The organism is Pseudomonas sp. PA-1-6B (assembly GCF_021609545.1).
Taxonomy (GTDB): Bacteria; Pseudomonadota; Gammaproteobacteria; order Pseudomonadales; family Pseudomonadaceae; genus Aquipseudomonas; species Aquipseudomonas fluorescens_BV.
The window spans coordinates 1-54,392 of record NZ_WJZM01000041.1; the positions used below are offsets into that span (position 1 = coordinate 1).

46 protein-coding genes are annotated in these 54,392 nt (G+C 61.5%); 26 read left to right on the forward strand and 20 right to left on the reverse strand.

Annotated features, from left to right (window positions below):
• Window positions 1-24 precede the first annotated feature (24 nt).
• The gene (locus GIV35_RS18795) at window positions 25-933 is read left to right on the forward strand and encodes an SdiA-regulated domain-containing protein (RefSeq protein WP_198716695.1); all 909 of its coding nucleotides are present in this window, start codon (window positions 25-27) and stop codon (window positions 931-933) included.
• Here the strand turns inward: GIV35_RS18795 and GIV35_RS18800 are convergent, their stop codons facing one another.
• A complete protein-coding gene (locus tag GIV35_RS18800) occupies window positions 934-2,880 on the reverse strand; it encodes an autotransporter domain-containing protein (RefSeq protein ID WP_223023090.1) in 1,947 nt (648 codons plus the stop codon).
• A 333-nt stretch (window positions 2,881-3,213) separates the two neighbouring features.
• Window positions 3,214-3,885 carry a ribose-5-phosphate isomerase RpiA gene (gene rpiA / locus GIV35_RS18805; protein WP_003195201.1) on the reverse strand — a complete coding sequence of 224 codons (672 nt, stop codon included), beginning with the start codon at window positions 3,883-3,885 and terminating at the stop codon, window positions 3,214-3,216.
• 138 nt (window positions 3,886-4,023) lie between these two features.
• On the opposite strand from rpiA, the gene ilvA reads away from it, so the two are divergent.
• Together ilvA and GIV35_RS18815 are read left to right on the forward strand one after the other, a co-directional pair.
• Window positions 4,024-5,538: a threonine ammonia-lyase, biosynthetic gene (gene ilvA, locus GIV35_RS18810; protein ID WP_105228889.1), complete on the forward strand. Its 1,515-nt coding sequence runs from the start codon at window positions 4,024-4,026 to the stop codon at window positions 5,536-5,538.
• A gap of 40 nt (window positions 5,539-5,578) precedes the next feature.
• Complete coding sequence (locus GIV35_RS18815) at window positions 5,579-5,992, forward strand: DUF2269 family protein (RefSeq protein WP_014720366.1); 414 nt, start codon at window positions 5,579-5,581, stop codon at window positions 5,990-5,992.
• A 105-nt stretch (window positions 5,993-6,097) separates the two neighbouring features.
• Here GIV35_RS18815 and GIV35_RS18820 read toward each other — a convergent pair whose 3' ends face one another.
• A complete protein-coding gene (locus tag GIV35_RS18820) occupies window positions 6,098-6,754 on the reverse strand; it encodes an HAD family hydrolase (RefSeq protein WP_054895972.1) in 657 nt (218 codons plus the stop codon).
• A gap of 143 nt (window positions 6,755-6,897) precedes the next feature.
• On the opposite strand from GIV35_RS18820, the gene GIV35_RS18825 reads away from it, so the two are divergent.
• Both GIV35_RS18825 and ptsP read left to right on the forward strand, forming a co-directional pair.
• Complete coding sequence (locus tag GIV35_RS18825) at window positions 6,898-7,377, forward strand: RNA pyrophosphohydrolase (protein ID WP_003176750.1); 480 nt, start codon at window positions 6,898-6,900, stop codon at window positions 7,375-7,377.
• Between the two features lie 22 nt (window positions 7,378-7,399).
• Window positions 7,400-9,679, forward strand: coding sequence for a phosphoenolpyruvate--protein phosphotransferase (ptsP, locus tag GIV35_RS18830; protein WP_003195193.1), 2,280 nt, complete (start codon window positions 7,400-7,402; stop codon window positions 9,677-9,679).
• A 98-nt stretch (window positions 9,680-9,777) separates the two neighbouring features.
• Here ptsP and GIV35_RS18835 read toward each other — a convergent pair whose 3' ends face one another.
• On the reverse strand, window positions 9,778-10,524 hold the full coding sequence (locus GIV35_RS18835; RefSeq protein WP_236264428.1) for an NRDE family protein: 747 nt from the start codon (window positions 10,522-10,524) through the stop codon (window positions 9,778-9,780).
• Between the two features lie 216 nt (window positions 10,525-10,740).
• On the opposite strand from GIV35_RS18835, the gene lgt reads away from it, so the two are divergent.
• Entirely contained in the window at window positions 10,741-11,553 is an 813-nt protein-coding gene (gene lgt, locus GIV35_RS18840) for a prolipoprotein diacylglyceryl transferase (protein ID WP_003195189.1), read from the forward strand.
• Between the two features lie 51 nt (window positions 11,554-11,604).
• A complete protein-coding gene (locus tag GIV35_RS18845; RefSeq protein WP_014720362.1) occupies window positions 11,605-12,438 on the forward strand; it encodes a thymidylate synthase in 834 nt (277 codons plus the stop codon).
• Between the two features lie 130 nt (window positions 12,439-12,568).
• Here the strand turns inward: GIV35_RS18845 and cadR are convergent, their stop codons facing one another.
• Entirely contained in the window at window positions 12,569-13,009 is a 441-nt protein-coding gene (gene cadR / locus GIV35_RS18850) for a Cd(II)/Pb(II)-responsive transcriptional regulator (protein WP_105228885.1), read from the reverse strand.
• Window positions 13,010-13,094: 85 nt separating this feature from the next.
• On the opposite strand from cadR, the gene GIV35_RS18855 reads away from it, so the two are divergent.
• The 6 genes from GIV35_RS18855 (at window position 13,095) to GIV35_RS18880 (ending at window position 21,572) form a co-directional block, all read left to right on the forward strand.
• Complete coding sequence (locus GIV35_RS18855; RefSeq protein WP_236264429.1) at window positions 13,095-15,389, forward strand: heavy metal translocating P-type ATPase; 2,295 nt, start codon at window positions 13,095-13,097, stop codon at window positions 15,387-15,389.
• 16 nt (window positions 15,390-15,405) lie between these two features.
• Complete coding sequence (locus GIV35_RS18860; RefSeq protein ID WP_054898683.1) at window positions 15,406-16,269, forward strand: LysR family transcriptional regulator; 864 nt, start codon at window positions 15,406-15,408, stop codon at window positions 16,267-16,269.
• Between the two features lie 219 nt (window positions 16,270-16,488).
• Window positions 16,489-17,553, forward strand: a complete 1,065-nt coding sequence (locus tag GIV35_RS18865) for a putative 2-aminoethylphosphonate ABC transporter ATP-binding protein (RefSeq protein WP_223023088.1) — start codon at window positions 16,489-16,491, stop codon at window positions 17,551-17,553.
• A 1-nt stretch (window position 17,554) separates the two neighbouring features.
• On the forward strand, window positions 17,555-19,267 hold the full coding sequence (locus tag GIV35_RS18870) for a putative 2-aminoethylphosphonate ABC transporter permease subunit (RefSeq protein WP_198716703.1): 1,713 nt from the start codon (window positions 17,555-17,557) through the stop codon (window positions 19,265-19,267).
• Window positions 19,268-19,289: 22 nt separating this feature from the next.
• Window positions 19,290-20,312, forward strand: a complete 1,023-nt coding sequence (locus tag GIV35_RS18875; protein WP_223023087.1) for a putative 2-aminoethylphosphonate ABC transporter substrate-binding protein — start codon at window positions 19,290-19,292, stop codon at window positions 20,310-20,312.
• 126 nt (window positions 20,313-20,438) lie between these two features.
• A complete protein-coding gene (locus GIV35_RS18880) occupies window positions 20,439-21,572 on the forward strand; it encodes a TIGR03364 family FAD-dependent oxidoreductase (RefSeq protein ID WP_223023086.1) in 1,134 nt (377 codons plus the stop codon).
• A gap of 29 nt (window positions 21,573-21,601) precedes the next feature.
• On the opposite strand, the gene GIV35_RS18885 is transcribed toward GIV35_RS18880, so the two are convergent.
• Complete coding sequence (locus tag GIV35_RS18885; protein ID WP_034128968.1) at window positions 21,602-22,969, reverse strand: DUF3482 domain-containing protein; 1,368 nt, start codon at window positions 22,967-22,969, stop codon at window positions 21,602-21,604.
• Window positions 22,962-24,341, reverse strand: a complete 1,380-nt coding sequence (locus GIV35_RS18890) for a DUF2868 domain-containing protein (protein WP_197882791.1) — start codon at window positions 24,339-24,341, stop codon at window positions 22,962-22,964. Before GIV35_RS18890 ends, GIV35_RS18885 begins: the two co-directional genes overlap by 8 nt.
• Before the next feature lie 69 nt (window positions 24,342-24,410).
• Between GIV35_RS18890 and GIV35_RS18895 the strand changes: the two genes are divergently transcribed.
• Window positions 24,411-24,923 (forward strand): dihydrofolate reductase, encoded by a 513-nt coding sequence (locus GIV35_RS18895; protein WP_105228877.1) that lies wholly within the window; start codon window positions 24,411-24,413, stop codon window positions 24,921-24,923.
• Between the two features lie 84 nt (window positions 24,924-25,007).
• Here the strand turns inward: GIV35_RS18895 and GIV35_RS18900 are convergent, their stop codons facing one another.
• A complete protein-coding gene (locus GIV35_RS18900) occupies window positions 25,008-26,399 on the reverse strand; it encodes an L-cystine transporter (RefSeq protein ID WP_044269628.1) in 1,392 nt (463 codons plus the stop codon).
• Window positions 26,400-26,641: 242 nt separating this feature from the next.
• Between GIV35_RS18900 and GIV35_RS18905 the strand changes: the two genes are divergently transcribed.
• The 4 genes from GIV35_RS18905 (at window position 26,642) to GIV35_RS18920 (ending at window position 31,963) form a co-directional block, all read left to right on the forward strand.
• Window positions 26,642-27,703 carry a haloacid dehalogenase-like hydrolase gene (locus GIV35_RS18905; RefSeq protein ID WP_233475067.1) on the forward strand — a complete coding sequence of 354 codons (1,062 nt, stop codon included), beginning with the start codon at window positions 26,642-26,644 and terminating at the stop codon, window positions 27,701-27,703.
• A 211-nt stretch (window positions 27,704-27,914) separates the two neighbouring features.
• Window positions 27,915-28,445, forward strand: coding sequence for an RNA polymerase sigma factor (locus GIV35_RS18910; RefSeq protein ID WP_105228875.1), 531 nt, complete (start codon window positions 27,915-27,917; stop codon window positions 28,443-28,445).
• A complete protein-coding gene (locus GIV35_RS18915; protein ID WP_198716709.1) occupies window positions 28,445-29,392 on the forward strand; it encodes a FecR family protein in 948 nt (315 codons plus the stop codon). Before GIV35_RS18910 ends, GIV35_RS18915 begins: the two co-directional genes overlap by 1 nt.
• A 129-nt stretch (window positions 29,393-29,521) precedes the next feature.
• Window positions 29,522-31,963, forward strand: coding sequence for a TonB-dependent siderophore receptor (locus tag GIV35_RS18920; RefSeq protein WP_105228873.1), 2,442 nt, complete (start codon window positions 29,522-29,524; stop codon window positions 31,961-31,963).
• Between the two features lie 186 nt (window positions 31,964-32,149).
• On the opposite strand, the gene ilvD is transcribed toward GIV35_RS18920, so the two are convergent.
• From ilvD to GIV35_RS18935, 3 genes are all read right to left on the reverse strand, one after another.
• Window positions 32,150-33,991, reverse strand: coding sequence for a dihydroxy-acid dehydratase (gene ilvD / locus GIV35_RS18925; RefSeq protein WP_213153236.1), 1,842 nt, complete (start codon window positions 33,989-33,991; stop codon window positions 32,150-32,152).
• Window positions 33,992-34,220: 229 nt separating this feature from the next.
• The gene (locus GIV35_RS18930) at window positions 34,221-35,411 is read right to left on the reverse strand and encodes an MFS transporter (RefSeq protein ID WP_223023084.1); all 1,191 of its coding nucleotides are present in this window, start codon (window positions 35,409-35,411) and stop codon (window positions 34,221-34,223) included.
• A gap of 125 nt (window positions 35,412-35,536) precedes the next feature.
• Window positions 35,537-36,733 (reverse strand): class I SAM-dependent rRNA methyltransferase, encoded by a 1,197-nt coding sequence (locus GIV35_RS18935; protein WP_071490392.1) that lies wholly within the window; start codon window positions 36,731-36,733, stop codon window positions 35,537-35,539.
• A 277-nt stretch (window positions 36,734-37,010) separates the two neighbouring features.
• Here GIV35_RS18935 and GIV35_RS18940 point away from each other — a divergent pair, with 277 nt between their 5' ends.
• Together GIV35_RS18940 and mutM are read left to right on the forward strand one after the other, a co-directional pair.
• Window positions 37,011-37,823: an HDOD domain-containing protein gene (locus GIV35_RS18940; RefSeq protein ID WP_177430956.1), complete on the forward strand. Its 813-nt coding sequence runs from the start codon at window positions 37,011-37,013 to the stop codon at window positions 37,821-37,823.
• A 21-nt stretch (window positions 37,824-37,844) separates the two neighbouring features.
• The gene (gene mutM, locus GIV35_RS18945; RefSeq protein ID WP_003195148.1) at window positions 37,845-38,657 is read left to right on the forward strand and encodes a bifunctional DNA-formamidopyrimidine glycosylase/DNA-(apurinic or apyrimidinic site) lyase; all 813 of its coding nucleotides are present in this window, start codon (window positions 37,845-37,847) and stop codon (window positions 38,655-38,657) included.
• A 122-nt stretch (window positions 38,658-38,779) separates the two neighbouring features.
• Here mutM and GIV35_RS18950 read toward each other — a convergent pair whose 3' ends face one another.
• The 5 genes from GIV35_RS18950 to GIV35_RS18970 form a co-directional block, all read right to left on the reverse strand.
• A complete protein-coding gene (locus tag GIV35_RS18950; protein ID WP_003195146.1) occupies window positions 38,780-39,031 on the reverse strand; it encodes a YfhL family 4Fe-4S dicluster ferredoxin in 252 nt (83 codons plus the stop codon).
• A gap of 162 nt (window positions 39,032-39,193) precedes the next feature.
• Complete coding sequence (coaD, locus tag GIV35_RS18955; RefSeq protein ID WP_003195136.1) at window positions 39,194-39,673, reverse strand: pantetheine-phosphate adenylyltransferase; 480 nt, start codon at window positions 39,671-39,673, stop codon at window positions 39,194-39,196.
• Window positions 39,674-39,776: 103 nt separating this feature from the next.
• A complete protein-coding gene (locus GIV35_RS18960; RefSeq protein WP_198715560.1) occupies window positions 39,777-41,372 on the reverse strand; it encodes a GMC family oxidoreductase in 1,596 nt (531 codons plus the stop codon).
• A gap of 53 nt (window positions 41,373-41,425) precedes the next feature.
• Entirely contained in the window at window positions 41,426-41,971 is a 546-nt protein-coding gene (locus GIV35_RS18965; protein WP_034128957.1) for a hypothetical protein, read from the reverse strand.
• 29 nt (window positions 41,972-42,000) lie between these two features.
• Window positions 42,001-43,428 (reverse strand): coniferyl aldehyde dehydrogenase, encoded by a 1,428-nt coding sequence (locus tag GIV35_RS18970; RefSeq protein WP_197881949.1) that lies wholly within the window; start codon window positions 43,426-43,428, stop codon window positions 42,001-42,003.
• 145 nt (window positions 43,429-43,573) lie between these two features.
• On the opposite strand from GIV35_RS18970, the gene GIV35_RS18975 reads away from it, so the two are divergent.
• On the forward strand, window positions 43,574-44,245 hold the full coding sequence (locus GIV35_RS18975) for a TetR/AcrR family transcriptional regulator (RefSeq protein ID WP_005792294.1): 672 nt from the start codon (window positions 43,574-43,576) through the stop codon (window positions 44,243-44,245).
• Between the two features lie 33 nt (window positions 44,246-44,278).
• Complete coding sequence (locus GIV35_RS18980) at window positions 44,279-45,133, forward strand: sulfurtransferase (protein ID WP_034128955.1); 855 nt, start codon at window positions 44,279-44,281, stop codon at window positions 45,131-45,133.
• Between the two features lie 72 nt (window positions 45,134-45,205).
• Here the strand turns inward: GIV35_RS18980 and GIV35_RS18985 are convergent, their stop codons facing one another.
• The 4 genes from GIV35_RS18985 to GIV35_RS19000 all read right to left on the reverse strand — a co-directional run bounded on the left by GIV35_RS18985 (window position 45,206) and on the right by GIV35_RS19000 (window position 49,820).
• The gene (locus tag GIV35_RS18985; protein WP_198715563.1) at window positions 45,206-46,204 is read right to left on the reverse strand and encodes a hydrolase; all 999 of its coding nucleotides are present in this window, start codon (window positions 46,202-46,204) and stop codon (window positions 45,206-45,208) included.
• Between the two features lie 160 nt (window positions 46,205-46,364).
• Window positions 46,365-46,982 (reverse strand): 16S rRNA (guanine(966)-N(2))-methyltransferase RsmD, encoded by a 618-nt coding sequence (gene rsmD, locus GIV35_RS18990; protein ID WP_105228864.1) that lies wholly within the window; start codon window positions 46,980-46,982, stop codon window positions 46,365-46,367.
• Window positions 46,982-48,472, reverse strand: a complete 1,491-nt coding sequence (locus GIV35_RS18995) for a M16 family metallopeptidase (protein ID WP_105228863.1) — start codon at window positions 48,470-48,472, stop codon at window positions 46,982-46,984. The genes rsmD and GIV35_RS18995 overlap by 1 nt, the downstream gene beginning before the upstream one ends.
• Complete coding sequence (locus tag GIV35_RS19000; RefSeq protein ID WP_003195117.1) at window positions 48,465-49,820, reverse strand: M16 family metallopeptidase; 1,356 nt, start codon at window positions 49,818-49,820, stop codon at window positions 48,465-48,467. The genes GIV35_RS18995 and GIV35_RS19000 overlap by 8 nt, the downstream gene beginning before the upstream one ends.
• Window positions 49,821-50,052: 232 nt before the next feature.
• Between GIV35_RS19000 and ftsY the strand changes: the two genes are divergently transcribed.
• From ftsY to rpoH, 4 genes are all read left to right on the forward strand, one after another.
• Entirely contained in the window at window positions 50,053-51,447 is a 1,395-nt protein-coding gene (ftsY, locus tag GIV35_RS19005) for a signal recognition particle-docking protein FtsY (protein ID WP_236264430.1), read from the forward strand.
• Window positions 51,444-52,115, forward strand: a complete 672-nt coding sequence (gene ftsE, locus GIV35_RS19010) for a cell division ATP-binding protein FtsE (RefSeq protein ID WP_003195112.1) — start codon at window positions 51,444-51,446, stop codon at window positions 52,113-52,115. Before ftsY ends, ftsE begins: the two co-directional genes overlap by 4 nt.
• Complete coding sequence (ftsX, locus tag GIV35_RS19015; RefSeq protein ID WP_054897584.1) at window positions 52,112-53,134, forward strand: permease-like cell division protein FtsX; 1,023 nt, start codon at window positions 52,112-52,114, stop codon at window positions 53,132-53,134. The genes ftsE and ftsX overlap by 4 nt, the downstream gene beginning before the upstream one ends.
• Window positions 53,135-53,264: 130 nt before the next feature.
• Window positions 53,265-54,119 carry an RNA polymerase sigma factor RpoH gene (rpoH, locus tag GIV35_RS19020; protein WP_003176698.1) on the forward strand — a complete coding sequence of 285 codons (855 nt, stop codon included), beginning with the start codon at window positions 53,265-53,267 and terminating at the stop codon, window positions 54,117-54,119.
• Window positions 54,120-54,392 lie beyond the last annotated feature (273 nt).

Here is a 54,392-nt window from a genome sequence, read left to right on the forward strand (position 1 = left end):
AGTTTTTTCGCTGAGCCCGCCCCGATGCGTCGACTTGCCCGCCCAAAACCTGCTGTTTTTATCCTGCTGTTGCTCGCCTTGGTCGCTGCCGGGCTGGTGGCACAGCAGTTCCGTCTGTTCGAACGCGCCTGGTTCAACTGGCAGGTGTGGTACCAGCCTGCGGATGAGCGCGCCATTGGCCTGGCGGACTACCGTGTCACCCTCGAAGGCCAGGTGATAGAAGGGCTCGACGACGATGTCTCGGCCCTGACCTACGACCCCGTGCGCAAAAGCCTGTTTACCGTCACTAATAAAAACGCCGAACTGGTCGAGTTGTCGCTGGAGGGCAAGATCCTGCGGCGCATTCCGCTGGTGGGCTTTGGCGATGCCGAAGCGGTGGAATTTATCAGCGACAACATCTACGTCATCAGCGATGAGCGCCAGCAGCGCTTGATCAAAGTGCATGTGGACGATGACACCACGTTCCTCGACGCTGCCGATGCGGAGCAAATGACCCTGGGCGTGCACGTTGGCGGCAACAAGGGCTTTGAAGGGTTGGCCTACGATTCGGTGGGCAAGCGCTTGTTCGTGGCTAAGGAACGCGACCCCATGCTGATCTACGAGGTCCATGGGTTTCCCCATTTCAAGCCGGATAAAACCTACTCGGTGCATGTGATCAACAACCCCAAGCGCGATGCCGGGCTGTTTGTGCGCGACCTGTCGAGCCTGCAATACGACGAGCGCAGCGGCCATCTGTTGGCGCTGTCGGATGAGTCGTTCCTGGTCTTGGAGCTCGATATTGATGGTCGCCCTCTAAGCAGTCTGTCGTTGCTTAAAGGGCGCCATGGCCTGAGCAAGCGCGTGCCCCAGGCCGAAGGGATCGCCATGGATGACGACGGCACGCTGTACATGGTCAGCGAGCCCAACCTGTTTTACGTGTTCAAGAAACCCTGATCAGAACAACCATTGCACGCCCAGCGAATAACCGGTCTGGCTGCCTTCAGCATGCCCGAGGCGGCCATTGACCTCGGCAAACACGCCCAACTGTGGGGTGATCGCCAGTTGGCTGCCGAGTTGTGCGCGAGCGAAGCTTTTATCCACTGAGCCCAGCCTGGCGGTGCGGGCCTGGCCATCGGCGCGTGCGGTGAGTTGCAGGTCGTCCAGGCGGCCGTCGGCCAATTCCTTGACCCAGGCGATGTCGCCGTAGGGCATCAGGTTCAGGCCAAAGGGCAGGGCAACAGCGCCGCGCACGCGCCAGCCGAGGCTGGCTTCCAGCGAGTCGAAAGACTGCTCTTCGTACTCCAGGGCCGTGCGCAGGTTCTGCTTTTCGTGGAACTTGTCGATGCGGTAATGGCTGTAGTCCAGGCCGGCGAACGGCCCGCTCTTGATCGCGCCAAAGTCAAAGTCATAGCCACCCAGCACCCGTGCGCCCAACGCCAGGGTATCGGTGTCGCCCGTCAGTTGCTGATTGAGCAGGATCGGCCCGCCATTGGCCTGGATGACCAGGTTGCGCTTGGAGTCGAAGCGGGTGTGGCCCAGGCTCAGGTCACCGGCCAGCCAGCTTGGCCCGCCATCGTTGAGCAGCGCATAGACGGCTGCCTGCCAGGTGTCGCTGTCGAGCTTGCCGCGATGTTCCAATTTGTCGCGCCCATTGAGGTAGCTGAGGCTGGCGCCGATATTCAGGCTTGAAGTCAGTTGGTAGTCACCGAGGGCATGCAGACCCACGCGCCGGGCTTCGGGGTTGGGGGCCGTGTCGAAGCCGCTGTCCGGGTTGTATTCGCCATCCACACCGATCTCGCCATCAAAGCTTGCGACCTCGCGGCTGGCCGCTTGCAGGGTCAGCCAGCGGCGATCATGCAGGCGCACCAGGGCCTGATGCTGGCGCTGCAGGTTGTCTTGCATATTGCGCGCAACGGCACCGCCAGAAGCGGTCGAGGCCATCAGGTCGGCGTTGGTCAGTTCCAACACCAGGCGGCTGAGCAGGCGTGAATAGTCACGCAGGCGCTGGTCAATGCGCGCCTGGCCGAACGCATCGGTCAGCACGGCTTTGTTGTCTTCGTTCGGGTCGTGCCAGGTCGAGCCGCCGGGGATTTTCGGGTTGTCGGTCTGGGTGTAGCCGTCCAGGTCGCCCAGTTCCCAGTTGGTGGCCTCTATATAAAGGATCGGGATATTCAGCGGTTCGAACGCTTCACCATCGCTGCAGCAGCCGGTGCCCTTTGGGTACTGCGGGTCCAGGCCAGGGTTGCTGAACAAGGGGATGTTCAATTCCCTGGCGATCTGGAAGGTGTGCTCGCGCAAGGAGGCCAAGGCCGGGTTGGCGGTGCTGTTCTGGCCGGCGTGGGCGTACATCATGTCGCCGGTGATCAGGCTGTCGAGGTTGATCATCGCGAGCATGTTGGCGCGCTGACTGGCGCTGAGTGAGTCGACAAAGGCACGGGAGCCGCGCAGGCCTTCTTCTTCGGCGCCGAAGCCAACGATTTGCAGGCCATTTTCCAGTGACAGGCCGCCGAGGTTCTTCGCCACCTCGGTCAACACGCTGGCGCCGGAACCGTTGTCATCCAGGCCTTGCAGGGTCGGGCGGCCGAAGTAAGTGTCGAAGTGCGCGCCAATCACCACGTATTGGGCCTTGGTACCAGCGGCAGAGGCCACCACGTTTTGCGAAGCCCGGCTGCCGTTGTTCCAAGTGAAGTCCTGGCGGCTGAAGTTATAGGCCGTGCCCATCTGGCTCTGCATCCAGTCGGCTGCTCCGGCAAAATTTGCCGTGCCGCGATATCGGCCAGGGTAGTCGTTGATCAGTTTTTCCAGGGTGGTGTTGGCGTGCTGGCCGTAATCGTAGGCCTGGGTATGCGTGGACAGCAGGGCACCGGCAACGCTGATGGCGAAGGCTAGAGGCTTTATCACAAGGTCTTCCTTGAGGTGAGGGGGACGTTCAAGCCCAGACCCTTTGCACAATGCGCGCCTCATTCCATGGGCGGCTGCGAATTGGCGCATTGTTAAACGCGTGGGTCGCGTGGCTGTAATTTGTAACGGATTGGATACCAGGCGGGGCAGGGGATGCCGTGACAGAGCGCACGGTTTTGGCGAGGAGTGCTGCGAAAAGTAGCGTTTTTGTTACATCGCTCTAGAGTCGAGCGCTAACACATGTGGGAGCTGGCTTGCCTGCGATGGCATCGCCTCGGTATCCATTGATACACCGAGTCGTCTGCATCGCGGGCAAACCCGGCTCCCACAAGGTCAGGCCTTGAGGGTTTTCACGCCTTCCGGGGTGCCCAGCAGCAATACATCCGCCGGGCGCGCCGCGAACAGGCCGTTGGTGACCACGCCCACAATGGCGTTGATCTGCGTCTCCAGCTCCACCGGGTTGGTGATCTGCATATTGAACACGTCGAGGATGATGTTGCCGTTGTCGGTCAACACACCTTCGCGGTACACCGGGTCGCCGCCCAGTTTTACCAGCTCGCGGGCCACGTGGCTGCGGGCCATGGGGATGACTTCCACCGGCAGTGGGAACGTGCCCAGCACGGGGACCAGCTTGCTCGCGTCGGCGATGCAAATGAAGGTCTTGGCCACGGCCGCGACAATCTTCTCGCGGGTCAGGGCCGCGCCGCCGCCTTTGATCAGGTTCAGGTGCTCGTCGCTTTCATCGGCGCCGTCGACGTAGAACTCCAGGTCGCTCACGGTGTTGAGCTCGTACACCGGAATGCCATGGCCCTTGAGGCGGGCAGCGGTGGCTTCGGAACTGGCCACGGCGCCGTCGAACGCGCCCTTGTGCTGGGCCAGTGCGTCGATAAAGCAGTTGGCGGTGGAGCCGGTGCCGACACCGACGATGCTCTTGTCGTCGAGTTTAGGAAGGATTAAATCGACAGCGGCCTGGGCCACTGCCTGTTTGAGTTGATCCTGGGTCATGCGGGCTCCGGAACGGGCGGGGAATTAACGAGGGCGGCGAGTATAACCCAACAAAACCTCGGGATTCGTGTGGTCGCCCGGCCAAACGCTGGGTTAGACTCCTTGGCCCTGCCCAACCCGTGAAGTAGATGCCTGCCGATGCTTGAACACTACGTCAAAAAAATCCTCACCTCGCGTGTTTACGACATCGCTGTCGAAACCCCCTTGCAGACTGCCCGCCAGCTCTCCGAGCGGCTGGGTAACAAGATTTGGCTCAAGCGCGAAGACTTGCAGCCGGTGTTCTCGTTCAAGATTCGCGGCGCCTACAACAAGCTGACCCAGCTCAGCGCCGAAGAACGTGCGCGCGGCGTCGTCACCGCGTCGGCCGGCAACCATGCCCAGGGCCTGGCCCTGGCGGCCAAGGTGCTGGGGGTGAAAGCCACCATCGTGATGCCCAAGACCACCCCGGAGATCAAGGTCGAAGGCGTGCGCTCCCGTGGCGGTAAAGTGGTGTTGCACGGTGATTCCTTCCCGGAAGCCCTGGCCTACTCGCTCAAGCTGGTCGACGAAAAAGGCTACGTCTACATCCACCCCTACGATGATCCGCACACCATTGCCGGGCAGGGCACCGTGGCGATGGAAATCCTGCGCCAGCACCCAGGGCCGCTGGACGCGATTTTCGTACCGGTGGGCGGCGGCGGTCTGATCGCCGGGATTGCGGCGTACGTGAAATACCTGCGCCCGGAGATCAAGATCATCGGCGTGGAGCCTGACGATTCCAACTGCCTGCAAGCCGCCATGGCGGCGGGCGAGCGCGTGGTATTGCCGACCGTCGGCCTCTTTGCCGACGGCGTGGCAGTGGCGCAGATCGGCCAGCACACCTTCGATATCTGCAAGCACTATGTGGATGAAGTGATCACCGTCAGTACCGATGAAATCTGTGCGGCGATCAAGGACATCTACGACGATACCCGCTCCATCACCGAGCCGGCGGGTGCGCTGGGCGTGGCCGGGATCAAAAAGTACGTCGAGACCCGCGGTGTCAGCGGCCAGACCTTTGTCGCCATCGACTCGGGCGCCAACGTCAACTTCGACCGTTTGCGCCATGTGGCCGAGCGCGCCGAACTCGGTGAAGGCCGTGAGGCTATCATCGCGGTGACCATCCCCGAGCGGCCGGGCAGCTTCAAGGCCTTCTGCGAAGCGGTGGGCAAGCGCCAGATCACCGAATTCAATTACCGCTACCACTCCGGCAGCGAAGCGCACATTTTCGTCGGCGTGCAGACCCACCCGGAGAACGACCCGCGCAGCGCGTTGGTGGCCAGTTTGACCAGCCAGGGTTTCCCGGTGCTGGACCTTACCGAGAACGAACTGGCCAAGTTGCACATTCGCCATATGGTCGGCGGGCATGCGGCCAAAGTCAGCGACGAGTTAGTGTTTCGTTTCGAGTTTCCGGAACGGCCGGGGGCGTTGTTCAACTTTCTCCACAAGCTCGGCGGGCGCTGGAACATTTCGATGTTCCACTACCGCAACCACGGCGCGGCTGACGGCCGAGTGGTGGCGGGCTTGCAAGTACCGGCGGACGAGCGCCACCTGGTGCCTGCCGCGTTGGCGCAAATCGGTTACCCGTACTGGGATGAAAGCGAAAACCCGGCTTACCAGCTGTTCCTCGGTTGAGCGACTACGCTGACTGAGCGGCCTATAAGGAATAGAGACCATGGAAACGCTGACCACCCTCAAGGTGATCCACATCACCGCCACCGTATTGCTGCTGCTCAGCGGCCTCGGCCTGGCCGTATTGGCGTGGCGTAAACGCAGCGCCGGCCCGGCCGCGACCGTGCAGCGCCCCTGGGCATTTGTATGGCTGCTGATGGGCATTTGCCTGGTGAGCATGCCATTTACCGGGTGGTGGCTGGTGCACCTGCTCGGCTGGCCACTGGGGCAAACCTGGATCTTGGGCTCCAGCATTCTCTACACCGTGGCGGCGCTGGCCTGGTTCTGGCTGGTGGCGCGGCTCAATCGGCTGCGCAAGGGCGAGGGCGGGAGCCTGAATTTCACCCTGGTGCTGGCGGTGGTCAGCCTGGTGGGGTTTGTGGCGATTGCCGGGCTTATGGGCGCCAAGCCTGTTTGAAACCGCGTCGCCTTCATCGCAGGCAAGCCAGCTCCCACACTTGACCGGATTCCAACATGAGAACAGAGTCAAAATGTGGGAGCTGGCTTGCCTGCGATAGCGTTGTCAGCTGCGCAGCGTAATCACCGGCCAACCCCGTTTCTGGGCCTCAGCACGAAGATTCGGATCCGGATCCACTGCCACCGGGTGCGTCACCTGCTCCAGCAACGGCAAATCATTCATCGAATCGCTGTAGAAGTAGCTGTCTTCCAGGCTATGCCCGGTTTCTTCCAACCAGCGGTTCAAACGCGTCACCTTGCCCTCGCGAAAGCACGGCACATCGGTGCTGCGCCCGGTATAACGGCCATCCACCATTTCGCACTCGGTGGCGATCAGGGTCTCGACGCCCAGGCGGGCGGCAATCGGCGCGGTGACGAAGCGGTTGGTGGCGGTGATGATCACCAGCTTGTCACCGGCGGCGCGGTGCTTGGCCAGCAGTTCAACGGCCTTGGGGAGCATGATGGGCTCGATGCAGTCGCGCATGTAGTCGTTGTGCCACGCGTCCAGCTGGGCCATCTCGGTGCGGCCGAGGATTTCCAGGCAGAAGTTCAGGTAGGCGGCGTTATCCAGCCGGCCGGCCAGGTAGTCCTGGTAGAACTCGTCGTTGCGGGCCTTGTAGGCTACCGCGTCGAGAATCCCGCGTTCACACAGGTAATCGCCCCAGGCGTGATCGCTGTCACCGCCCAGAAGGGTATTGTCCAAGTCGAATAAAGCCAGGCGCATTGCAGTTACTCGCTGAAAAGTCTGTAAAAAGGCGTCCAGAATACGGTCTTTTCACAAGAGTGCACATAAGGTAAGAAGCCTCGTTGCCGCTGGAACAACCTTTGTGGAACAATGCGGCGACATGCGTTTGCGAGGTTGTTGCCGTGATCGACCCCGATGGTTTCCGTCCTAATGTCGGCATTATTCTGACGAATGATGCCGGACAGGTGCTATGGGCTCGCCGAATCAACCAAGATGCCTGGCAGTTTCCTCAAGGTGGAATCAACCCCGACGAAACCCCTGAAGACGCCTTGTACCGTGAGTTGAACGAAGAAGTCGGCCTTGAGCGCGAAGATGTGCAAATTCTGGCCTGTACCCGTGGCTGGTTGCGCTATCGTTTGCCGCAACGCCTGGTGCGTACCCACAGCCAACCGCTGTGCATCGGCCAGAAGCAGAAATGGTTTCTTTTGCGCCTGATCTCCAACGAGCAGCGGGTGCGGATGGATTTGACCGGTAAACCGGAGTTCGATGGCTGGCGCTGGGTCAGCTATTGGTATCCGTTGGGCCAGGTGGTGACATTCAAGCGCGAGGTTTATCGTCGCGCTCTCAAAGAGCTTGCCCCGCGCCTTTTAGCGCGCGACTGACGACGGAGTTCGACCCCGAGCCATGCTCAATACGCTGCGCAAGATCGTCCAGGAAGTTAACTCCGCCAAGGATCTCAAGGCGGCGTTGGGGATTATTGTGTTGCGCGTCAAGGAAGCCATGGGCAGCCAGGTCTGCTCGGTTTACCTGCTGGACCCCGAGACCAACCGTTTTGTGCTGATGGCCACGGAGGGCTTGAACAAGCGCTCCATCGGCAAGGTCAGCATGGCGCCCAATGAAGGTCTGGTGGGCCTGGTGGGGACGCGTGAAGAACCCCTGAACCTCGAGAACGCGGCCGATCACCCGCGTTATCGCTACTTTGCCGAAACCGGTGAAGAGCGCTACGCCTCGTTCCTTGGCGCACCGATCATTCACCACCGCCGTGTTGTCGGCGTGTTGGTCATCCAGCAAAAAGAGCGTCGCCAGTTCGACGAAGGCGAAGAAGCCTTCCTGGTGACCATGAGCGCGCAACTGGCCGGGGTTATCGCCCACGCCGAAGCGACCGGCTCGATTCGCGGCCTGGGGCGCCAGGGCAAGGGCATCCAGGAAGCCAAGTTCGTCGGCGTACCGGGTTCGCCAGGCGCCGCGGTGGGTACCGCGGTGGTCATGCTGCCGCCAGCCGACCTCGATGTGGTGCCGGACAAGAGCGTCAGTGATATCGACGCCGAGATCAAACTGTTCAAGACCGCCCTCGAAGGCGTGCGCGCCGACATGCGCAACCTGTCGACCAAGCTGGCCACCCAGTTGCGCCCCGAAGAGCGTGCGCTGTTCGACGTGTACCAGATGATGCTCGACGACGCGTCCCTGGGTAACGAAGTCAAGACCGTGATCAAGACCGGCCAGTGGGCCCAGGGCGCGTTGCGCCAGGTGGTCACCGATCACGTCAACCGTTTCGAAATGATGGACGACGCCTACCTGCGCGAGCGGGCATCGGATGTGCGCGACCTGGGTCGCCGTCTGTTGGCGTACCTGCAGGAAGACCGCAGCACCAACATGGTCTTCCCCGATAACACCATCCTGGTCAGTGAAGAATTGACCGCCACCCAGCTTGGCGAAGTGCCTGAAGGCAAGCTGGTAGGCCTGGTCTCGGTATTGGGTTCGGGTAACTCCCACGTGGCGATCCTGGCCCGCGCCATGGGTATCCCGACGGTGATGGGCCTGGTGGACCTGCCGTATTCCAAGGTCGATGGTATCGACATGATTGTCGACGGGCATCGCGGCGAGGTATTCACCAACCCCAGCGACGTGCTGCGCAAGCAATACGCCGAGGTGGTGGAAGAAGAGAAGCAACTGGCCCAGGGCCTGGATTCGCTGCGCGAGCTGCCGTGTGTCACCCCCGACGGCCACCGCGTACCGCTGCTGGTCAACACCGGCCTGCTGGCGGATGTAGCCCGTGCGCAACAACGCGGCGCCGAAGGGGTGGGTCTGTACCGCACCGAAGTGCCGTTCATGATCAACCAGCGTTTCCCGAGCGAGAAGGAGCAGCTGGCGATTTATCGCGAGCAACTGCAAGCCTTCCACCCGTTACCGGTGACGATGCGCAGCCTGGATATTGGCGGCGACAAGTCACTGTCCTATTTCCCGATCAAGGAAGACAACCCCTTCCTTGGCTGGCGTGGTATTCGCGTTACCCTCGACCATCCCGAAATCTTCCTCGTCCAGACCCGCGCCATGCTCAAGGCCAGCGAGGGCTTGAACAACCTGCGTATCCTGCTGCCGATGATCTCCGGCACCCATGAACTGGAAGAAGCCCTGCACCTGATCCACCGCGCCTGGGGCGAAGTGCGCGACGAAGGCGCCGATGTGCCGATGCCGCCGATTGGCGTGATGATCGAAATCCCGGCGGCGGTGTACCAGGCCAAGGAACTGGCGCGGCAGGTGGACTTCCTGTCGGTAGGCTCCAACGACCTGACCCAGTACCTGCTGGCCGTGGACCGTAACAACCCACGGGTGGCCGACCTCTACGACTACCTGCACCCGGCGGTGCTGCAAGCGCTGCAACACGTAGTGCGCGACGCCCATGCCGAAGGCAAGCCGGTGAGTATATGCGGCGAAATGGCCGGTGACCCGGCGGCGGCGGTGCTGTTGATGGCGATGGGCTTTGACAGCCTGTCGATGAACGCCACCAACTTGCCGAAAGTGAAGTGGATGCTGCGCCAGGTGGAGTTGAGCAGGGCCAAGGATTTGCTCGCCGAGTTGATGACCATCGACAACCCGCAAGTTATCCACAGCTCGCTGCAATTGGCGCTGAAAAACCTGGGGCTGACCCGGATGATCAACCCGGCCTCGGCCAAAACCCTCTAGACCGAGGCGCCTTCATCGCAGGCAAGCCAGCTCCCACCTGTGGAATGCATTCCCCAGTGGGGGCTGGCTTGCCTGCGATAGCGGTGGTCCAAGCAACGCTAAAACATCAGGTCCACCTCACCCAGCCGCCCACCGTGCGGGCCAAAGCTGCGCTCCAGCATCCGCCGCGTCCCATCGGCATTCACAATCAGCGCTGTGCTTGCCCGTGTCCCATAACTGGGGCTGGCGATAAACACGCTCGACAGCAGGCTTTCAGTCGCCAGGCCTACGCCGGTGTCCGGCAACTCAGCAAACGGGGCAGTCTGCGGGTCGCTGAGAATTCCCAGCAGTGCCTCAGGCTCGGGGTTTTCCAGCCCGGCGCTGAACGCTGCTTTGGCCTTCACCAGCTTCGGCCATGGCGTATCCAGCCCGGCATTGGATAACCCGTACACCCCAGCCTTCAGCAGCGTAGGCTCGGTGTCATTGGCGTTGTAGTGCCACAGCTCATCCCGCGTGCCCACCAGCAGGTTGAACCCGGCATATTCAATCGAGCGGCCATTCACATCGGCCAAATAATCGTCGATCGGCAGCGAACCGTTGAGAAACCGCGCAACCAGTTCGCCGCGAGACTTGCGTGCCGGTGGCTGGTGCGGGTCGCGGATGTTGGTCAAGGCGGCAAAGCGCCCATCCGCGTTCATCCCCAGCCAGGTGCCCCCGGCCTCCTGATCGCGACCGGCATAGACCTGGGGCGCATCCGCCCACTGGGTCAGCGGCAGGCTGGGGCGGGCGTAGAACTCATCGCGGTTGGCCGCGACGATCAGTGGCTGGGCATGGCCCGGTCGCCAGGCGAAAACAATCAGGCACATCGGGTGACCCCTTTTGTGTTTTTGCCACTCTACCCACAGACGCGCCGGTGTTCCATCGTCTCGAAGTTGGGCCGCGCACCTCTGATCCGTTAACATGCCGAGCTGTTTGGTGTGTATGTGAACTTCTTAATTTGATCTCGCAGCTGTAACGCAGGCTTAATCGCACATCGGCATGGTCCGGTGCGTCATGACTAAATGTTTTAACGAGGAGTCGCAATGCTGCCTTACCCGCAGATCGACCCGGTGGCCCTGGCCATCGGTCCGCTGAAAATCCATTGGTACGGGTTGATGTACCTGATCGGCATCGGCGGTGCCTGGCTGCTGGCTTCCCGGCGCCTGAACCGTTTCGATCCGACCTGGACCAAGGAGAAGCTCTCCGACATGGTGTTCTGGATGTCGATGGGCGTGATCGTCGGCGGGCGCCTGGGGTATGTGCTGTTCTACGACCTGTCTGCGTATCTCGCCAACCCGACCCTGATCTTCGAAGTGTGGAAGGGCGGCATGGCGTTCCACGGTGGGTTTATCGGCGTGATGATTGCCGCCTGGTGGTTTGGTCGGCGCAATGGCAAGTCGTTCTTCCAGCTGATGGACTTCGTCGCACCCTTCGTGCCGATCGGCCTGGGCGCCGGGCGCATTGGTAACTTTATCAACGCCGAGCTGTGGGGCAAGCCGACCGACGTACCCTGGGCGATGGTGTTCCCGCCGTTCAGCGACCCGGCGCAACTGCCGCGCCACCCGTCGCAGCTGTACCAGTTCGCGTTGGAAGGTGTGGCGCTGTTCCTTATTCTCTATATCTTCTCGCGCAAGCCACGCCCAACCATGGCCGTGTCGGGCATGTTCGCGCTGTTCTACGGGATTTTCCGCTTTATCGTCGAATTCGTACGGGTACCTGATGCGCAGTTGGGCTACCTGGCGTGGGGCTGGCTGACCATGGGTCAGGTGCTTAGCCTGCCGATGATCCTGGCGGGCCTGGGCATGCTGTGGTGGGCGTACAATCGCCCGCAGCCGCTGAAGAACGCCGCGCTTTAAATTCGAATGCCAAGACCAGGAGGTCTTGGCTTCAACGATACGGGTAAAAACATGAAGCAATATCTCGAACTGCTGCAGGACGTCGTGACCAATGGCCTGACCAAGGGCGACCGCACGGGCACCGGCACCAAGGCTGTGTTTGCGCGTCAGTATCGGCATAACCTGGCCGACGGCTTCCCGCTGCTGACCACCAAGAAGCTGCACTTCAAAAGCATCGCCAACGAACTGATCTGGATGTTGAGCGGCAACACCAACATCAAGTGGCTCAACGAAAATGGCGTGAAGATTTGGGACGAGTGGGCCACCGAAGACGGCGACCTGGGGCCGGTCTACGGCGAGCAGTGGACGGCCTGGCCGACCAAGGACGGCGGCACGATCAACCAGATCGACTACATGGTGCACACGCTCAAGACCAACCCCAACAGCCGTCGCATCCTGTTCCACGGCTGGAACGTCGAATACCTGCCGGACGAAACCCAGAGCCCGCAGGAAAACGCGCGTAACGGCAAGCAAGCCCTGCCGCCGTGCCATTTGCTGTACCAGGCGTTCGTGCATGACGGCCATCTGTCGATGCAGCTGTATATCCGCAGCTCCGACGTGTTCCTGGGCCTGCCGTACAACACCGCTGCGCTGGCGTTGCTGACCCACATGCTGGCCCAGCAGTGCGACCTGATCCCCCACGAGATCATCGTCACCACCGGCGACACCCACGCCTACAGCAACCACATGGAACAGATCCAGACCCAGTTGGCGCGTACGCCGAAAAAACTGCCGGAACTGGTGATCAAGCGCAAGCCTGCGTCGATCTACGACTATAAGTTCGAAGACTTCGAAATCGTGGGCTACGACGCCGACCCAAGCATCAAGGCCGACGTGGCGATCTAAAGCCTGTTGCGGGAAGAAATTGTGGGAGCTGGCTTGCCTGCGATAGCGCAGTGTCAGGCGACGTCAATGTCGCTGGTCCACCGCCATCGCAGGCAAGCCAGCTCCCACATGGGTTCGGTGTTCGCTTGAGTTAATGGCCGTGGCTTCTGCCCACATGCGAAGGCTCGGCCTCGCTGGCCGAAATCCCTCCGCTGACCTCCAACTGCTGCAAGATCCCGCACTGGTTCCCACCGCCGCAACGTTGGCGCAAGTCCAGCAGTTGCTCCTGCAAGGCCAACAATCCATCGATCCGCGCTTTCACATGATGGATATGCTCGTCGATCAACGCATTTACGCTTTCACACTGGTCCTGGGGGCTGTCACGCAGCCCCAGCAGGCTGCGGATTTCTTCAAGGGTCATGTCCAGGCTGCGGCAGTTGCGGATAAAGGTCAGTCGCTCGGTATGTGCCTGGGTGTATACGCGGTAGTTGCCGTCGGTGCGTGCCGGAGGCGGCAGCAGGTTTTCCTTCTCGTAATAACGGATGGTTTCCACCGGGCAATCGGTGAGTTTGGCCAGTTCGCCGATCTTCATCGCAGCAATCTCCAAATGGGTGCTTGACCCTATAGTGGCTACAGGGTCTTTACTTGGCAACAGGCACCTTTACGGACGCGACCTGATGAGCCACTCCATTCATACCCCGCACAAGCACGACCACAAGCATGATCACGATCACGCTCATGACCACGGCCATGATCACAAACATGACCATGGGCCTGCCAAACTCACGCCAGTGGATAACCACGGCCATTCCGGCTCCTGCTGCTCCGGCGCTGCCGGGCCTGCCATCGTGACCTTGAGTGAAGCGCCCACCGCCGGCTCGCGCCTGAGCACCTTCCGCATCGAAGCCATGGACTGCCCTACCGAGCAGACGCTGATCCAGAACAAGCTGGGCAAGCTCGCTGGCGTGCAGCAACTGGAATTCAACCTGATCAACCGCATCCTCGGCGTCACCCATGACCTGCCGAACACGGCGCCGATCATTGAGGCAATCAAGTCCATCGGCATGCAGGCCGACCCTATCGAAGAAGGCAGCCCCGCTGCCGCGCCGCCCGCCAAGAAACATTGGTGGCCGCTGGCGGTGTCGGGCGTGGGTGCCTTGGGGGCTGAGGTGTTGCACTTCACTGGTGTGGCGCCCACCTGGGTAATCGCGCTGGTGGCGTTGGTGTCGATTCTCAGCGGCGGCCTTACCACCTACAAGAAGGGCTGGATTGCCCTGAAGAACTTCAACCTCAATATCAATGCCTTGATGAGCATCGCGGTGACGGGCGCGATCCTGATTGGCCAGTGGCCGGAAGCGGCGATGGTGATGTTCCTGTTCACCGTGGCCGAGTTGATTGAGGCCAAGTCCCTGGACCGGGCGCGCAACGCCATCAGCGGCCTGATGCAGATGACCCCGGAACAGGCCACGGTGCGCCAGGTCGACGGTTCCTGGTTGGAACAAGAGGTCAAAAGCATTGATCTTGGCGCGATTGTGCGGGTAAAGCCTGGCGAGCGCATCGGCCTCGACGGTGAAGTCACGGCCGGTCAGTCCACCATCGACCAGGCACCGATCACCGGGGAAAGCCTGCCGATAGACAAAACCGTGGGCGATAAAGTGTTTGCCGGCACCATCAACCAGGCCGGTTCCCTGGAGTACAAGGTCACCGCCGCGGCCAACAACTCCACGCTGGCGAGGATCATCCACGCGGTGGAACAGGCTCAAGGCGCACGCGCCCCGACCCAGCGGTTTGTCGACAGTTTCTCCAAGGTCTACACCCCGGCCGTCTTCCTGTTTGCCCTCGGCGTGGCGGTGATTCCGCCGCTGTTCATGGCGGGCGTGTGGTTTGACTGGATCTACCGCGCTCTCGTGCTGTTGGTGGTGGCCTGCCCTTGTGCCTTGGTGATCTCCACCCCGGTGACTATTGTCAGCGGCCTGGCAGCAGCGGCGCGCAAAGGCATCCTGATCAAGGGCGGCGTGTACCTGGAGGGCGGCTACAAGCTCGACTACCTGGCCCTCGACAAGACCGGCACCATCACCCACGGCAAACCGGTGCAAACCGACTACCTTCCGTTGTTCCCGAATATCGAAGACAGCGCGCCGGCCCTGGCGGCCAGCTTGGCATCGCGTTCCGATCACCCGGTGTCCCTGGCGATTGCCAACGCGGCTGTGGATAAAAACCTGTCGACTCACGCTGTGGATAACTTCGAGGCCCTGGCCGGGCGCGGTGTGCGGGGTGACATCAACGGCCAGACCTATCACCTGGGTAACCACCGCCTGGTGGAAGACCTCGGCCTGTGTTCCGAGGCCTTGGAAGAGAAACTCTTTGCCCTGGAAAAACAAGGCAAGTCCGTGGTGTTGCTGTTGGACAAGTCTGGCCCGCTGGCGCTGTTTGCCGTGGCCGACACGGTCAAGGAGAGCAGCCGCGAGGCCATTCAGCAGTTGCACGACCTGGGCATCAAGACCCTGATGCTCACCGGCGACAACACCCACACTGCTAAGGCTATTGCGGCCCAGGTGGGTATCGACCAGGCTCAGGGCGACCTGTTGCCCACCGACAAGCTGCAAGCCATCGAAACCCTTTACGGCCAGGGCCATCGGGTGGGCATGGTCGGTGACGGTATCAACGACGCCCCGGCCCTGGCTCGTGCCGAGATCGGCTTTGCCATGGCCGCAGCGGGCACCGATACCGCTATCGAGACCGCCGACGTGGCGCTGATGGACGATGATTTGCGCAAGATTCCGGCTTTCATTCGGTTGTCGCGGCAAACGTCGAGTATCCTCAAGCAGAACATCGCCCTGGCGCTGGTGATCAAGGCGATCTTCCTGGCCGTCACGTTCATGGGCATGGCGACCATGTGGATGGCGGTCTTCGCCGACATGGGCGTGAGCCTGCTGGTGGTGTTCAATGGCCTGCGCCTGGTGCGCAAATAGAGGATGAGAGGGTGGTGTGCTGAGTGCTGAGTTAAAGGCGTTTTTCATGGTCGCCCGCCTGGGCAGCATTACCCAGGCGGCGAAGAAACTCGGCTTGAGCCAGCCCACGGTGACCACCCAGATTCGCAACCTGGAAAGCCACTACGGCGTCGAGTTGTTCTACCGTGGCGGCCGCCGCCTCACCGTCAGCGACGAAGGCGCGCGGCTATTGCCGATGGTCAAGGCGCTGTTGCAGCAGGAAGCGGATATCGAGTTTTTCCTGCGCAACAACGGCCAGGTCCAGGGTGCGCTGAGAATTGCCGCAACGGCGCCGTATTATATCCTCGATCTGGTCAAAGCCTTTCGCGAGCGCCTGCCCCAGGTGGACGTGTCGGTGGAAATCGGCAACTCCCAGCAGGTGCTTGAGGCGCTGGACGATTACCGCGTCGATGTCGCGGCCTCATCGCAATTGCTGGAAGACGCCCGGCTGATCCGCCGCGTGCTGGGCACCGACCCGCTGGTGCTGGCGGTGCACCGCAATCACCCGTTGGCCAAGCTCGATCACGTACCGTTGAGCGCGCTAGTCGGGCATACCTTGCTGATGCGTGAAGCGGGCTCCACCACCCGCAGGCTGACGGAAGAGATGTTGAAGAATGCGGGTGTCGGATATGGGCCGTTGTTGGAGATTGGCAGCCGTGAGTCGATTCGCGAGGCGGTGCTGCGCAATATCGGCATCAGCATCATCGCCCGCCAGGAAGTGCCCCATGACCCGCAGTTGCGCGTGCTGACCATCGAGAATGCACCGCAGATTCCTGAGTATTTGTATTGCCTCAAGGAGCGCAAAGGAGCGCGCCTGCCGGCGGCGTTCCTTGGCCTGGCTCAGGAAATGTCACCCCTCTGAACATTGATGGCGGCTTTTAAATAGCTATCGCAGGCAAGCCAGCTCCCACATTTTTGATTGGTGAACCCATTCAAGTGTGGGAGCTGGCATGCCTGCGATAGCGGTCGTGAGTCCTACACAAATCCACCAATACCACTATCACCTCCTTTTGCCTTTCTGCCACACCCGCTACGCATTGCCCTCCTAGCATGGCCTTCATCCGTTCGATGAGGTGCCATCATGCACACAGCCCTGACCCAACCCGGCGCACCGATGAAAGTGCGCGAAATCCAGAAACGCTTTGGCGCCTTCACCGCGCTGGACAACGTCTCCCTGGACGTCGCCGCCGGCGAGCTGGTGTGCCTGCTGGGCCCTTCCGGCTGCGGCAAGACCACACTGCTGCGCTGCATCGCCGGCCTGGAGCGCCAGGACAGCGGTGAGCTTTACCTGGGCGAGCGGGACGTGTCCTTGCTGCCACCCCAGGCGCGGGACTACGGCATTCTGTTCCAGTCCTACGCGTTGTTTCCCAACCTCAGCGTTGAAGCGAACATCGGCTACGGCCTCAACGGCAGCGGCCGCGATGAAGTGCGCAAGCGGGTCGCGCAGATGCTTGAGCTGGTGGGGCTGGTGGGCAGCGAAAAGAAGTACCCGGGCCAACTCTCCGGCGGCCAGCAACAGCGCGTCGCCCTGGCCCGCGCACTGGCGCCGGCGCCGTCGTTATTGCTGTTGGATGAGCCGATGTCTGCCCTCGATGCCCGGGTGCGCGAGCACCTGTGCACCGAACTGCGCCAACTGCAGCGGCGCCTGGGCATCACCACCTTGATGGTGACCCACAACCAGGACGAAGCCATGTTGATGGCCGACCGCATCGCCGTGATGAACAACGGCAAGGTCGAGCAGTACGCCACGCCCCAGGAAATCTACGACCGCCCGGCCACGCCGTTCGTGGCGGAGTTTGTCGGCCAGGGCAACTGGTTGCCGTTCAGCCGTAACAGCGCCAGCCATGCCCAGGTGGGTGGGTTGAACATGCGCCTGGCTGAGGACGCGGGTGTCGCCCAGTCCGGCCGCTTGTTTTGCCGCCCGGAAGCCATTTGCGTCAACCCGCCGGTGCATGAAGAAAACCTGTTCCCGGCCAAGGTTCGCGAGATCACCTTTCTCGGTAACCGCTGCCGCATGAGCTTTGAGCTGGAACAATTGCCGGGCCATGCGTTGCTGGCTGAACTGGCGCCGGAAGCGATGCCGCGCCTGGGCGCCCAGGACATCTGGGTGGCGTTGCCGCCGCGCAGCCTGCAGGTGTTTGCCTAAGATGGGGGCTGTGATGACATTGCCGGTGCTGCGTCAGGTATCACGCGCCGAGTGGGGCGACCGCCTCTTCGTGGTCGGCGGCAAGTGGCTCTGGCTGGGCCTGTTAGTGGTGGCGGTGCTGTTGCCGCTGTTGGCGATCTTCTGGCGCGGCTTCAGCAGCGAAGCCGGGCAGGGCGGTGGCTTGGTAGCCGCTCGCGAACTGCTGGGCAGCGCCAACTTCCACTGGTTGCTGGGCAATAGCCTGAAAGTTTCCCTCAGCGTCGCGGCCATCGTCGTACCGCTGGCCTACTTGTTTGCCTATGCCCTGCAACGCACGCTGATCCCCGGCAAGTCCATCTGGCGCGGCCTGTCATTGCTGCCATTGATGGCGCCGTCGATGCTGCCGGGCATTGCCCTGGTTTATCTGTTCGGCAACCAGGGCCTGCTGCGCGGCTTGTTCTCGGAAAATATCTACGGCTTCTGGGGCATTGTGCTCGGTGAGGTGATCTACACCTTTCCCCATGCCTTGATGATTTTGCTGTCGGCGTTGTCCCTGGCGGATGCACGCTTGTTCGACGCCGCTTCGAGCATGGGTGCCAGCCCGGCACGGGCGTTTCGCAGCATTACCTGGCCGGCCACGCGCCAGGCGGTGTTCGCCGCATTCTGCCTGGTGTTCACCCTGACCATCACCGACTTCGGAGTACCGGTGGTGGTGGGCGGCGATTATCAGGTGCTGGCGCTGGAAGCCTACAAGGCGGTGGTCGGCCAGCAACAGTTCGGTCGCGGCGCATTGATCGGCATGGTGTTGCTGCTGCCGGCACTGTTCAGCTTTGGCGTGGATGCCTGGTTGCGCCGTCGGCATGGCGACGCGATGAGTGGCCGCGCCCAGGTGTTCCAGCCAGCGCCATCGCGGCTGCGCGACGGGTGCTATCTGGCCGTCGTGCTGCTGATTTGCGCGGCGTTGCTGCTGGTGTTCGGCATGGCGGTGTACTCCTCGCTGGTGAAATTCTGGCCCTACAACCTGTCGCTGTCGCTCAACCACTACCAATTCGAAGACACCGCCGGCGGCGGCTGGCTGGCCTATCGCAACAGCCTGACCATGGCGCTGTGCACGGCGTTGATCGGCAGCGTGCTGATTTTCACCGGCGCCTATCTGATGGAAAAAACCAAGGGCCAGAAAAACCTGAACCTGGCGCTGCGCATGCTCAGCTTCGTGCCGATGGCCGTGCCGGGCCTGGTCCTGGGGCTGGGCTACGTGTTCTTCTTCAACCTCAACGGCAACCCGTTGCATGTGTTGTACGGCAGCATGGCGTTGCTGGTGGTGTGCACCATTGCGCACTACCTGACCACCGCGCAGATGACTGCGACCACCGCCTTGCGCCAGTTGGACGCCGAGTTTGAAGCCGCCGCGTTGTCCCTCAAGGCACCGTTGTACCGCCATTATCTGCGCGTCACGGTGCCGATCTGTCTGCCGGCGCTGCTGGACATCCTGCGCTACCTGTTTGTCTCGGCGATGACCACCGTGTCCGCCGCGATCTTCCTCTACAGCCCCGACACCATCCTCGCCGCCGTCGCCGTGCTGAACATGGACGACGCCGGCAATGTGGGCGGCGCGGCGGCCATGTCGACCCTGATCCTGTTCACCTCGGCCAGCGTCTCGCTGCTGCTGGCGTGGGCTTCACGTGGCGCGCTGCGCCGCTCCCAAGCCTGGCGCCAGCGCGCACCTGGCCAATAAACATCCCTGAAGGAGGTGCTCCATGTTCAAGCCCCTGGCGCTGGTCGCTGCAGTCCTCACGGCATTCAGTCTGAATGCATTCGCCAAGACCGAGTTGACCGTGTACACGGCCCTTGAAGCCGAGCAATTGAAGACCTACAAAAAAGCTTTCGAACAGGCCAACCCCGACGTCGAGATCAAGTGGGTGCGCGATTCCACCGGCATCATCACCGCCAAACTGCTGGCCGAGAAAGAACGCCCCCAGGCTGACGTAGTGTGGGGCCTGGCCGCCTCCAGCCTGGCGATCCTCGATCAGCAAGGCATGCTCGACAACTACGCGCCCAAGGACCTGGACAAGATCGGCAAGCACTACCGCGACGCCGCCAACCCTCCGGCCTGGGTGGGCATGGACGTGTGGGCCGCCACCCTCTGCTTCAACACCGTCGAAGCCGAGAAGCAAGGCCTCACCAAACCGGTGAGCTGGCAGGACCTGACCAAGCCCGAATACAAGGGCAAGATCGTGATGCCTAACCCGGCGTCTTCAGGCACCGGCTTCCTGGATGTCAGCGCCTGGCTCCAGACCTTCGGCGAGAAGCAAGGCTGGCTGTACATGGACGACCTGCACCGGAACATCGGCCAGTACGTTCACTCCGGCTCCAAGCCGTGCAAGCTGGCGGCGTCCGGTGAGTTCCCGATTGGCATTTCCTTCGAATACCCGGCGGTTCAGCTCAAACGCCAGGGCGCGCCGCTGGAGATCATCCTGCCCAAAGAGGGCCTTGGCTGGGAGATCGAAGCCACCGCTGTGATCAAGGGCACTGCCCATGCCGACGCGGCGAAAAAACTCGCCGACTTCTCTGCCAGCACCGCGGCGATGGACCTGTACAAGGAAAACTTCGCCGTGCTCGCGCAACCGGGTATCGCCAAGCCGCAGACCGAATTGCCGGCGGACTATGAGCAACGGTTGATCAAGAACGACTTTGTCTGGGCTTCCAGGAACCGTGACAGCATCCTGGCCGAATGGCGTAAGCGTTATGACGGTAAGTCGGAGAAGGTAGCCGGGCAGTAGGACTTTCGTTAGGGCTGATGGCCTCATCGCAGGCAAGCCAGCTCCCACATTTTGACGTGTGAACCCGTTCAAGTGTGGGAGCTGGCTTGCCTGCGATTGCGGCCTCAAGGACAGGAACATCATGTCATGACACAACACAGCGATTTACTGATCGTCGGCGCCGGCATCCTCGGCCTTTCCCATGCCTATGCTGCCGCCAGGCGCGGCCTCAAGGTCAAGGTGTTCGAGCGCAGCGCCACGCCATTGGGCGCCTCAGTGCGCAACTTCGGCCAGGCACTGGTCACCGGTCAACCACCAGGGCCAATGCTGGAGCTGGCGCGGGAAAGCCGCGAAATCTGGGGCCAGTGGGCGCAAGCGGCGGGCCTGGCGCTCAAGCGCAATGGCTCCTACCTGTTCGCCCGCACCGAAGCCGAAGAACATCTGCTCGAAGCCTTCTGCGCCGGGCGCGCGCGGGAGCACGGCTACAACGTCGAGCTGCTGCAGGGCGCTGCCATGAACGACCTGTACGCCGGCCAGTTCCGCCATCACCGCGCCGCCCTGCATGGCAAGGATGACCAGCAGTTGTACTCCCGCGAGGCGATCCCGGCGCTGATCCATTACCTGAGCCAGCACCTGAACGTGGAGTTTCACTTTTCCACGCTGGTACGTGACGTAGAGCCGGGCCAGCTGCACAGCACGGCCGGCAGCTTTCGCGGTGAGCAGATCGTTGTCTGTTCAGGCCACGACTATCAGACCCTGCTGGCCGAATCCATCGCCCCGCTCAACCCGCACACCTGCCGCCTGCAAATGCTGCGTGCGCGGCCGGTGCTTAATCTGAACCTGCAACACGCGCTGCTCACCGGCTTGAGTTGCGTGCACTACGGCGCCTTTGCCGACCTGCCGGAAGCGGCCGCGGTGCAGGCGCAGATCTTGCGCGAAACGCCACATCTGCAGGAACACGGCATTCACCTACTGATAAGCCCCACGCCCCATGGCGAGCTGATCATCGGCGATTCCCACCATTACGACAGCGACCCGACGCCCTTCAATGCCGAGCAGATCGATGACTGGATGATCGAGCTGGCGCAGCAGACCCTGGGGTGCAACATCCAGGTGGTCGAGCGCTGGCAAGGCGTCTACGGCGCTCGCGGCCCCGGGCCGTTTTCGTTTGTGCAGGCGGCACCTGGCGTCAGCGCTGCCTTGATGCACACCGGCGTAGGGATGAGCGTGGGGCCGGCCATGGCCGAGCGCAATATCCGCAGGTTATGGGGAGAAGCGTGATGAACCCGGAACAGGCAGGCATTGGCGGTTCAGGTCTGGTCCAGGCGTTGGGCCAGGGCTTCAACCTGCTCCTGGCGCTCGGCCTGGCTTAGTTTCGCGTGAGGGTTGAGGGATGACCATTGCGGATAGGCGCGGGCCTTGTTCAAGGCGTCGGGCAGTTTGCCCTCGCGCCAGGTTTTGTCCTGGGGCGTGTCGACCTTGATGCTGTGCATCGCCGCATGGCCGCGCAGGTTCAAGGCCTTGAGCAGTTGGCGTTGGCGCAAGGCGAGCAGGCGCAATACGCTGTCGTCGACGGTCAGCTCGCGCTGGCCCTTGATCTTGCCGAGCAGGCGACTGCCGTAGCTGCGTGCGGTTTGCAGGGCGCCACCAGCGATAGCGCCTGCCAGGGCCGCGGCGCCAAGGGTCAGGCCGCCGACCAGTAGATCCACGCCAGCACCGGCAGCGGCTCCGGCAGCTATCCCGCCGCCGACCCGCACGCCAAGTTGCTTGAGGGTTTCGGGGTTGAACAAGTCATCGCCCCAGCGACCGTCGAGCAGCGGCAGGTCGCTGGCCGCCGCGTCCTGTGGGCGAAAGCCGAACAGTTTGAGCAGGGCTTCAACGCACTTTTGTTCGCGTTGGCGCACGGCCTTGCGTAAGTCGCTGACGGCTTGGGGCTCATTCTCGGTTGTCACACTGCGACGGCAGGCCGCGCAGTCGATCAACAGTTCGGCGATCAAGCGGGCGGCGCTTTGCTGGCGAGCCTGGCGCTGGGCTTCTTGATCGAGGATCAGGCGTTCCAACTGCGGCCGTGAGTTTTCCAGCAGCAGGGCCAGGCTTTCATACAGCCGGCGTTCGCCGTCTTCGGGCGGTGCCACGCTGTCGAAACGCACCAGCGCATGCAGGCCGAGGCGGGCCAGGGCTTCGCGCCAGTCCGGTTCGCGGTGGTCGCTGCTGCTGACAAAGTTGAGCACCGGCAACAACGGCTTGCCGCAACTGGCTAGCACTTGCAGTTCGTCGCGGTACTTGGCCAGCACCGGCTCGCGAGCGTCGATCACGTACAGGCCGGCATCGGAGGCCAGCAACTGGCGCAGCACCTTGGCTTCCTGTTCGAAACGCTGGCGCGCCTCGCTGCCTTCCAGGAAACGCGCCAGCCGCGCAGGGCCATCCAGGCGTTCGCCGGGGCGGTCGAGGCGTTCCAGGTAATCGAGCAGGGCGATGGCGTCTTCCAGGCCGGGAGTGTCGTACAGCTCCAGCAAAGCTTCGCCATCTACCGATAGGCGTGCACCTTCCACGTGCCGCGTGGTGCTGGGGCGATGGGACACTTCGCCAAAGCCGACATCGCGGGTGAGGGTGCGCAACAATGAGGTTTTGCCCACGTTGGTATGGCCGACCACGGCGAGTTTCAGCGGTTTAGTCATGACCTGTCTCCAGCCAAGTGAGCGGCGCGCAATCGGCAAACGACACTTCAAGCTGTTGCAACGCGGCATGCCAGTCGCCCAGGCGCTCGGCGTCCAGCGCCTGGCCCGGTGGTGCCTGCAGCAGCCATACGCGAGTGTCGGTGGCGCTGCGTGCCAGCTCGGCGATCAGTGCCAGGCTGCCACGGTCGGGCGAGCGGCGCGGGTCACAGGCGATGGCCAGGCGCGCGGGTGGGAAACGGCTGAGTTGCTCCAGCAGTTTGTTGCGTGATTCGCGGCTGTCGAGGATGCCGGCGTTCTTGACGTTGGCAGGCAGTTTGGGGGGCCAGGGGTGTTGGTCGTCGAGTTCGATGGCGACCAGCAAGGCGCCATCACTCTCCAGCTCACTTGCGCCGCCGCTGATCGGGTGCAGGTGTTCGGGCGCCACATCGTTGACCCCCAGGCGCTCGCTGCTGGGCATCAGGCGTTCGCGCAGTTGGGCGTAGCCGGGCAGGTTGAGGTCCAGGTGCAACGCTGCGCGCCCGCGTTTCCATCGCCACAGGCACAGCAAGGCAAGGATCAACCGCGGCAGCAGGCCGTAGACCAGCAACACGCCCACCAGCCAGGCCGCCCAGGCCTGGCGGGCGCTTTCGATATTCAGCGCGGAGTCGCCGCTGGCGCGGATCATCTCCACGGTGGGAACGTTGAAACCGAGCAGAGCCGGGAGTGTGCCGAGGGCCTGGGTCACGGCGACAAAGGTATCGGCGCCGAGAATGGTGGTTTCCCACACAAACCCATAGCGGCGGGTGGCGAGCAGGGTCAGCAGGATCACCAGGGCGCTGAGCAAGGCCAGCAACCACAAGCTGTTGACCAGCACACCCACCGCCCAGCGATTGAGTTTTTGCCGTTGCAGCAACAGCAACAACGCCGGGGCCAGTTGCGCGGCCTTGGCGTCACGGGCCAGTTTCTCGCTGAGCCACAACCACAGCCGGCCAAGGCTGGCGCTGTGTTCGCCGGCAAACAGCAGGCCCAGGGCCCAACTGATCAGCAAGATCAGGTTCAGGCCGAGCAGGCTGCCCAAGGCCCAGAACACATTCACCGCGGCCAGGCCATTACCCAGCGCGGCGAACGCCAAACCGGCGCCGCTGATGACGGCGACCGCCGCCAGTAACAACAGCGCCAGGCGTGCGCCTTGCAGCCAGCGGCTGAGTGCGGCGGCCAAACCATCGCGCTCGGCCAGGTGCAGCGCACGCTGCTGGATGCGCGTGGCCAGGTCGCCCCCGGCTGTACGGGCCAAGCGGTTGGCTTCCAGGTCTTCCAGGGGGCCGGCGTGTTCTTCGCGCAGGCGCACGGTTTCTGTCAGCCAAAGTCTGTGCAGCGGGTTCAGTGCAGTCACGCGCCGTCCTGTCGTGTTGATGAGGTTGGAGCATAACCGCTGGCTCGCCGCTCTGGTATTCTCGTCGCCATGAAAAAAACTCTCCCTTTAAGCCTGATCGCAGCCCTCGGTGAAAACCGTGTGATCGGCGTCGACAACAGCATGCCCTGGCATTTGCCGGGGGATTTCAAATATTTCAAAGCCACCACCCTTGGCAAGCCGATCATCATGGGGCGCAAGACCTGGGATTCCCTGGGCCGACCGCTGCCGGGGCGCTTGAACCTGGTGGTCAGCCGTCAGACCGATCTTGTGCTGGAAGGTGCGGAAGTTTTTCCGTCACTGGGTGCAGCGGTCGAGCGCGCTGAGGAATGGGCCAAGGCGCAAGGCGTGGACGAGCTGATGCTGATCGGCGGCGCGCAGTTGTATGCGCAGGGGCTGGAACAGGCCGATCGCTTATACCTGACCCGCGTGGCGCTGAGCCCGGAAGGGGATGCGTGGTTTCCGCAGTTTGATGGGAACCAGTGGAAGCTGGTGTCGAATGTCGAGAATCCGGCTGAAGGTGATAAGCCGGCCTACAACTTCGAGGTGTGGGAAAAAGCCTAAAAGCATCGCAGGCAAGCCAGCTCCCACAGTTTGATGTGTGAATACATTAAATGTGGGAGCTGGCTTGCCTGCGATAGCGGTCTATCAGACCTGCGCTAACTCGGCATGCTCATCGGCATCCAGCAACGCTTTATCCGTCTGCCCCATGATCTGGCTGGTAATCGCCCCCGCCGTCATCGAACCATTCACGTTCAACGCCGTGCGGCCCATGTCGATCAACGGCTCCACGGAAATCAACAGCGCCACCAGTGACACCGGCAAGCCCATGGCTGGCAGCACGATCAGCGCGGCAAAGGTCGCACCGCCGCCCACGCCGGCAACGCCCGCCGAACTCAAGGTCACTATCGCCACCAGGGTCGCGATCCACAGCGGGTCCAAGGGGTTGATGCCCACAGTCGGCGCGACCATCACCGCCAACATCGCAGGGTAAAGACCGGCACAACCGTTCTGGCCGATGGTCGCGCCAAACGAGGCGGCGAAGCCGGCGATGGATTGCGGGATGCCCAGGCGACGGGTCTGCGCTTCAATGCTCAGCGGGATGCTTGCAGCGCTGGAGCGGCTGGTGAAGGCGAAGGTCAGCACCGGCCACACCTTGCGGAAGAAGCGCAGCGGGTTGATCCCGGCCAAGGACAGCAGCAGGCCGTGCACCACGAACATCAGGCCCAGGGCCAGGTACGACACCACCACGAAACTGCCCAGCTTGATGATGTCTTGCAGGTTGGAACCGGCGACCACTTTGGTCATCAGCGCCAGCACACCGTAGGGGGTCAGCTTCATCACCAGGCGCACCAGGCGCATCACCCAGGCTTGCAGGGTGTCGATGGCGTTAAGGACTTTCTGGCCTTTTTCCACGTCGTCCTTGAGCAGTTGCAGCGCGGCAACCCCAAGGAACGCGGCGAAAATCACCACGCTGATGATCGACGTCGGCTTGGCCCGGGCCAGGTCGGCGAACGGGTTGGCCGGTACGAACGACAGCAGCAACTGCGGGATATTCAGGTCGGCAACCTTGCCTGCGTAATCACTCTGGATCACTTGCAGGCGCGCCATTTCCTGGGTGCCGGCCACCAGGCCTTCGGCAGTGAGGCCGAACAGGTTGGTCAGGCCGATGCCGATCAGGGCAGCGATGGCCGTGGTGAACAGCAGCGTGCCGATGGTCAGGAAGCTGATCTTGCCCAGGGACGAGGCGTTGTGCAGGCGCGCCACGGCACTGAGGATCGAGGCGAACACCAGCGGGATCACGATCATTTGCAGCAGCTGCACATAGCCGTTGCCGACCAGGTCAAACCAGCCGATCGAAGCTTTGAGCACCGGGTTGCCGTCGCCGTAGATCGTATGCAACGCCGCACCGAACAGCACGCCCAGCACCAGGGCGAACAGCACCTTCTTGGCGAGGCTCCAGTGGGTACGGCGGGTTTGTGCCAGGCCCAGCAACAGGGCCACGAACACCAATAAATTGAGAATCAAGGGCAGATTCATTGAAGCTCCGTTGAGAAGGCAGCCAATCGCGTGAGCCTGCGATTGCGAACCGGGAAGCCTAACAGCTTGAAATATATTGATTTAATACCAATATGGAATGGTGACTGTCGTTTTTGGAATAAGCGTTTGACGCCCAGGCGTATGCGCTTGGCGCAATCGCGACGTCAGCGGTCGCGCTCGGGCGATAACTGTCATACGGATTTGTTAGCGTCGATGTCTTTCACTTGAGGGAGACAACGCCTATGAAGCTCGCGCCGAAACTACTGTTATCCGCCGCCTTTTGCCTCGGGCTCGCCAGCCAGGCGTTTGCCGCCACCGAGTTGAAACACTGGCCGGCACCTGCCGCCAAACAACTCAACGAAATGATCGCCGCCAACGCCAACAAGGGTAACTACGCGGTGTTCGACATGGACAACACCAGCTACCGCTACGACCTTGAAGAGTCCTTGCTGCCATTCATGGAAAACAAGGGCCTGATCACCCGCGAAACCATGGACCCTTCGCTCAAGCTTATCCCCTTCAAAGACACCGCCGACCACAAGGAAAGTCTGTTCAGCTACTACTATCGCCTGTGCGAAGTCGACGACATGGTCTGCTACCCCTGGGTTGCGCAGATTTTTTCCGGCTTCACCCTCAAGGAACTCAAAGTGCAGGTCGACGAACTGATGGCCTCCGGCAAGCCCGTGCCGGTCAGCTATTTCGAAGGCGACGTGGTGAAAAAATCCGAGGTACAGCCGCCGAAAGTCTTCACCGGCCAGGCCGAGCTGTACAACAAACTGATGGAAAACGGCATCGAGGTCTATGTGATGACCGCCGCGTCCGAGGAGCTGGTGCGCATGGTCGCGGCTGATCCGAAGTACGGCTACAACGTCAAACCCCAGAACGTTATCGGCGTGACCACGATGCTCAAGGACCGCAAGACCGGCGAGCTGACCACCGCACGCAAACAGATCACTGCCGGCAAGTATGACGAGAAGAGCAACCTCGGCCTGGAACTGACCCCCTACCTGTGGACCCCGGCGACCTGGATGGCCGGCAAGCACGCGGCGATCCTCACCTACATCGACGAATGGAAAAAACCAGTGATTGTCGGCGGTGACACACCGACCAGCGACGGCTACATGCTGTTCCACGATGTGGACGTGGCCAAGGGCGGCGTCCACCTGTGGATCAACCGCAAAGACAAGTACATGACCCAACTCAACGGCATGATCGCCAAGCACGCGGCGGCGCAAGCCAAGGAAGGGCTGCCGGTGACGGCGGACAAGAACTGGGTGATCGTCAAGCCGGAAGAGATCCAGTAAGACCTAGTCACTGCATCGCAGACAAGCCAGCTTCCACCGTCGACCGCATTCTCATGTTGGGCGCGGTCAACTGTGGGAGCGGGCTTGCCCGCGAAGGCGGTCTTAAGAACACCGCAGACTCAAAGGCAAAATAGATATCAATTGCGAACTAATCTCATTCTTTGCTAGCGTGCGCACTCCCTGAACCGTCCGTTCTTCTCAAGGTAGTGCTGTGTCCTCCTGGAATACGCAGATCGCGCGCCTGTTCGCGGAGCAGAAGAAAGCCCTCGAAGCCTTCGTCACGCGCCGCACCGGCAGCGCCCAGGTGGCTGCCGACCTGACCCAGGAATCCTTCCTGCGCCTGGCGCGCCTGGAGTCCGGCGAGAAGATCGATAACCTACCCGCGTTCCTCTTCACCATTGCCAGCAACCTGGTGCGCGACCACCAGCGCCAGGCTATCCGCCGCGAGCGTCTGGATGCCGGCGCACCGAGCGAAGAACTGCCCTGCAGCAACCCCGGTGCCGACGAACAACTGGCCGCCTATCAGCAGGAGCAACTGATGCAGGATGCGATCCTGGGCCTGCCCGAGGCGACTCGGCAGATCTTCCTGCTCTATCATGTCGACGAGCTTTCCTACCGCGAGATTGGCGAACGCCTGTCGATCAGCCCGCGCAGTGTGGAATACCAATTGCGTCGCGCCTTGATTGAATGCCGTGGGTACATCAAGACGCGCCTAGCCTGCGATGCACAAGGACGTCGGTAATGACTGCCCTGCCTACTGCTGATGTGTTGTTCGAAGAGGCGTCCGGCTGGTATTTCCGCCTGCACGCCGAGGACTTGACCCCGGCTGAAATGGACGCCTTTGCTGCGTGGCTCGGTCAGGGCCAGGCGCAGGATGATGCCTGGCAGGAAGTGCAGGCGATGCTCGGCGGCCTGCGTGAGCCGGCGCGCGTCATTCGCCGTGCCGAGCAGGCCACCTGGCGTACACCGCTGCGGCGCTGGGCGTATGCGGCTGCCGTGTTGCTGGCCGTGGGCCTGACCGTGCAGAACACTCCCTGGCTTGACCGCTTGCGCGCCGACTACGCCACTGGCACTGGCGAGTCGCGCAGCATTGAACTGGCCGATGGTTCCCACCTTCAACTCAACACCGACAGTGCGGTGCAAATCCGCATGAGTGCGGGTGAGCGGCAGATTCGTTTGCTGCGTGGCGAAGGTTTCTTCGATGTGACCAAGGACCCCGCACGGCCCTTCGTGGTGCAGTCGGGCGACGGCTGGGTGCGAGTGGTCGGCACCCAGTTCAGTGTGGCGCGGCGTGATGACCAGACGCGTGTGCAGGTGGCGCAGGGCAAGGTTGAAGTCAGTGCAGGGAGCGGCACGCCGGTCTATCTGGAACCGGGGCGGGCCGTGGAGTATCAGGACCGGCACCTTGCACACGTCCACGGTTTCGACCCGGCCAGCGGCTTTGCCTGGCGTCAGCGGCAACTGGTGTTCCGTCAGCAACCTTTGTCGGTGGTGGTCTCTGAACTGAACCGTTACTGGCCCGGCAAGACGCTGGTGCTCGGTGATGCGTTGCGCAGTCGGGTAGTGTCCGGCGTGTTCGAAATCGACAAACCCGATGCCGTGCTCAAGGCGTTGGAATACACCCTCAACCTGCGTGCCGAGCACTACACCCCGTATTTGCTGGTGTTGCGTGAAGGCAATGCGTCCTGACGGCAATTTCTCAAAATATTTTCAGGGTTTCCCCGCAAGCCATCGTCCTTGATCACTGAGGCGTAAATAGTAAGCACTCTCAAGTAGTGCGGCGCCGATCACAGACTTTTGTACCGGGGAGCACCATTCATGGCACACCGATTCGCCACACGGCCCTTGCTGGCCTTGGCCATTTCCTTGGCTAGCTGTATCGCGCCGTCGTACCTGCAGGCCGCTGAGGCCAACCAGGCCCAGACCTACCGCTTCGATATTCCCGGGCAGGGCCTGGACGCTGCGCTGGCGGCGTTCTCGGCGGTGACGCGGGTTCAGGTGCTAGTGAATGGGGAGTTGACCCAGGGGGTGATATCGCCGGGTGTGAAGGGCAACCTGGGGCAGCGTGAAGCCTTGGGGCAACTGCTCGGCGGCACGGGACTGAGCGCGGCGTTTATCAATGCCGATACCGTCACCCTGGAAAAACGTGTGGTACCAGGTTCAGCCCTGGAAGTGGGCGCCACCACCATCACGGCCGAACGCCTGGGCGTCACCACCGAAGGCACGGGCTCGTACACCACGGGGGCCGTGACCCTGGGCAAGGGCGAGCAAAAACTCAAGGACATCCCGCAGTCGGTCAGCGTCATGACCCGCAAGCAGATGGATGATCAGAACACCACCAAGCTCTCTGAAGTGGTCAAGCGCACGCCCGGCCTGACAGCGACCAAGTCTCCCGGCTCCGGTATGTTCATCTTCTCCCGTGGCTTCGAGGTTGGCACCCTGCAATACGACGGTGTGGGGATTCCACGTAACACTTACACCTTGGGCAGCTATCTCACCGAAAACATGGCCATTTACGACCGCGTCGAGACGCTGCGCGGCCCGGCCGCCTTGCTGCAAGGTGCCAACAGCCCCGGCGGCACCATGAACCTGGTGCGCAAGCGCGGGCAGCAAGCGCCGACGGCGACCATTACCGCCAAGGCTGGCTCATGGGACCACTACGGCACTCAGGTCGATGTCGGTGGCCCGCTGAACGCCGCAGGCACCTTGCGCGGACGCTTCGTGGCGGATTACGACACCACCGATTCCTTCGTCGACTATGCGGGCGGCTGGAACCAGACGGTTTATGGCGCCGTCGACTACGATTTCACTCCCGACACCACCGTCGGCCTGGGCATCAGTAACCAGAAGGGCCATTCGCGCCCCAACTTCATGTCGTTGCCCCGTTATGCCGACGGCAGTGATATCGGTCTGCCGCGTTCGACATTTGTCGGCGCCAGTTGGAACCGCAGCGTCAACAATCAGACTCAGGTGTTTGCCGACATCGAGCACCGCTTCAACGATAACTGGAAAGTGAAAGCCGCACTGGTAGCCATGGATGAGCACAACGACGCAACCTACCAGGCGACGTGGGACACGGTACCCGTCGGCGGTGGCGCTGTGCCCTATGTAGATTGGATCACCGACTTCAATACCAAGAGCCGCGGCGCGGATGTGTATGTAAACGGCAAGTTTGAGGGGCTGGGCTTCCAGCAGGAAGTGGTGCTGGGCGCCAACTATTCCAAGCTCACCACCGACGACCAGTGGGCACGGGCTTCAAACCCCGGCGCGGATATCTTCAACATCGACCACAACCGCCCACAGCGCGACAAGTACCAATTGTTCCAAGAGGGTGCCGCCTCGAAGAGCTGGTATGACATTCGCCAGAAAGGCATCTATGGTACCTGGCGTGTGAAAGTCCTGGACCCGCTGACGTTGATCGTCGGTGCGCGTACCAGTTGGTATGACTATTCCTACATTGGCCAGAGTGGTTTCAAAGGCACATATGGTGCCCCGCAAGACAATACCACCCAGTCCAATGGCAAGGTTACGCCCTACGCCGGCCTGGTCTATGCGCTCAACGAGCAGTGGTCGGCCTACGCCAGCTATGCCGATGCCTTTGAGCCGCAAACCAACCTGACCACCTCCGGCTCCCTGCTCAAGCCTATCGAGGGCAAAAACTACGAGTTGGGCATCAAGGGAGAGCTGGCTGACGGGCGCCTCAATACCTCGTTTGCGATCTTCCGTTACGATCAGGAAAACCGTAGCGTGCAGGACCTGCAAGGGCCAATGAACTGCAATGGTTGGTACTGCTCGGTCGCCTCTGGCAAGGTCCGCAGCCAAGGCTTTGAAGCCACACTCAGTGGTGAGGTGCTGCCAGGCCTGCAGCTGGCCTCCAGCTACACCTACAACACCACTGAATTCCTCAAGGACGACACCTACGAAGGCAAGATTTTCAGCACTTGGACCCCCAAGCACTTGCTCAAGGTCTGGGGTGATTACCAGTTGCCGGGCGATTGGCAACATTGGAGCGTGGGTGCCGGTGTGACCGCGCAAAGCAGCACCGAAGCCTATGACCGTACGTTCAGCGTGCCGGGCAATGCATTGTGGGATTCGCGGGTGGCCTACAAGATCAACCAGGAATTCACCGTGGCGGCAAACCTGAACAACATGTTCGACAAGAAGTATTACATCCCGGCCTACAACGCGAACTGGGGCAGCAACTACTACGGGGACCCACGCAATGTGATGTTCACCATGACCTATACACCACAGTTCTAAGAGATTACCTATATCCAATGCGGGGGCTGGCTCGCCCGCAATGGCGGTGTGCCAAACAAGAACTCACCGGCAGGCCTATAGCTATCGCAGGCAAGCCAGCTCCCACAGTTGATCCTCGGTGTTGTGGAGGTTTTGGCCAGGCATAAAAATGCCCCGCACCTGGCGGGGCTTTTTTATGCACGGGGCTTACAGGCCGTCGAGCATGGCTTTGTTGCGTACCGCACCTTTGTCGGCACTGGTGGCCAACAACGCGTAGGCCTTCAATGCGGTGGTGACTTTGCGCGGGCGCTTCTCCACTGGCTTCCAGCCTTTCTTGTCCTGCTCAACCCGGCGTGCCGCCAGTTCTTCATCGCTGATCAACAGGTTGATCGAGCGGTTCGGAATGTCGATCAGCACCTTGTCGCCATCCTGCACCAGGCCAATCGCGCCACCGGCAGCGGCTTCCGGGGAAGCGTGGCCGATGGACAGGCCCGAAGTACCGCCGGAGAAACGGCCGTCGGTCAGTAGGGCGCAGGCTTTGCCCAGGCCTTTGGATTTCAGGTAGGAGGTGGGGTAAAGCATCTCCTGCATACCCGGGCCGCCTTTAGGGCCTTCGTAGCGGATGATCACAATATCGCCTTCCTTGACTTCGTCCGCGAGGATGCCGCGTACCGAGCTGTCCTGGCTTTCGTAGATCTTGGCGCGGCCTTCGAAGACGTGGATGGACTCATCCACGCCTGCCGTTTTGACCACACAGCCGTCGAGGGCGATGTTGCCGTACAGCACGGCCAGGCCGCCTTCTTGCGAGTAGGCGTGCTCGACACTGCGGATGCAGCCGTTTTCACGGTCGGCGTCCAGGGTGTCCCAACGGGTCGACTGGCTGAACGCGGTCTGGGTCGGGATACCGGCCGGGCCGGCCTTGAAGAAGGTGTGCACGGCTTCGTCGTCGGTCTGGGTGATGTCCCACTTGGCGATGCCTTCGGCGATGGACTTGCTGTGCACGGTCGGCAGGTCAGTGTGCAGCAGGCCACCACGGGCCAGGGAACCGAGGATCGAGAAGATCCCGCCGGCGCGGTGCACGTCTTCCATGTGGTACTTCTGGATGTTCGGCGCGACCTTGCACAGTTGCGGCACGTGACGGGACAGGCGGTCGATGTCGCGCAGGTCGAAATCGATCTCGGCTTCCTGGGCGGCGGCCAGCAGGTGCAGGATGGTGTTGGTGGAACCGCCCATGGCGATGTCCAGGGTCATGGCGTTTTCGAACGCCTTGAAGTTGGCGATATTGCGCGGCAACACCGACTCATCGTTCTCGCCGTAGTAACGCTTGCACAGCTCGACGATGGTACGGCCGGCCTGCAGGAACAACTGCTCACGGTCGCTGTGAGTGGCCAGTGTGGAACCGTTGCCCGGCAAGGCGAGCCCCAGGGCTTCCACCAGGCAGTTCATCGAGTTGGCGGTGAACATGCCGGAGCACGAACCACAAGTCGGGCAGGCGCTGCGCTCGTATTCGGCGACCTTCTCGTCAGAAGCGCTGGAATCGGCGGCGATCACCATGGCGTCGACGAGGTCGAGGCCGTGGGAGGCGAGCTTGGTCTTGCCGGCTTCCATCGGGCCGCCGGAGACGAAGATCACCGGGATGTTCAGGCGCAAGGCAGCCATCAACATGCCGGGGGTGATCTTGTCGCAGTTGGAGATGCACACAATGGCGTCGGCGCAGTGGGCGTTGACCATGTACTCCACGGAGTCGGCGATGATCTCGCGGCTCGGCAGGGAATACAGCATGCCGTCATGGCCCATGGCGATACCGTCGTCCACGGCGATGGTGTTGAATTCCTTTGCCACGCCACCGGCGCGTTCGATCTCGCGGGCGACCAGTTGGCCCAGGTCCTTGAGGTGGACATGGCCCGGCACGAATTGGGTGAACGAGTTGGCAATCGCGATGATCGGCTTTTTGAAGTCGTCATCTTTCATCCCCGTGGCACGCCACAGCGCGCGCGCACCGGCCATGTTGCGGCCGTGGGTGGATGTTTTCGAGCGGTAATCAGGCATTGGAGCACTCCGGGCGGCTAATCAAGTACTAAAGGGGAGTGAGCTTCTAATTGACGACTGGAACACTCAGAAAATGGCCGTGTGTCCGGAAGTTGCCACTCGCGTCGCGGGATCGCCGCTTGCTTGGGCCTCGAGCTCATAAACCCGCCGGGGGATGACTGGCGATGAATAGGGCCGATTCTACACCGCTGGCGGCTGGAGGGAATGGGCGCAACCTTGAAGTTAGCCGCTACAGGACGTGCGGGTGGCGCCGTGCCCATGAGTTCAACGCAAGGGCGGCGAGGCTCAGAATCAGAAAACACAAGCCAAGCGCAGTACTCAACTGGTGAGTAAAGGTGCTGATAAACGCACTGATACAGCCGCCAGCAATGAACAGCACTGCCGCAACGGCGGAAGCCGCGGCTCCCGCATTGTCTGGAAACAGGCTCATGGCCTTGGAGTTGGAAATGGGCCGGGTGATGGTGGTGCCCGCCGTGCAGAGCAGCATGGGCACCAACACTGTCGGGGTTGATAAGCCGAACAGGTAAGCCAATAGCAGCATGACCACGCCAGAGATAGCGATCAGAACCAGCCCGACTGCCATCTGGGTAGCCGCCGGCAGCCGTTTGTGCAGGACGCCTGCACAGAGGCCACCCACTACGTAGGCGGCGCCGTAGAGAAGCAAGGTCAATGAGTACTCATGGGGTGACAGCTTTAACTGGTCCATGAAAATGAGCGGTGACACAACGATGAATGAGAAATGACAGGCGAAGGTGATCGCGGAGATCGTGGCGTAGCTGGCGAAATGTCTGTTGGCGAAAACCTTGGCGTAGGCCCTGAAAATACCCCGCTCGCTTGGCGCGGTTGGAGGGAAGCCGCCATGCAGTAATCGGTGAGCCATAATCCACGTCGCGGCACAGAGGGCGATAAACGCGTAGAAGCTGGCTTTCCATCCCCAGTGCAATTGCAGCCATGCGCCCAGCACCGGGGAAATCGAGATGAAGATGCCTCCGGCCGTGGCCATTGCTATGCGCAACCGCTCCTGTTCCCTGCCGAAAAAAAGGTCCTGCACCAGCGCTTGGGACAGTATGAAACCACCGCAGCCTATGGCCTGAATGACTCGGAAGAACAGGAATTGGGGTGTGTTTCTGGCGGCCAGACACCCGGCTGCACCCAGGATGGCCACTACCATACTGACCAGTAGTAACTTCTTGCGGCCGACCCTGTCGGACAGCGGGCCGATCAGCAGCATTGAGCAGGAAAACCCAATGGCGAACAGGCTGACGGATCGAGCGATATGGGTGGTCGAGGTATGGAAGTGTTCCGCCAGGGCGGGAAAGGAGGGCAGTACGACGTCAAGGGGGAAGACGCCCAGCAAAGTCATGCTCATCAGCCAGAAAACCAAGAACGGTTTTTCAGCCTGTGTAATTGCCTTCGACATGCGCGAGCCTCGGTTCCATGAGAGGGGCGCGGATCGAGTCTGCGCTACTGAAAGTCAAAGCCTGGGGCAGTACGACATTTCCTGAAAACCTGTAGGAACCCGTAAGTCCCTACAGGGGAACGCCATCAGCTATTGGGCAACAACCGGCACGTAATGCTCTTGATATAGCGCGTTTCGGCAATCGCTGGGTGCACCGGGTGGTCCGGGCCTTGGCCGCCACGTTCGAGCATCTGGATGTTGCGGTCCAGGTGGCGGGCGCTGGTCAGCAGGATGTTCTGCAGGTCGTCTTCCGGCAGGTGCATGGAGCAAGAAGCACTGACGAGGATGCCGTCTTTGCTGAGCAGGCGCATGGCTTGCTCGTTGAGGCGGCGGTAGGCGCCTTCGCCGTTTTTCATGTCTTTTTTGCGTTTGATGAAGGCCGGTGGGTCGGCGACGATCACGTCGAAGCGTTCTTCGCTGGCTTTCAGTTCTTTAAGCGCTTCAAAGACGTCGCCTTCGATGCAGGTCATCTTCTCGGCAACGCCGTTCAGCGCGGCGTTGCGCTCTACGCCGTCGAGGGCGAAGGCGGAGGCGTCGACGCAGAACACTTCACTGGCACCAAAGGCGGCGGCTTGCACGCCCCAGCCGCCGATGTAGCTGTACAGGTCCAGTACACGCTTGCCCTTGGCATACGGGGCCAGGCGGGCGCGGTTCATGCGGTGGTCGTAGAACCAGCCGGTCTTTTGGCCCTGGATCACCGGGGCTTCGAATTTCACGCCGTTTTCTTCCAGCGCCACCCACTCCGGCACCAGGCCGAACACGGTTTCGACGTAGCGGTTGAGGCCTTCGGCGTCACGCGCGGCGGAGTCGTTCTTGAACAGGATGCCGCTGGGCTTGAGCACCTGGGTGAGCGCAGCGATCACGTCTTCTTTATGGGCTTCCATGGTCGCCGAGGCGATCTGTACCACCAGGATGTCGCCGAAACGGTCGACCACCAGGCCCGGCAGCAGGTCGGAATCACCGTAGACCAGGCGGTAGAACGGCTTGTCGAACAGGCGGTCACGCAGCGACAGAGCCACGTTGAGGCGGTGTACCAGCAGCGACTTGTCCAGCGGCAACTTGATGTCGCGCGACAGCAGGCGGGCACAGATCAGGTTGTTCGGGCTCATGGCCACGATGCCCAGGGTCTTGCCGCCGGCCGCTTCCAGGATAGCCTGGTCGCCTGCCTGGAAGCCGTGGAGTGGGGTGGCGGCCACGTCGATTTCGTTGCTGTAGACCCACAGGTGGCCGTTGCGCAAACGACGATCGGCGTTGGCTTTGAGACGCAGGCTTGGCAGGGACATGACGTCGCTCCGGAAAAAAGAGCGGGAGTATACCCTTTGCGCACTCTTTCATGTGGGAGCTGGCTTGCCTGCGATGCGGGCGGTGCGGTGTATCAGACGTACGGTGGTGATGCTATCGCAGGCAAGCCAGCTCCCACATTCGATCGGGTTTCACTTGGGTTTTTGGGTGTCGGCCACATCTGCATAAGGGGTAGAATTCGCGCCTAGCCCAGAGTGTGTACTTATGTCCCAAGAGCTTTCCGCCGAGCAGATCCAACAGGCCCTGCAAGGCATCAGCGTGCCGCCTCAACCGCAAATCATGGTGGATTTGCAGATGGAGCAGTACATGCCCGACCCGGACCTGGAAGTGATTGCAAGGTTGATCTCCCAGGACCCGGGCTTGTCCGGCGCGCTGCTCAAGATCGTCAATTCGCCGTATTACGGCCTGAGCAACAAAATTGCATCGATCCAGCGCGCGGTAAACCTGTTGGGCAGCCGCTCAATCATCAACTTGATCAACGCGCAGTCGATCAAGGGCGAGATGAGCGACGACACCATCGTCACCCTCAACCGCTTCTGGGACACCGCCCAGGATGTGGCCATGACCTGCCTCACACTGGCCAAGCGCACCGGCTCGCAAACCGTCGACGAGGCCTATGCCTTGGGCCTGTTCCACGATTGCGGCGTGCCGTTGATGCTCAAGCGCTTCCCCAACTACATGTCCGTGCTGGAACAGGCTTACGCCAACGCCGGCCCTGATTGCCGCGTGGTCGATACTGAGAACAATGCGTTCCACACCAACCATGCCGTGGTCGGCTACTACACCGCCAAATCCTGGCGCCTGCCGGAGCATGTCACCGACGCCATCGCCAATCACCATAACGTCCTGGCGATTTTCAGCGATGAGACGTCGCGCAACCCGCAGCTCAAGAACCTGCTGGCAATTTTGAAGATGGCCGAGCATATCTGTTCGTCCTATCGCGTACTGGGTAACCAGGCGGTGGACCATGAGTGGAATGCCATCGGCCATCTGGTGCTGGATTACGTGGGCCTGTCGGACTACGACTTCGAGAGCCTGAAGTTGTCGATCCGCGAACTGGGCGCGCACTGACCCGTCATTCAAGAGGTACACATGCCCGAGTTACCAGAAGTCGAAACCACCCGACGCGGCATTGCCCCGCACCTGGAAGGCCAGCGCGTCAGCCGCGTGGTAGTGCGTGAGCGGCGCCTGCGCTGGCCAATTCCGGAAGACCTGGATGTGCGCCTGTCGGGGCAGCGCATCGTGCTGGTGGAGCGCCGGGCCAAATACCTGTTGATCAATGCCGAAGTGGGCACCTTGATCAGCCACCTGGGCATGTCGGGCAACTTGCGCCTGGTTGAGGTAGGTATGCCGGCGGCCAAGCATGAACATGTGGATATCGAGCTGGAATCGGGTATGGCCCTGCGCTACACCGACCCGCGGCGCTTCGGTGCGATGCTCTGGAGCCTCGACCCGCACAACCATGAGTTGCTGATGCGGCTGGGGCCGGAGCCGTTGACCGACCTGTTTGATGGCGAGCGTTTGTTCCAGCTGTCACGCGGCAAGTCCATGGCGGTGAAGCCGTTCATCATGGACAACGCGGTGGTGGTGGGCGTGGGCAATATCTATGCGACAGAGGCGCTGTTTGCAGCGGGGATTGACCCGCGCCGCGCCGCCGGGGGAATTTCACGCGGGCGTTATTTGAAGCTGGCGATTGAGATCAAGCGGGTGCTGGCCGCTGCCATCGAGCGGGGCGGTACCACGTTGCGGGACTTTATCGGTGGCGATGGGCAGCCGGGGTATTTCCAGCAGGAACTGTTCGTATATGGCCGGGGCGGCGAGGCGTGCAAGGTCTGCGGCACTGAGCTGCGCAATGTGGTGCTGGGGCAGCGGGCGAGTGTTTTTTGCCCTAGGTGTCAGAGCTGATGGTTGGGTGAGGGCTGATATCGCTATCGCGGGCAAGCCAGCTCACACATTTGAAGTATTCACATATCCAAGTGTGGGAGCTGGCTCGCCCGCGATGAGGCCTTTACGGGCCATAAAGAGGCTTAGGCCTTACCGGTAATCTTGCGGTACTTCTCCATCAACTGCTCTTCAGTCTCAGGGTGTGCCTCGTCCAGAGGAATGCAATCGACCGGGCATACCTGCTGGCACTGCGGTTCGTCGTAGTGGCCGACGCACTGGGTGCACAGGTTGGGGTCGATCACGTAGATCTCTTCGCCTTGGGAAATGGCGGCGTTCGGGCACTCGGGTTCGCAGACGTCGCAATTGATGCAATCGTCGGTGATGATCAGGGACATGGAAACTCCTGCCAGGGCACTCTGCCAAGGCATCTGAAAACTAATGCGCGCAATTGTGCCGCATTGGCGCCCGCAGTGCGAGCCTGTCTCTGTGGTGAGGGATGAAAGGATTGGGACTGCTGCGCAGTCCAGCGGGAGCAAGCTCCCTCGCCACAATGAGTCTTACTTCTTGAAGCGCAATGTCAGTGCATCAGCTACAGCTGGATGCACGAACTTGGTGATATCTCCGCCCAAAGCAGCGATTTCACGAACCAACGTCGAGGAAATGAACGAATAACGCTCCGACGGCGTGAGGAACAGGCTTTCCACGTCCGGCGCCAATTGGCGGTTCATGTTGGCCAGCTGGAATTCGTATTCGAAGTCCGACACCGCACGCAGGCCACGCAGGAACACATTGGCGTTCTGCTCCTTGGCGAAATGCGCCAGCAATGTCGAAAAACCCACTACTTCCACATTCGGCAGGTGCTTGGTGACCTCTTGCGCCAGCTCCACACGTTGTTCCAGGGGAAACAGCGGGTTTTTCTTGGGGCTGGCCGCGACCGCGATGATCACATGGTCGAACAGGCGAGAGGCGCGTTCGACCAGATCGCCATGGCCTTTGGTAATCGGGTCGAAGGTACCTGGGTACAACACTCGGTTCATCGCGTCGTCCTGGCGGAGTCCGTTGGGGAACCGGATGGTATCGCAGCATTACCGGTGGGCCAAGTCGACTTATGTAGATAGATAACGTGAATACCCTGTCTTTTCATGCCGTTTTCAGACGTTCGGCCAATGCGCTCGCCAGTTGCGCGGTCAATCCGTACACCGACAATTGCGGGTTGGCGCCAATGCTGGTGGGGAACAGCGAGCCATCGTGGATCGACAGGTTACGCAACTGATGATGGCGACCCAGGCTGTCGGCAACGGCATTTTTCGGATCTTCACCCATGGCACAACCGCCCATCACGTGGGCGCTGCCCAGGGTGGTGCGATGCAGTTCCAGGCTCAGACCGTCGATCACGCTGCGCGCTTCGGCCAAGTTGTTCACAAAGCGCGCGTCGTGATGCAGGGGCTTGACCGATTTGGCCCCCGCCGCGAACTGAATCTCGGCCATGCTGTGGAAGGCCCGGCGCAGGCCGTCCCAGGCGTAGGGCGAGACCTGATAGTCGAGCACTGGGGTGCCGTCACCGCGTAACTCCACCGTACCGCCCGGGCTGTCGGGGTGAAAGCCGTCGCGCAGCAGGGCGAGCATGGCGTGGGTGTGGGGTAATTGGTTCATGTCCAGGGCGTTCTGGTTGCCATAGCCACCAAACAGGGTGCTCGCCAGGCCTGGATGCAGGGGCGGTGCTTCCAGTTTGTAGGACATTTTGCCGGTAGTGCCGTCCTGCCATTGGAAATGGTCGGAGTAGATCGATTGCGGCGCACCGTAGAAGGGGTTGATCACCTCGTCGAACAGCCCAGCGGAGAAATTGACCAGGTGCAGGAAGGTGCGCTTGCCCAGCCGCGAGTGTGGGTCGGGCGCGTCCGAGCGCATCAGCAGGGCCGGGCTATTGATACCGCCGCCCGCCAGCACATAGTGCTTGGCTTTCACGCTGATCTTGCGCCCTGTGGGCGCTACGCAGCGTTCGTCCATGGCCACGCATTCGAGGCTGCTGATGGTGTCGCCGCTGTATGTGAGCCGTTCGGCGCGGGCCAGGTAAAGCAGTTCGCCGCCCTTTTCCAGGGTGGACGGGATGGTCGTCACCAGCATTGACTGCTTGGCGTTGACCGGGCAGCCCATGCCGCAATACCCCAGGTTGAAGCAGCCGCGCACATTGCGCGGGATCACATGCCAGCTGTAGCCGAGCTTTTCGCAGCCTTTGCGGATCACATCGTTATTGGCATTCGGCGGCAGCGCCCACGGCGCGATGCCCAGACGCTGTTCCATTTTTTCGAACCAGGGCGCCATTTCGGCGCTGCTGTGGCCTTTGACCGCATATTCGCTGGCCCAATGCGCGAGGGTAGCGTCAGGGGTGCGAAAGCTGGAGGTCCAGTTGATCAAGGTGGTACCGCCCACCGCCCGGCCCTGCAGGATGGTGATAGCGCCGTCCTTGCTCATGCGGCCGATACCTTCCTGGTAAAGGCTGGCGTAGGCTTCGTCTTCCAGCAGCTTGAAATCACTGCTGGTCTTAAGCGGGCCTTCTTCGATCAGCAACACCTTGTAGCCGGCGGCGCTGAGGATTTCGGCGGTGGTACCGCCCCCGGCGCCGCTGCCGATGATGGCGACATCCGCTTCCAGGGTCAGGTCGTTATCCAGGGCGGCGCCATTGTGGGTTTTCCAGCCACGGGCCAGGCCGTCGCGGAACAGATCGGGTACGGGCATAGGTGTGCTCTCTTATTCTTGTCGGAAGATGCAATCTTGGGGGATTGCCCAGGCTAGATCTTGGGCGGGCCGGGGTAGCCGCAATGGGCCCAGGACTCGGGCCGGAAGTACCAGGCCATGATCACCAGTTTGAGCAGCGAGCCCTGGCCCATGCGCAAAAGGTTCAGGTAACTGTTTTCCCAGCGGTGCAGGAAATTGCGGATCTGTTCGCTGCTGGCGTTTTCCCAACTGCCCCAGATACCGGTCAGCGGGCCGCGGGTAATGCCCATGCCCAGTACGTCGAATAATTGCTGGGTGAGCTTGAACATTTCGGGCGACAAGTGCTGCAGGCTGTAATCGAGCTTTTTCAGGGTGTCCTCAATACCGGCAAGCACTTGCTCGGCACTGGCCGCTCCTTCTAGCAGCACCGGGATTACAGCCCGCAAGAACGGCAAGTCGCTGGTGCGCAACATCGCAAAGCCGCTGGCTGGCGTACTGCTGGAGCAACCGCTGAGGCTGGCGCCCAACCCGGCGGTGGCGAGGAAGGCGCTGGCACACAGGCCGATTTTCAAGACGCCGCGCCGTGACAGCGCGGGTGAATCAGTCAGGCTGGGGTTCATTGTTTTTATAGTCCCGAAGGTGGCGGTTATCAGCGGATAAACAGCTTCTGAATCAGCTTCTGGATCGACTTGCCATAGGGCGGGTAGATCAACTTCGCTGCGTTCAGGCGCTGTTTGACCAGCACACCCTTGGCCTTGCTGAACGTCAGAAAACCTTCGTGACCGTGGTAATGGCCCATGCCTGACGGGCCGATGCCACCGAACGGCATATCGTCCTGAGCGACGTGCAGCAAGGTGTCGTTCAGGCACACACCACCGGAATGGGTTTCGTGGAGCACCCGCGCTTGTTCGCCTTTGTTGTAGCCGAAGTAATACAGGGCCAATGGGCGTGGGCGCTGGTTGATGTAGGCAAAGGCTTGGTCAAGGCCGCGATACGGCACGATGGGTAGGAGCGGGCCGAAGATTTCGTCCTGCATCACGGTCATGTCGTCGCTGACATTCAACAGCAGGCTGTGGGCCATTCGCCGAGCCTGGCCTTGCTCGTACAGCGGGATCAAGGTGGCGCCTTTGTCGGTGGCGTCCTTGGCGTAGGCATTGAGCCGGGCCAGTTGGCGTTCGTTGATGATGGCGGTGTAGTCCGGGTTGTCGGCCAGCGTCGGATAAAACCCGCGCACGGCTTTGGAATAGGCCTCGACAAAGCCCTCCACGCGATCTTCCGGTACCAGCACATAATCCGGCGCCACGCAGGTTTGCCCGGCGTTCAAGGCTTTGCCGAAGGCGATGCGTTCGGCAGCATCCTTGAGCGGCACGTCGGCCGAGACAATGGCTGGCGATTTGCCGCCCAGCTCCAGGGTCACCGGCGTGAGGTTTTCGGCCGCCGCACGCATCACGTGCTTGCCTATGCTGGTAGCGCCGGTGAACAGCAGGTGATCGAAGCGTAACTTGGAAAACGCCATGCCCACGTCAGCTTCGCCCAGCACGACGCACACCAGGTCCTCGGGGAAGATCTTGGCCAGCAACGCCTTGAGCAGCTCGCCGGTGGCCGGCGTGGATTCGCTGAGCTTGAGCATCACCCGGTTACCGGCAGCCAATGCCCCAACCAGCGGGCCGATGGCCAGGTACAGCGGGTAGTTCCACGGCACGATGACGCCGACGACCCCCAGTGGCTGGTAAATGACTTTGGCTGAGGCGGGCTGGAAGGCAATGCCTACAGCGCGGCGGGAAGGTTTCATCCAGCCCTTGAGGTGTTTGCTCGCGTAGTGAATGCCATGCAGGCTAGGCATCAATTCGGCAAACAGGGTTTCGTCGGCGCTGCGATGGCTGAAATCCTGGCTGATGGCATTGATCAGCGCCTGGCGTTCGTCGCTCAGCAGATCCCGCAGAGCTTTGAGCCATTGCTGGCGCTGCCCGGCCGGCGGCATCGGGTTGGCGGCATAGGCGCGGCGTTGGGCGTCGAACAGGTCCTGGAGTTGATCCAGCGCCTGGGAATCTTGCAGGTAGGCAACGTTGGCAGACATGGCGCGGCACCGATTGTTATTGGTCTGCCTGGATTTTTAGAGTCATTGCTCTAAATTGTCAAATAACATTGCAGTAACATCCAGATTTATCCTGGCCGGGTTAGGCCGTAAGATGCCCCATCCCGTGTATAGAAGCTGATCCCCTATGGCACCACGAGTAAAGACCAGCGAGCGCATTGTGCAAACCAGCCTGGAGCTTTTTAACCAGCAGGGCGAGCGCAGTGTCAGTACCAACCACATTGCCGCCCACATGGAAATTTCCCCGGGCAACCTGTACTACCACTTCCCTAACAAGCAGGCGATTATCGCCGTGCTGTTCCGCGAATATGAAGCGTTGGTAGACAGTTTCCTGCGCCCACCCCAGGGACGCACGATGGTGGTGGAGGATAAACGCTTTTACCTGCAAGCCGTATTGGCCGGCATGTGGCGTTATCGCTTCCTGCATCGCGACCTCGAACACCTGCTGGAGAGCGACCCGGAACTGGCGACCGGCTACCGGCGTTTTTCCCAGCGTTGCCTGATCCAGGGCGGCGCGATCTACCAGGGCTTTGTCGATGCCGGCATTCTCAATATGGACCCGGTGCAAACCGAAGCCCTGACCCTGAATGCGTGGATCATCCTCACCTCGTGGGTGCGCTTTTTGTGTACCACCAATGAAAAATCCACCCACCTGAGCGCCGAGGCGATCAAGCGTGGGGTCTATCAGGTGCTGGTGCTGGAGGCGGGGTTTGTCACGCCGCAGGCCAAAGAGGCGGTGGACGCCTTGTTCAAAGAGTTTTACGTGCCGTTGAATCAGGCACTGGAAGAAGTGAAGTAAGACCTTTCCCCTTTGTATTCACAGGAGTCAGTCATGCCGCTTGCCCAACTGATCAGCCCCCAGCAATTGGCCGAGCGCCAACAGTCGAGCGGGTGGGTGATCCTGGATTGCCGCTTTGCCCTGGAAGACCCCGACTATGGCTTGTGCAGTTACGCCGAAGGGCATATCGAGGGCGCGCAATACGCCGACCTGGAGCGCCACCTGAGCGGCCCGGTGACCAAGGGCGTGACCGGTCGTCATCCTTTGCCGGCGGCGGATACGTTCGCCAGGCAACTGCGGGCCTGGGGTATCAGTGCCGACACCGATGTGGTGCTGTATGACGACGGCCCCGGAGCCTACGCCGCCCGTGCCTGGTGGTTGCTGGCCTGGCTGGGCAAGCGTGATGGCGTGTTTATTCTGGATGGTGGCCTCAAGGCCTGGCATGCCGCCGGTTTCCCCCTGAGCCTGGACGCGCCCGTGGTTGAGCCAGGTACCTTCGCCGGTACGCCGGATCATCGTCTGTTGCTGGATGCCGAACACCTGCAAAAGCGCCTGGGCCAACCCGGCCTGACCTTGATCGACGCCCGCGCCCAGCCGCGCTTTCGTGGCGAAGTAGAACCCATCGACCCGATTGCCGGGCATATCCCTGGCGCGCAATGCGCGGCGTTCAGTGAAAACCTGGGCAGTGATGGTCGTTTCTTACCGGCTGATCAGCTCAAGCAACGCTTTGCCGCGCAGCTGCAAGGGCGCCCGCCGCAGGAGTTGGTGGCGTATTGCGGGTCTGGGGTGACGGCCTGCCATAACCTGTTTGCGTTGAGCCTGGCGGGGTACCCGTTGGGTAAGTTGTATGCGGGGTCGTGGAGTGAGTGGATTACCAATCCGGCGCGGGAAATTGCGAAGGGCGACTAAACGATCGGTGTGAACACTTGCTTAAAATGTGGGAGCTGGCTTGCCTGCGATAGCGGTGGGCCAGCTCCCACACTATTGACCGTATTGGGTCTGGAGCCATTGCGGGATCCGGCGCTCCAGATAGTAACCAGGACGCTTCAGCGAACCCTCCACAAACCCCACATGCCCGCCCTTGGCCAGCAACTCGAACTCGATGCAGTCCGACAGCTCACTGGCGTCAGGCAAGCTGTGCGCAAACACAAACGGATCATCAGCCGCCTGGATAATCAGCGTCGGCGTGCGGACACCGCCCAGGTAATAGCGACTGGAGGCGCGGCGATAGTAATCCTCGGCACTCAAGAAACCATGCAGCGGCGCCGTCACTCGCCCATCGAAGTCCCAGAACGTGCGCATTTTCTCTAGAGAACCCAGTGCCTCCAGGGTTTTGAGCCCATCCTCACGACCGTCCTGTAGGAATTGGCGTTGCTTGACGCGGATATACGCCAGCATCTCGCGCATGAAGTGCTTTTGATACACCCGCGAAAACCCCAGCCCGATGCGATCCGCGCATTGATCCAGGCGAAACGGCACCGACACCGCCGCCGCGCCCTGCAGCCCTGAAGCCTCGCCGGTTTCCCCCAAATGCTTGAGCAACACGTTGCCGCCCAGGGAGTAACCCACCGCGTACAAGGGCGCCAAAGGCCGCTTGGCGCGCAGATGAGCAATCGCGGCTGCCAGGTCTTCGCTGGCGCCGGAGTGATAGCTGCGAGCCAGCAGGTTGGGCTCGCCCGAGCAGCCGCGCCAGTTCAACGCAGCACTGGCCCAGCCTTGGGTGGCGAGGACTTTTTGCAGGCCGGCCACATAGGGCGAATTGGACGAACCGGTCAGCCCATGCAACACCAGCACCAAAGGCGCTTGCACGTCATGAGGCCCATGCCAGTCGAGATCGAGGAAGTCGCCATCCTCCAGCCACAGGCGCTCACGCTGACGCTCGATGTGGGTGGTCGGCCGCCACAGCGGCCCCCACAGTGTCTGCAAGTGTGGATTGCCGAGGCCGAAGGCGGGTTTGAACAGGTCGCAAGAAGGGGTCATGACGCTCTCGGTGGCAAGTGAACTCACTGTGGCGAGCGAGCTTGCTCGCGCTGGGCCGCGTAGCGGCCCCATCAAGAACACTGCGTTTATTCAGTCGGAACACCTTGGCAGGTTTCAGGGCCGCTTCGCCGCCCAGCGGGAGCAATCTCTAGCCACACGATCAGGCGGCGTTTTCGACCAAACGATGCCACAACGCGTAATACACCCGCCCGGACTTCTGCTCCCGGTGCAGGCGCCAGCCACTTGGCAGGCCGAGCGTGGACGGCGCGGTCTCGCTCTCAGTGTAGATCCAGGCATCCGGTGCCAGCCACTGGCGCTCTTCGAGCAAGGCACACACGGTCGGCAGCAGGTTCTGGTTGAACGGTGGGTCGAGGAACACTACGTCGTATTCAGTCGCTGCCTGGGTTTCCAGGTAGCGCAGCGCGTCGGCCGTCTGCACCTGGCCGGTGGTGCAACGCAGCGTGCCCAGATGCTCCTTGAGGCTGGACACCGCCACATTGCTGGCGTCCAGCGCCTGGCCCTGGGCCGCGCCACGGGACAGCGCCTCCAGGAACAGCGCGCCGCTGCCGGCGAACGGGTCCAGCACTTTGGCCCCGCCTATGTACGGCGCGAGCCAGTTGAACAGGGTTTCACGCACGCGATCGGGCGTCGGGCGCAGGCCCACGACGTCGGGGAAGCTCAGCTTGCGGCTGCCCCATTCACCGCCAATGATGCGCAGTTGGCCCACACCGTTATGCACGTTGTGGACAGGTTTTTTCGGGCGAGATGAACTGGCCATTAATGCTCCGGAACCCCGAGCGGCTGCTCGGCAGGTTTATCAGTGGGGGGCGGTAGTGGCTTTTGCGCAATCGTCGGGCCGGCGGTCACGATGACCATCTTGTCGGCGCTCAAGTGTTTGTTCATTGCAGCCTTGACCTGATCGACGGTCAGGGCCTGGGATTGTTTCATGAAATCTTCCAGATAGCTCAGCGGCAGGTTGTAGAAACCCATGGCGCCCAACTGCCCGACAATATCGGCATTGCTGGCGGTGGACAGCGGGAAGCTGCCAGCCAGTTCGCGCTTGGCGTCGTCCAGTTCTTTTTGTGTTGGGCCGTTCTTGAGGTAATCAGCCAGTACATCCTCAACCAGGCGCAGGGTGCCGCCGCTCATTTCGGCGCGGGTCTGCAGGTTGATCATGAACGGGCCGCGCACCTGCATCGGTGAGAAACCGGAGTACACGCCGTAGGTCAGGCCGCGTTTTTCACGCACCTCGCTCATCAAACGGGTACCGAAGCCGCCGCCGCCAAGGATCTGGTTGCCCAGGGACAAGGCTGCGTAGTCCGGGTCGGCGCGGTCGATGCCCAATTGCGCAAACAGCAGGTGGGTTTGCTTGGACGGAAACTCGATACGGCTCAGGCCGGCTTTTGGCTCGGTCGGTTGAGCGATCTTGGCCATGGCCGGGCCTTTGGGCAGCGATGCCGACACTTTGGCCGTCATGGCCTCGGCTTCTGCACGGGTCAGGTCGCCGACGACCGCAATCACCGCATTGCCCGCCGCATAGGCTTTGGCATGGAACGCCTTCAGCTGTGCCAGGGTAATTTTCGGCACGCTTTCTGGGGTGCCTTCGCTCGGATGCGCGTAAGGATGGTCGCCGTACAGACGCTTGAACAGCTCGATGCTCGCCAGTTTGCCGGGGTTCTGTTTCTGGTACTCGAAACCGGCCAGGATCTGGTTCTTGATCCGCGCCAGGGAATCCGCCGGGAACGTCGGCTGGCCAATCACCTGGTCGAACAGGGCCAGGGCGGCGGTGCGCTTATCGTTGTCGCTCAGGCTGCGCAGGGTCACCAGCGCCATGTCGCGATAGGCGCCGTTGCCGAAATCGGCCCCCAGGCCTTCGAACCCACTGGCGATCTGGCTGACATCCTTGCCCGGCACACCTTCGTTAAGCATGGCGTTGGTCATCAGCGCCAGGCCTGGCACGTCGCCATCCTGGCTGCTGCCGGCGGCAAACAGCAGGCGCATGTCGAACATCGGCAATTCGTGGGCTTCGACGAACAGCACCTTGGCGCCTTCGGCGGTGGTCCAGGTTTGTACGTCGAGCTTGCGGTTGGTCGGTGCCTTGCCATCCAGTTCCGCCAGGGACTGCAGGGTGCTGGCCGTTTGAGCCTTGTCCAGGGCCTGGCTGGCGACCGACTCGCTCGGGCGCAAAAAGTAAACGGCGCTGGCCGCCATCAGGGTGACGGCGATCAGGCCGGGCAGGATCAGGCGGCTGTTTTTGCGATCACTCATGAGCGGTCTCCTCAGGCAAAACATGGGCGACGCTCAGACGTTCGCGGGTGAAATAAGTGCGTGCGGCCTTCTGGATGTCTTCCGGGGTCACGCTTTGCAGGTCGGCAAGCTCCGTGTCCATGAGCTTCCAGGACAGACCAACGGTTTCCAGGGAGCCGATGGCCGTGGCCTGGCTGGTGATGGAATCACGCTGGTACACCAGGCCGGCAATGACCTGGGCACGGATGCGCTCCAGTTCTTCGGCGGTCGGCGGCTTGGCCTTCAACTCATCGAGCAGGCGCCACAGGCCGGCTTCGGCTTGGGCGACGGTTTTCTTCTTCTGCTGGTTCGGCGTGGCCGAGAGGGTAAACAGGCTGTCGCCACGGGTGTAGGCGTCGTAGTTGGTGGAAGCCGCGGAAACAAGTTCCTCACCGCGCTCCAGTTGCTCGGAGATCCGTGCACTGTAGCCGCCGTCCAGCAGGGCCGAGATCAGGCGCAGGGCCTGCACCGAGCGTTTGTCTTCGGCGGTGGCGAGGCCAGGCACGTTGAAACCCAGGAACACGCTTGGCAGTTGGGTCTGCACGTGCAGGGTCAGCAGGCGCTCGCCGGGCTCGGCCAGTTCCATCGGGATTTTTGCCGGCGGCACGTCACGCTTGGGGATCGGGCCGAAGTAACGTTGGGCGAGGTTTTTCACCTCGTCCGGGGTCACGTCGCCGACCACCACCAGGGTGGCGTTGTTCGGCACGTACCAGGATTGGTACCAGTGGCGCAGTTCCTCGACCTTCATGCGGTCCAGGTCGGCCATCCAGCCGATGGTCGGCGTGTGGTAGCCACTGGCCGGGAACGCCATGGCCTTGAAGCGCTCGAACGCCTTGGACATGGGGTTATCGTCGGTGCGCAGGCGGCGTTCTTCCTTGATTACCTCGATTTCCCGGCTGAACTCGTCTGCCGGCAGGCGCAGGCTGGCCATGCGGTCGGCTTCCAGCTCAAAGGCCACACCCAGGCGATCACGGGCCAATACCTGGTAATACGCGGTGTAGTCGTCGCTGGTGAAAGCGTTTTCTTCGGCGCCCAGGTCGCGCAGGATCAGCGAGGCTTCGCCGGGGCCAACCTTGGCGCTGCCCTTGAACATCATGTGTTCCAGGGCGTGGGACAAACCGGTCTGGCCCGGTGTTTCGTAGCTTGAGCCAACCTTGTACCAAACCTGGGAAACCACCACCGGCGCGCGATGATCTTCGCGCACGACCACTTTGAGGCCGTTATCGAGGGTGAATTCATGGGTGGGTTGTGGATCGGCAGCCAAAGCTGAGAGAGGCAGACAAACTGTGCTGAACAGCAGGCCTGCGGCGCGGCGGGCTAGAGCATTCATTCGTTTTTAAACCTGTTGGGCTGCCCGCTTGGTCTTAGCGTCGGCGGGCGAGGAGGTGCTAGGATACTGATCCGACCTAGGGACGGCCACTGCGGCTGTCTTGTTGAGGCTCTATTTAGGCCTTACAAAATGTTGCGCATGAACGAGCTGGCTAAAAAACAGTCTGTTACGCATCGAATTTTATTTACCGACGCGCCCTGTGGCGCGTCGCTACCTTGAGATAGCCGTCTCCATGTTTGGTTCCAACGACGACAAGAAGACCCCAGCTGCGGCTGGCGAGAAGAAAGGCCTGTTCGGATGGCTGCGCAAAAAGCCGCAGGAAACCGTCGTCGAACAGCCGCAGGTTCACGCTGAACCGACCCCTGAACCCGTAATAGAAGCCGAACCGGTTGCCGAGACGCCAGTTCCGGTGGTGTTGCCGATGGCTGAGCCGGTGTTGCAGCCGGTCGTCGAGGCCGAGCCGGAGCCGGAGCCGGAGCACAAGCCCTGGTTGGAGCTGCCGGTGGCCGAAGAGCCTGTGGCGTTGGTGGAGGATGTTCAGGCCGAGCACGTCGTGCCGCCGATTCCTGCAGTGGTTGAGCCGGCGCCGGTAGAGGTGGTGGCTGAAGTACCGCCCGTCGTTGAAGTGCCGGCACCGGTTGTTGCCGCACCTGCCGTCGTCGAGCCAGAGCCTGTCGTCGCCTCCACCGAAACCAGCAAAACCGGTTTTTTTGCCCGCCTCAAGCAGGGCCTGAGCAAGACCAGCGCCAGTATTGGCGAAGGCATGGCCAGCCTGTTCCTGGGCAAGAAAGTCATTGATGACGAGCTGCTGGAAGACATCGAGACCCGCCTGCTCACCGCCGACGTGGGCGTCGAAGCCACCGCCGTGATCATCCAGAGCCTGACGCAGAAGGTCGCGCGCAAGCAGTTGACCGACGCCGACGCCCTGTACAAATCCCTGCAGGCTGAGCTGGCCGCCATGCTCAAGCCGGTTGAAGCGCCGCTGGTGATCACCCCGAAAAAGCCGTTCGTCATCCTCGTTGTTGGGGTTAATGGCGCTGGCAAGACCACCACCATCGGCAAGCTGGCCAAGAAGCTGCAAGGTGAAGGCAAGAAAGTCATGCTCGCCGCCGGTGACACCTTCCGTGCCGCAGCCGTCGAGCAGTTGCAGGTGTGGGGCGAGCGCAACAAGATCCCGGTGATTGCCCAGCACACCGGTGCCGACTCTGCGTCGGTGATTTTCGATGCTGTGCAAGCCGCCAAGGCGCGCAACATTGACGTGCTGATCGCCGACACCGCCGGTCGCCTGCACACCAAAGACAATTTGATGGAAGAGCTGAAGAAAGTGCGCCGCGTGATCGGCAAGCTTGACGCCGATGCACCCCACGAAGTCTTGCTGGTGCTCGACGCCGGTACCGGCCAGAACGCCATCAGCCAGGCCAAGCAATTCAACCAGACGGTGCAACTGACCGGCCTGGCATTGACTAAGCTCGACGGCACGGCCAAGGGCGGTGTGATTTTCGCCCTGGCCAAACAGTTCGGGTTGCCGATTCGCTATATCGGCGTCGGTGAAGGCATCGACGACCTGCGCACCTTTGAAGCCGAACCCTTTGTACAGGCACTGTTTGCCGAGCGGGAGCGTTCATGATTCGATTCGAACAGGTCGGTAAACGCTATGCCAACGGGCATGTGGGCTTGCATGAGCTGAGCTTTCGAGTGCGTCGCGGCGAATTCTTGTTTGTCACCGGCCATTCAGGCGCGGGCAAAAGTACGCTGTTGCGCCTGCTGCTGGCCATGGAACGCCCGACCACCGGCAAGTTGCTGCTGGCGGGCCAGGACCTGGCCACTATCAGCAATGCGCAAATTCCATTCCTGCGCCGCCAGATCGGCGTGGTATTCCAGAACCACCAGTTGCTGTTCGACCGCACGGTGTTCAACAACGTGGCCCTGCCGTTGCAGATACTGGGGCTGTCCAAGGCCGAGATCGTCAAGCGCGTGGACTCGGCCCTGGAGCGTGTAGCCTTGTCGGACAAGACCGACCTCTTTCCCGGCGACCTGTCCACCGGCCAGCAACAGCGTGTCGGTATCGCCCGTGCCATCGTCCATCGCCCGGCTTTGCTGCTGGCGGACGAACCCACCGGTAACCTCGACCCGCGCCTGGCGGCCGAGATCATGGGGGTGTTCGAAGACATCAACCGCCTGGGCACCAGCGTCTTGATCGCCAGCCACGACCTGGCCCTGATTGCCCGTATGCGCCATCGCATGCTGACCCTGCAACGCGGCCGCCTGATCGGCGATGGGGAGGCTGGCGTATGAGTGCTACACGCAGCCCTAAAGTATCCGAACGCGTGGCGCCGAAACCGGCCGACCCGCAACCGAAAAAGAAGAAGCACGACGACGACGACGGCCCGGACTTCGGCACCCTGGTGCACGCCTGGATCGAAAGCCATCGCGCCAGCCTGCTGGACAGCCTGCGGCGCCTGGGCAAGCAGCCGATTGGCAGCTTTTTCACCTGCCTGGTCATGGCGGTGGCCTTGAGCCTGCCGATGGGCTTGTCGCTGTTGCTTAATAATGTGGAGCGCCTGGGCGGTTCCTGGCAGCGGGCGGCGCAGATTTCGCTGTACCTGAACCTGGACACCAGCAGCAAGGAAGGCGAAGCGCTGCGTGACGATATCAAGAACATCCCGGGGGTAGCCGAGGCCGAGTACATCAGCCGCGACCAGGCTCTCGAAGAGTTCCAGCAGCAATCCGGCCTGGGCGAGGCGCTCAAGGAGCTGCCGCAGAACCCGCTGCCGGGCGTGGTGCTGGTAACGCCGAACGAGGTCGACAAGCCGGCGCTGGAAGCCCTGCGACAAAAACTCGCAGAGATGCCGAAGGTGCAACAGGCGCAACTTGATCTAGTCTGGGTAGAGCGCCTGGCCGCGATCCTCAAGCTGGGTGACCGCTTTGTGTTCGGCCTGACGGTGTTATTAGTGTCTGCATTACTTTTGGTGATAGGTAATACCATTCGTCTTCATATTGAAAACCGTCGCACCGAGATAGAAGTGATTAAACTGGTGGGCGGCACAGACAGCTATGTGCGTCGGCCTTTCCTATACATGGGCGCGCTGTACGGCCTGGGTGCGGGGATCTTGTCTTGGGGGGTACTGGCGTTTGGCCTGGATTGGTTGAACGACGCGGTTGTCGGCTTGGCCGGGCTCTACGGCAGTGATTTCGCTCTGGCCGGTGTGCCGGTAGCCGATGGTCTGAGTCTCTTGCTTGGCGCGGTGTTGTTGGGGTATATCGGTGCGTGGATTGCGGTGGCACGGCATTTACGCGAGCTGGCGCCGAAGTAGTTAATGCCAGATTAATGTGGTTTCGTTTGTATTGACCGTATCAGCGGTTTAGGGAACTTGTCCTACGGTTCCCAGGTCAATTTTCGCAGTGCTGAACTGCACGAGTTATGTGAGTCGGAGGTTTTTTCGTATGACCACTTCTTTGCAACCTGCTTATGCCTTGGTCCCGGGTGCGAACCTGGAGGCTTATGTGCACACGGTCAACAGCATTCCATTGCTGACGCCCGAGCAGGAGCGTGAACTGGCCGAGAGTCTCTACTATGAGCAGGATTTGGGGGCGGCTCGGCAGATGGTGCTCGCCCACCTGCGTTTTGTCGTACATATCGCCCGTAGCTATAGCGGCTACGGTCTGGCCCAGGCCGACCTGATTCAGGAAGGCAACGTTGGCCTGATGAAGGCAGTGAAGCGTTTCAACCCTGAAATGGGCGTGCGCCTGGTGTCGTTTGCCGTGCACTGGATCAAGGCGGAAATCCACGAGTTCATCCTGCGCAACTGGCGCATCGTGAAAGTGGCCACCACCAAGGCCCAGCGCAAGCTGTTCTTCAACCTGCGCAGCCAGAAAAAACGCCTGGCGTGGCTGAACAACGAAGAAGTCCACCGCGTGGCCGAAAGCCTCGGCGTGGAGCCGCGTGAAGTGCGCGAGATGGAAAGCCGCCTGACCGGCCATGACATGGCCTTCGACCCAGCCGCCGAAGCGGATGACGACAGCGCCTTCCAATCGCCGGCCAACTACCTGGAAGACCACCGGTACGACCCGGCGCGTCAACTGGAAGACGCCGACTGGAGCGACAACTCCAACCACAACCTGCACGAAGCGCTGGAAGTGCTGGACGACCGCAGCCGTGACATCCTCTACCAGCGCTGGCTGGCAGAAGAAAAAGCCACGCTGCACGACCTGGCGCAGAAGTACAACGTGTCGGCCGAGCGGATTCGTCAGCTTGAGAAAAGCGCGATGAACAAGCTGAAGTTGTCGATCGCCGCTTAAAACGCTACGAACAAAAAATGCCCCGGTCGAAAGACCGGGGCATTTTTGTTTGTGTTCGAAAAGTCTCAAGCCCAACTCGGTTTAATGTGGGAGCTGGCTTGCCTGCGATAGCGGTATGTCAGTTTGCAGATAATTGGCTGACCTGCCCTCATCGCAGCATAGGTATCTACATAACTCTGTTAGCTCAACGGTAACCACGATGCGAAGCGAGCCGCTCTTGATCTTGATCTGCTTTTGATCTTAGGCGCCCCGTTAAACCACGCTGGCCGGAAT

Coding starts and splice junctions, on each gene's coding strand:
- GIV35_RS18795 (WP_198716695.1), top strand. CDS start 25: ATGCGTCGACTTGCCCGCCCAAAACCTGCTGTTTTTATCCTGCTGTTG.
- coaD (WP_003195136.1), bottom strand. CDS start 39,673: ATGAACCGAGTGTTGTACCCAGGTACCTTCGACCCGATTACCAAAGGC.
- cadR (WP_105228885.1), bottom strand. CDS start 13,009: ATGAAGATCGGCGAACTGGCCAAACTCACCGATTGCCCGGTGGAAACC.
- GIV35_RS18900 (WP_044269628.1), bottom strand. CDS start 26,399: ATGAATCTGCCCTTGATTCTCAATTTATTGGTGTTCGTGGCCCTGTTG.
- ilvA (WP_105228889.1), top strand. CDS start 4,024: ATGCTTGAACACTACGTCAAAAAAATCCTCACCTCGCGTGTTTACGAC.
- GIV35_RS19000 (WP_003195117.1), bottom strand. CDS start 49,820: ATGAATGCTCTAGCCCGCCGCGCCGCAGGCCTGCTGTTCAGCACAGTT.
- GIV35_RS18875 (WP_223023087.1), top strand. CDS start 19,290: ATGTTCAAGCCCCTGGCGCTGGTCGCTGCAGTCCTCACGGCATTCAGT.
- GIV35_RS18965 (WP_034128957.1), bottom strand. CDS start 41,971: ATGAACCCCAGCCTGACTGATTCACCCGCGCTGTCACGGCGCGGCGTC.
- rpoH (WP_003176698.1), top strand. CDS start 53,265: ATGACCACTTCTTTGCAACCTGCTTATGCCTTGGTCCCGGGTGCGAAC.
- GIV35_RS18880 (WP_223023086.1), top strand. CDS start 20,439: ATGACACAACACAGCGATTTACTGATCGTCGGCGCCGGCATCCTCGGC.
- ftsY (WP_236264430.1), top strand. CDS start 50,053: ATGTTTGGTTCCAACGACGACAAGAAGACCCCAGCTGCGGCTGGCGAG.
- GIV35_RS18870 (WP_198716703.1), top strand. CDS start 17,555: ATGGGGGCTGTGATGACATTGCCGGTGCTGCGTCAGGTATCACGCGCC.
- GIV35_RS18855 (WP_236264429.1), top strand. CDS start 13,095: ATGAGCCACTCCATTCATACCCCGCACAAGCACGACCACAAGCATGAT.
- GIV35_RS18980 (WP_034128955.1), top strand. CDS start 44,279: ATGCCGCTTGCCCAACTGATCAGCCCCCAGCAATTGGCCGAGCGCCAA.
- GIV35_RS18815 (WP_014720366.1), top strand. CDS start 5,579: ATGGAAACGCTGACCACCCTCAAGGTGATCCACATCACCGCCACCGTA.
- GIV35_RS18960 (WP_198715560.1), bottom strand. CDS start 41,372: ATGCCCGTACCCGATCTGTTCCGCGACGGCCTGGCCCGTGGCTGGAAA.
- GIV35_RS18895 (WP_105228877.1), top strand. CDS start 24,411: ATGAAAAAAACTCTCCCTTTAAGCCTGATCGCAGCCCTCGGTGAAAAC.
- GIV35_RS18905 (WP_233475067.1), top strand. CDS start 26,642: ATGAAGCTCGCGCCGAAACTACTGTTATCCGCCGCCTTTTGCCTCGGG.
- GIV35_RS18865 (WP_223023088.1), top strand. CDS start 16,489: ATGCACACAGCCCTGACCCAACCCGGCGCACCGATGAAAGTGCGCGAA.
- GIV35_RS18995 (WP_105228863.1), bottom strand. CDS start 48,472: ATGAGTGATCGCAAAAACAGCCGCCTGATCCTGCCCGGCCTGATCGCC.
- ilvD (WP_213153236.1), bottom strand. CDS start 33,991: ATGCCTGATTACCGCTCGAAAACATCCACCCACGGCCGCAACATGGCC.
- rpiA (WP_003195201.1), bottom strand. CDS start 3,885: ATGACCCAGGATCAACTCAAACAGGCAGTGGCCCAGGCCGCTGTCGAT.
- lgt (WP_003195189.1), top strand. CDS start 10,741: ATGCTGCCTTACCCGCAGATCGACCCGGTGGCCCTGGCCATCGGTCCG.
- GIV35_RS18930 (WP_223023084.1), bottom strand. CDS start 35,411: ATGTCGAAGGCAATTACACAGGCTGAAAAACCGTTCTTGGTTTTCTGG.
- ftsX (WP_054897584.1), top strand. CDS start 52,112: ATGAGTGCTACACGCAGCCCTAAAGTATCCGAACGCGTGGCGCCGAAA.
- ptsP (WP_003195193.1), top strand. CDS start 7,400: ATGCTCAATACGCTGCGCAAGATCGTCCAGGAAGTTAACTCCGCCAAG.
- GIV35_RS18970 (WP_197881949.1), bottom strand. CDS start 43,428: ATGTCTGCCAACGTTGCCTACCTGCAAGATTCCCAGGCGCTGGATCAA.
- GIV35_RS18985 (WP_198715563.1), bottom strand. CDS start 46,204: ATGACCCCTTCTTGCGACCTGTTCAAACCCGCCTTCGGCCTCGGCAAT.
- GIV35_RS18845 (WP_014720362.1), top strand. CDS start 11,605: ATGAAGCAATATCTCGAACTGCTGCAGGACGTCGTGACCAATGGCCTG.
- GIV35_RS18835 (WP_236264428.1), bottom strand. CDS start 10,524: ATGTGCCTGATTGTTTTCGCCTGGCGACCGGGCCATGCCCAGCCACTG.
- GIV35_RS18935 (WP_071490392.1), bottom strand. CDS start 36,733: ATGTCCCTGCCAAGCCTGCGTCTCAAAGCCAACGCCGATCGTCGTTTG.
- rsmD (WP_105228864.1), bottom strand. CDS start 46,982: ATGGCCAGTTCATCTCGCCCGAAAAAACCTGTCCACAACGTGCATAAC.
- GIV35_RS18885 (WP_034128968.1), bottom strand. CDS start 22,969: ATGACTAAACCGCTGAAACTCGCCGTGGTCGGCCATACCAACGTGGGC.
- GIV35_RS18920 (WP_105228873.1), top strand. CDS start 29,522: ATGGCACACCGATTCGCCACACGGCCCTTGCTGGCCTTGGCCATTTCC.
- ftsE (WP_003195112.1), top strand. CDS start 51,444: ATGATTCGATTCGAACAGGTCGGTAAACGCTATGCCAACGGGCATGTG.
- GIV35_RS18975 (WP_005792294.1), top strand. CDS start 43,574: ATGGCACCACGAGTAAAGACCAGCGAGCGCATTGTGCAAACCAGCCTG.
- mutM (WP_003195148.1), top strand. CDS start 37,845: ATGCCCGAGTTACCAGAAGTCGAAACCACCCGACGCGGCATTGCCCCG.
- GIV35_RS18950 (WP_003195146.1), bottom strand. CDS start 39,031: ATGTCCCTGATCATCACCGACGATTGCATCAATTGCGACGTCTGCGAA.
- GIV35_RS18820 (WP_054895972.1), bottom strand. CDS start 6,754: ATGCGCCTGGCTTTATTCGACTTGGACAATACCCTTCTGGGCGGTGAC.
- GIV35_RS18915 (WP_198716709.1), top strand. CDS start 28,445: ATGACTGCCCTGCCTACTGCTGATGTGTTGTTCGAAGAGGCGTCCGGC.